The 55,536-nt window shown below is 62.6% G+C and carries 55 protein-coding genes (2 of these 55 cut by a window edge); 24 read left to right on the top strand and 31 right to left on the bottom strand.

The window, feature by feature from the left end; all coding sequences use genetic code 11:
* Positions 1-49: the final stretch of a hypothetical protein gene (locus CHC01_RS04140; RefSeq protein WP_089262711.1), read on the top strand. It extends 314 nt beyond the left edge of the window; 49 of the gene's 363 nt are visible here — the last part of the coding sequence; its start codon lies beyond the left edge, outside the window; it ends in the stop codon at positions 47-49.
* A gap of 167 nt (positions 50-216) precedes the next feature.
* Here the strand turns inward: CHC01_RS04140 and CHC01_RS04135 are convergent, their stop codons facing one another.
* From CHC01_RS04135 to CHC01_RS04125, 3 genes are all read right to left on the bottom strand, one after another.
* The gene (locus CHC01_RS04135; protein WP_244558248.1) at positions 217-1,419 is read right to left on the bottom strand and encodes an ABC transporter substrate-binding protein; all 1,203 of its coding nucleotides are present in this window, start codon (positions 1,417-1,419) and stop codon (positions 217-219) included.
* A gap of 388 nt (positions 1,420-1,807) precedes the next feature.
* Positions 1,808-2,173 carry a DUF1304 domain-containing protein gene (locus CHC01_RS04130; RefSeq protein ID WP_089262707.1) on the bottom strand — a complete coding sequence of 122 codons (366 nt, stop codon included), beginning with the start codon at positions 2,171-2,173 and terminating at the stop codon, positions 1,808-1,810.
* Between the two features lie 174 nt (positions 2,174-2,347).
* Positions 2,348-4,102, bottom strand: a complete 1,755-nt coding sequence (locus tag CHC01_RS04125; protein ID WP_089262705.1) for a phosphodiesterase — start codon at positions 4,100-4,102, stop codon at positions 2,348-2,350.
* A 206-nt stretch (positions 4,103-4,308) separates the two neighbouring features.
* On the opposite strand from CHC01_RS04125, the gene CHC01_RS04120 reads away from it, so the two are divergent.
* Positions 4,309-4,635 (top strand): hypothetical protein, encoded by a 327-nt coding sequence (locus CHC01_RS04120; RefSeq protein WP_089262703.1) that lies wholly within the window; start codon positions 4,309-4,311, stop codon positions 4,633-4,635.
* 15 nt (positions 4,636-4,650) lie between these two features.
* Here CHC01_RS04120 and CHC01_RS04115 read toward each other — a convergent pair whose 3' ends face one another.
* The 4 genes from CHC01_RS04115 to mtgA form a co-directional block, all read right to left on the bottom strand.
* A complete protein-coding gene (locus CHC01_RS04115; RefSeq protein ID WP_089262701.1) occupies positions 4,651-5,322 on the bottom strand; it encodes a hypothetical protein in 672 nt (223 codons plus the stop codon).
* Between the two features lie 310 nt (positions 5,323-5,632).
* Positions 5,633-5,818, bottom strand: coding sequence for a 50S ribosomal protein L32 (gene rpmF, locus CHC01_RS04110; protein ID WP_068732923.1), 186 nt, complete (start codon positions 5,816-5,818; stop codon positions 5,633-5,635).
* The gene (locus CHC01_RS32225; protein ID WP_176454451.1) at positions 5,760-5,987 is read right to left on the bottom strand and encodes a hypothetical protein; all 228 of its coding nucleotides are present in this window, start codon (positions 5,985-5,987) and stop codon (positions 5,760-5,762) included. Before CHC01_RS32225 ends, rpmF begins: the two co-directional genes overlap by 59 nt.
* A 132-nt stretch (positions 5,988-6,119) precedes the next feature.
* Positions 6,120-6,782 (bottom strand): monofunctional biosynthetic peptidoglycan transglycosylase, encoded by a 663-nt coding sequence (gene mtgA, locus CHC01_RS04105; RefSeq protein ID WP_089262699.1) that lies wholly within the window; start codon positions 6,780-6,782, stop codon positions 6,120-6,122.
* 168 nt (positions 6,783-6,950) lie between these two features.
* Between mtgA and CHC01_RS04100 the strand changes: the two genes are divergently transcribed.
* From CHC01_RS04100 to CHC01_RS04090, 3 genes are all read left to right on the top strand, one after another.
* Positions 6,951-7,877 (top strand): polyprenyl synthetase family protein, encoded by a 927-nt coding sequence (locus tag CHC01_RS04100; RefSeq protein ID WP_089262697.1) that lies wholly within the window; start codon positions 6,951-6,953, stop codon positions 7,875-7,877.
* Between the two features lie 13 nt (positions 7,878-7,890).
* The gene (locus tag CHC01_RS04095) at positions 7,891-8,589 is read left to right on the top strand and encodes a DUF1345 domain-containing protein (RefSeq protein WP_089262695.1); all 699 of its coding nucleotides are present in this window, start codon (positions 7,891-7,893) and stop codon (positions 8,587-8,589) included.
* A 249-nt stretch (positions 8,590-8,838) separates the two neighbouring features.
* On the top strand, positions 8,839-10,443 hold the full coding sequence (locus CHC01_RS04090; RefSeq protein ID WP_089262693.1) for a Na+/H+ antiporter: 1,605 nt from the start codon (positions 8,839-8,841) through the stop codon (positions 10,441-10,443).
* Between the two features lie 66 nt (positions 10,444-10,509).
* Here CHC01_RS04090 and ispG read toward each other — a convergent pair whose 3' ends face one another.
* The 4 genes from ispG to CHC01_RS32220 all read right to left on the bottom strand — a co-directional run bounded on the left by ispG (position 10,510) and on the right by CHC01_RS32220 (position 14,199).
* On the bottom strand, positions 10,510-11,793 hold the full coding sequence (gene ispG / locus CHC01_RS04085; RefSeq protein WP_089262692.1) for a flavodoxin-dependent (E)-4-hydroxy-3-methylbut-2-enyl-diphosphate synthase: 1,284 nt from the start codon (positions 11,791-11,793) through the stop codon (positions 10,510-10,512).
* 49 nt (positions 11,794-11,842) lie between these two features.
* A complete protein-coding gene (locus tag CHC01_RS04080) occupies positions 11,843-12,757 on the bottom strand; it encodes a DMT family transporter (protein WP_089262690.1) in 915 nt (304 codons plus the stop codon).
* 42 nt (positions 12,758-12,799) lie between these two features.
* Positions 12,800-13,285 carry a Fur family transcriptional regulator gene (locus tag CHC01_RS04075; RefSeq protein WP_089262688.1) on the bottom strand — a complete coding sequence of 162 codons (486 nt, stop codon included), beginning with the start codon at positions 13,283-13,285 and terminating at the stop codon, positions 12,800-12,802.
* 158 nt (positions 13,286-13,443) lie between these two features.
* On the bottom strand, positions 13,444-14,199 hold the full coding sequence (locus CHC01_RS32220; protein WP_176454489.1) for a helix-turn-helix transcriptional regulator: 756 nt from the start codon (positions 14,197-14,199) through the stop codon (positions 13,444-13,446).
* Between the two features lie 491 nt (positions 14,200-14,690).
* Between CHC01_RS32220 and CHC01_RS04065 the strand changes: the two genes are divergently transcribed.
* The 4 genes from CHC01_RS04065 to CHC01_RS04050 all read left to right on the top strand — a co-directional run bounded on the left by CHC01_RS04065 (position 14,691) and on the right by CHC01_RS04050 (position 18,916).
* Positions 14,691-15,533 carry an outer membrane protein gene (locus CHC01_RS04065; RefSeq protein ID WP_244558199.1) on the top strand — a complete coding sequence of 281 codons (843 nt, stop codon included), beginning with the start codon at positions 14,691-14,693 and terminating at the stop codon, positions 15,531-15,533.
* A 180-nt stretch (positions 15,534-15,713) separates the two neighbouring features.
* On the top strand, positions 15,714-16,193 hold the full coding sequence (locus CHC01_RS04060; RefSeq protein WP_089262682.1) for a MarR family winged helix-turn-helix transcriptional regulator: 480 nt from the start codon (positions 15,714-15,716) through the stop codon (positions 16,191-16,193).
* Entirely contained in the window at positions 16,186-17,340 is a 1,155-nt protein-coding gene (locus tag CHC01_RS04055; protein WP_089262680.1) for an HlyD family secretion protein, read from the top strand. The genes CHC01_RS04060 and CHC01_RS04055 overlap by 8 nt, the downstream gene beginning before the upstream one ends.
* 4 nt (positions 17,341-17,344) lie before the next feature.
* Complete coding sequence (locus tag CHC01_RS04050; protein WP_089262678.1) at positions 17,345-18,916, top strand: DHA2 family efflux MFS transporter permease subunit; 1,572 nt, start codon at positions 17,345-17,347, stop codon at positions 18,914-18,916.
* A gap of 9 nt (positions 18,917-18,925) precedes the next feature.
* Here the strand turns inward: CHC01_RS04050 and CHC01_RS04045 are convergent, their stop codons facing one another.
* Entirely contained in the window at positions 18,926-19,990 is a 1,065-nt protein-coding gene (locus tag CHC01_RS04045; RefSeq protein ID WP_089262676.1) for a protein kinase family protein, read from the bottom strand.
* Positions 19,991-20,313: 323 nt separating this feature from the next.
* Between CHC01_RS04045 and CHC01_RS04040 the strand changes: the two genes are divergently transcribed.
* Together CHC01_RS04040 and CHC01_RS04035 are read left to right on the top strand one after the other, a co-directional pair.
* A complete protein-coding gene (locus CHC01_RS04040) occupies positions 20,314-21,450 on the top strand; it encodes an ABC transporter substrate-binding protein (protein ID WP_089262674.1) in 1,137 nt (378 codons plus the stop codon).
* 7 nt (positions 21,451-21,457) lie between these two features.
* On the top strand, positions 21,458-22,339 hold the full coding sequence (locus CHC01_RS04035) for an SMP-30/gluconolactonase/LRE family protein (RefSeq protein ID WP_089262672.1): 882 nt from the start codon (positions 21,458-21,460) through the stop codon (positions 22,337-22,339).
* Between the two features lie 90 nt (positions 22,340-22,429).
* Here the strand turns inward: CHC01_RS04035 and pcaG are convergent, their stop codons facing one another.
* Genes pcaG through pcaF form a run of 3 tightly spaced genes read right to left on the bottom strand, consistent with a single transcriptional unit; the run spans position 22,430 to position 24,981 of the window.
* Positions 22,430-23,011, bottom strand: a complete 582-nt coding sequence (gene pcaG, locus CHC01_RS04030) for a protocatechuate 3,4-dioxygenase subunit alpha (protein ID WP_089262670.1) — start codon at positions 23,009-23,011, stop codon at positions 22,430-22,432.
* Positions 23,011-23,712: a protocatechuate 3,4-dioxygenase subunit beta gene (gene pcaH, locus CHC01_RS04025; protein WP_068732948.1), complete on the bottom strand. Its 702-nt coding sequence runs from the start codon at positions 23,710-23,712 to the stop codon at positions 23,011-23,013. The genes pcaG and pcaH overlap by 1 nt, the downstream gene beginning before the upstream one ends.
* 60 nt (positions 23,713-23,772) lie before the next feature.
* Complete coding sequence (gene pcaF / locus CHC01_RS04020; protein ID WP_089262668.1) at positions 23,773-24,981, bottom strand: 3-oxoadipyl-CoA thiolase; 1,209 nt, start codon at positions 24,979-24,981, stop codon at positions 23,773-23,775.
* A 254-nt stretch (positions 24,982-25,235) separates the two neighbouring features.
* On the opposite strand from pcaF, the gene mutS reads away from it, so the two are divergent.
* Positions 25,236-27,959 (top strand): DNA mismatch repair protein MutS, encoded by a 2,724-nt coding sequence (gene mutS / locus CHC01_RS04015; protein ID WP_089262666.1) that lies wholly within the window; start codon positions 25,236-25,238, stop codon positions 27,957-27,959.
* A gap of 101 nt (positions 27,960-28,060) precedes the next feature.
* On the opposite strand, the gene CHC01_RS04010 is transcribed toward mutS, so the two are convergent.
* From CHC01_RS04010 to CHC01_RS03990, 5 genes are all read right to left on the bottom strand, one after another.
* Positions 28,061-28,858 (bottom strand): hypothetical protein, encoded by a 798-nt coding sequence (locus CHC01_RS04010; RefSeq protein WP_089262664.1) that lies wholly within the window; start codon positions 28,856-28,858, stop codon positions 28,061-28,063.
* Positions 28,859-28,920: 62 nt separating this feature from the next.
* Complete coding sequence (locus tag CHC01_RS04005) at positions 28,921-29,430, bottom strand: OsmC family protein (RefSeq protein ID WP_089262662.1); 510 nt, start codon at positions 29,428-29,430, stop codon at positions 28,921-28,923.
* 57 nt (positions 29,431-29,487) lie between these two features.
* Positions 29,488-30,267 carry an ABC transporter ATP-binding protein gene (locus tag CHC01_RS04000; RefSeq protein WP_089262660.1) on the bottom strand — a complete coding sequence of 260 codons (780 nt, stop codon included), beginning with the start codon at positions 30,265-30,267 and terminating at the stop codon, positions 29,488-29,490.
* On the bottom strand, positions 30,267-31,115 hold the full coding sequence (locus tag CHC01_RS03995; RefSeq protein WP_089262658.1) for an ABC transporter permease: 849 nt from the start codon (positions 31,113-31,115) through the stop codon (positions 30,267-30,269). Before CHC01_RS03995 ends, CHC01_RS04000 begins: the two co-directional genes overlap by 1 nt.
* Before the next feature lie 96 nt (positions 31,116-31,211).
* Complete coding sequence (locus tag CHC01_RS03990; protein WP_089262656.1) at positions 31,212-32,186, bottom strand: aliphatic sulfonate ABC transporter substrate-binding protein; 975 nt, start codon at positions 32,184-32,186, stop codon at positions 31,212-31,214.
* Positions 32,187-32,457: 271 nt separating this feature from the next.
* Between CHC01_RS03990 and CHC01_RS03985 the strand changes: the two genes are divergently transcribed.
* Positions 32,458-35,253 (top strand): [protein-PII] uridylyltransferase, encoded by a 2,796-nt coding sequence (locus CHC01_RS03985; RefSeq protein ID WP_089263641.1) that lies wholly within the window; start codon positions 32,458-32,460, stop codon positions 35,251-35,253.
* Here CHC01_RS03985 and CHC01_RS03980 read toward each other — a convergent pair whose 3' ends face one another.
* Together CHC01_RS03980 and phaR are read right to left on the bottom strand one after the other, a co-directional pair.
* The gene (locus tag CHC01_RS03980; RefSeq protein WP_089262654.1) at positions 35,254-35,775 is read right to left on the bottom strand and encodes a methylated-DNA--[protein]-cysteine S-methyltransferase; all 522 of its coding nucleotides are present in this window, start codon (positions 35,773-35,775) and stop codon (positions 35,254-35,256) included.
* 88 nt (positions 35,776-35,863) lie between these two features.
* On the bottom strand, positions 35,864-36,463 hold the full coding sequence (gene phaR, locus CHC01_RS03975; protein ID WP_089262652.1) for a polyhydroxyalkanoate synthesis repressor PhaR: 600 nt from the start codon (positions 36,461-36,463) through the stop codon (positions 35,864-35,866).
* Positions 36,464-36,771: 308 nt separating this feature from the next.
* Here phaR and CHC01_RS03970 point away from each other — a divergent pair, with 308 nt between their 5' ends.
* Together CHC01_RS03970 and phbB are read left to right on the top strand one after the other, a co-directional pair.
* A complete protein-coding gene (locus CHC01_RS03970) occupies positions 36,772-37,950 on the top strand; it encodes an acetyl-CoA C-acetyltransferase (protein WP_089262650.1) in 1,179 nt (392 codons plus the stop codon).
* Positions 37,951-38,133: 183 nt separating this feature from the next.
* Entirely contained in the window at positions 38,134-38,859 is a 726-nt protein-coding gene (gene phbB, locus CHC01_RS03965) for an acetoacetyl-CoA reductase (RefSeq protein ID WP_068732968.1), read from the top strand.
* A 159-nt stretch (positions 38,860-39,018) separates the two neighbouring features.
* On the opposite strand, the gene CHC01_RS03960 is transcribed toward phbB, so the two are convergent.
* The 3 genes from CHC01_RS03960 to CHC01_RS03950 all read right to left on the bottom strand — a co-directional run bounded on the left by CHC01_RS03960 (position 39,019) and on the right by CHC01_RS03950 (position 40,652).
* On the bottom strand, positions 39,019-39,453 hold the full coding sequence (locus CHC01_RS03960; RefSeq protein WP_089262648.1) for a cupin domain-containing protein: 435 nt from the start codon (positions 39,451-39,453) through the stop codon (positions 39,019-39,021).
* Positions 39,453-40,220, bottom strand: coding sequence for a hydroxyacylglutathione hydrolase (gloB, locus tag CHC01_RS03955; RefSeq protein WP_089262646.1), 768 nt, complete (start codon positions 40,218-40,220; stop codon positions 39,453-39,455). Before gloB ends, CHC01_RS03960 begins: the two co-directional genes overlap by 1 nt.
* An 84-nt stretch (positions 40,221-40,304) precedes the next feature.
* On the bottom strand, positions 40,305-40,652 hold the full coding sequence (locus CHC01_RS03950; RefSeq protein ID WP_089262644.1) for an MliC family protein: 348 nt from the start codon (positions 40,650-40,652) through the stop codon (positions 40,305-40,307).
* 180 nt (positions 40,653-40,832) lie between these two features.
* On the opposite strand from CHC01_RS03950, the gene CHC01_RS03945 reads away from it, so the two are divergent.
* A complete protein-coding gene (locus CHC01_RS03945; RefSeq protein WP_089262642.1) occupies positions 40,833-41,615 on the top strand; it encodes a class I SAM-dependent methyltransferase in 783 nt (260 codons plus the stop codon).
* Between the two features lie 3 nt (positions 41,616-41,618).
* Here the strand turns inward: CHC01_RS03945 and xerD are convergent, their stop codons facing one another.
* The 3 genes from xerD to CHC01_RS03930 form a co-directional block, all read right to left on the bottom strand.
* Positions 41,619-42,572, bottom strand: a complete 954-nt coding sequence (gene xerD, locus CHC01_RS03940; protein WP_089262640.1) for a site-specific tyrosine recombinase XerD — start codon at positions 42,570-42,572, stop codon at positions 41,619-41,621.
* An 83-nt stretch (positions 42,573-42,655) separates the two neighbouring features.
* Positions 42,656-43,066: a nuclear transport factor 2 family protein gene (locus CHC01_RS03935; protein WP_089262638.1), complete on the bottom strand. Its 411-nt coding sequence runs from the start codon at positions 43,064-43,066 to the stop codon at positions 42,656-42,658.
* 32 nt (positions 43,067-43,098) lie between these two features.
* On the bottom strand, positions 43,099-44,139 hold the full coding sequence (locus CHC01_RS03930) for an NAD-dependent epimerase/dehydratase family protein (protein WP_089262636.1): 1,041 nt from the start codon (positions 44,137-44,139) through the stop codon (positions 43,099-43,101).
* Positions 44,140-44,239: 100 nt separating this feature from the next.
* On the opposite strand from CHC01_RS03930, the gene CHC01_RS03925 reads away from it, so the two are divergent.
* Complete coding sequence (locus CHC01_RS03925) at positions 44,240-44,818, top strand: TetR/AcrR family transcriptional regulator (RefSeq protein ID WP_089262634.1); 579 nt, start codon at positions 44,240-44,242, stop codon at positions 44,816-44,818.
* On the opposite strand, the gene CHC01_RS03920 is transcribed toward CHC01_RS03925, so the two are convergent.
* Positions 44,808-44,954, bottom strand: coding sequence for a histidine kinase (locus CHC01_RS03920; RefSeq protein WP_089262632.1), 147 nt, complete (start codon positions 44,952-44,954; stop codon positions 44,808-44,810). The two genes, CHC01_RS03925 and CHC01_RS03920, sit on opposite strands and share 11 nt — an antisense overlap.
* Positions 44,955-45,129: 175 nt before the next feature.
* On the opposite strand from CHC01_RS03920, the gene CHC01_RS03915 reads away from it, so the two are divergent.
* From CHC01_RS03915 to CHC01_RS03895, 5 genes are all read left to right on the top strand, one after another.
* On the top strand, positions 45,130-45,771 hold the full coding sequence (locus CHC01_RS03915) for a shikimate kinase (RefSeq protein ID WP_089262630.1): 642 nt from the start codon (positions 45,130-45,132) through the stop codon (positions 45,769-45,771).
* The gene (gene aroB / locus CHC01_RS03910; protein ID WP_089262628.1) at positions 45,768-46,910 is read left to right on the top strand and encodes a 3-dehydroquinate synthase; all 1,143 of its coding nucleotides are present in this window, start codon (positions 45,768-45,770) and stop codon (positions 46,908-46,910) included. The genes CHC01_RS03915 and aroB overlap by 4 nt, the downstream gene beginning before the upstream one ends.
* Positions 46,911-46,965: 55 nt before the next feature.
* Positions 46,966-48,315: a hemolysin family protein gene (locus tag CHC01_RS03905; protein ID WP_089262626.1), complete on the top strand. Its 1,350-nt coding sequence runs from the start codon at positions 46,966-46,968 to the stop codon at positions 48,313-48,315.
* A 78-nt stretch (positions 48,316-48,393) separates the two neighbouring features.
* A complete protein-coding gene (locus CHC01_RS03900) occupies positions 48,394-49,359 on the top strand; it encodes a Bug family tripartite tricarboxylate transporter substrate binding protein (RefSeq protein WP_089262624.1) in 966 nt (321 codons plus the stop codon).
* A gap of 173 nt (positions 49,360-49,532) precedes the next feature.
* The gene (locus CHC01_RS03895; protein ID WP_089262622.1) at positions 49,533-50,492 is read left to right on the top strand and encodes a Bug family tripartite tricarboxylate transporter substrate binding protein; all 960 of its coding nucleotides are present in this window, start codon (positions 49,533-49,535) and stop codon (positions 50,490-50,492) included.
* A gap of 54 nt (positions 50,493-50,546) precedes the next feature.
* On the opposite strand, the gene CHC01_RS03890 is transcribed toward CHC01_RS03895, so the two are convergent.
* The gene (locus CHC01_RS03890; protein ID WP_089262620.1) at positions 50,547-50,978 is read right to left on the bottom strand and encodes a nuclear transport factor 2 family protein; all 432 of its coding nucleotides are present in this window, start codon (positions 50,976-50,978) and stop codon (positions 50,547-50,549) included.
* 262 nt (positions 50,979-51,240) lie between these two features.
* On the opposite strand from CHC01_RS03890, the gene CHC01_RS03885 reads away from it, so the two are divergent.
* Complete coding sequence (locus CHC01_RS03885; RefSeq protein ID WP_089262618.1) at positions 51,241-52,476, top strand: amidohydrolase family protein; 1,236 nt, start codon at positions 51,241-51,243, stop codon at positions 52,474-52,476.
* A 32-nt stretch (positions 52,477-52,508) separates the two neighbouring features.
* A complete protein-coding gene (locus CHC01_RS03880; protein WP_089262616.1) occupies positions 52,509-53,693 on the top strand; it encodes an amidase in 1,185 nt (394 codons plus the stop codon).
* A 94-nt stretch (positions 53,694-53,787) separates the two neighbouring features.
* On the opposite strand, the gene CHC01_RS03875 is transcribed toward CHC01_RS03880, so the two are convergent.
* Positions 53,788-55,536, bottom strand: the 3' portion of a protein-coding gene (locus CHC01_RS03875; protein WP_276511307.1) for a Tex family protein. It continues 594 nt past the right edge of the window; the window shows 1,749 of its 2,343 coding nt (coding positions 595-2,343); its start codon lies beyond the right edge, outside the window; it ends in the stop codon at positions 53,788-53,790.

Here is a 55,536-nt window from a genome sequence, read left to right as displayed (position 1 = left end):
GATCAATATCGCCGATGGCGTGCTGACGATGTTTGCGAAGACGGCGTAGGATCGCGATGCGGTGTTTGCGCCAGACGCCTCTGCCACACGCACCAAACTTTCGTCATGGCCGGCCTTGTGCCGGCCATCCACGTCTTATGTGCGCTGTGCCCAAGACGTGGATGCCCGGCACAAGGCCGGGCATGACGGCGTTTCTGATACTAATGACGGCGTGTGCTAACCCGCCGAGTCATCCTCGATGATCGGGCCGAACAGTTCCCAGCGCTCGCCGTTGAAGCGCTGCATCTGCAGCTGCTTGTTGACGCGGTAGTCGGTGGGCGAGGTGGAGAGGCTCATGCCGGGCAGGCCGAGGTCGGTCTTGAAGCCCGAAATGCTGCTGGCCTGCTTCATCACATTGGCGCGGGTGAGGTCGTCGCCGCAGCGCTTCAGCACTTCCACCATGAGCTGGGCATTGCCGTAGCCATAGGTGTTGAAGTTCGAGTTCTTGTCGCCGTCGGGATAATATTTGTCCATGAAGGCCATGTAGCGCTTCATGCCCTCATCGTCTTTCCACTGCGGGTCCAGCGGGTCCTTGCCATAATTGGTCGAGATGAGACCCTTGGAATTGTCCAGCCCCGCAGGCACCAGCACGGCGCCGACCGAGGTCGCATTGATGTCGACGATGTGGATCGGCTTCCAGCCGAGATCAGCGACCTTCTTGATCGCCTGCGCGGCGAATTTCGGCGTCGAGGCGTTGAACAGCAGGTCGGCACCGGAGGACTTCAGCTTGACGATCTGCGAGTCGATGGTCGGGTCGGCCAGTTCATAGGACGCTTCCGAGACGATCATCGACGCGGCCTTGTCGCCGAGCCCGGCTTTCATGCCGGTGAGATAGTCGCGGCCGAGATCGTCATTCTGCCAGAGGATCGCGATCTTGGCGGTCGGATGGTTCTTCAGGATGTATTTGGCGTAGATCCGGCCTTCGGTCTGGTAGTTGGGATTGTAGCCCATGGTCCAGGGGAAGTTCTTCGGATCGGTGAAGCGCGTGGCGCCGGTGGCGGCGAACAGTTGTGGCACCTGCTTCTGGTTGAGATATTTCTGCACGCCCGCATTGGACGGCGTGCCGATGATCTGGAAGGTCAGCAGCACCTCGTCGGACTCGACGAGCTTGCGCACCTGCTCGACGGCCTTGGGCGGCGAATAGGCGTCGTCATATTGGATCAGGTTGATCTTGCGGCCGTTGACGCCGCCCTGGTCGTTGACCATCTTGAAATAAGCGAGCTGGGTCTTGGCGATCGACGAATAGGCCGAGGCGGGGCCTGAGAACGGCACGGTCTGGCCGATCTTGATTTCGGTGTCGGTGGCGCCGGGATCGTATTTCTTCTGCGCGGCTGCCGGATTGATAGCGGCGGATGTGGCCGTGAGCGCAATGGCCGCCATCCCGACAAATTTAGCCGTCGTGGCGAAGCGATGAAGAAGCGAAGTTCTCATGTCGTTGCCTCCCTGATGATATGTCACTCGACAGTCGTTCCCGTGCGGGCGCCGTCGTTATCGGGGAGTGTGAGGCAAGGATTTCGCGTTGGCAAGGCGAGGAGATGGGCACTTTCCTTAACCTCTCCCGGCGAAGCGAAGCTTCGCTAGGGGGAGAGGTCGCCGCGTCTTCGCGGCGGGTGAGGGGCGGAGCGCCGATGTTGATGCAAATTCGGTAGGCGTGGTTCGGGCGATCAGTGCGATCCGAGGGCGCGCGTTTGTCGCCGGCCGCGTGCCATGCCCCTCATCCCACCCTTCTCCCCGCAAGCGGGGAGAAGGAGCCGCGCGGCGCTCCGGGCTAACTTGCCAGCCACAACACGATCAGCGCCAGCGCCGCCGGTGCAGCCTGCACATAGAGAATGCGCTTGCTCACCGTCGCTGCGCCGTAAGCACCGGCGACGATCACGCACAGCAAAAAGAACGCCTTGATCTGGAACGCGAAGGCGGGTGCGGAATGCAGCAGGCCCCAGATCAGCCCGGCGGCGAGGAAGCCGTTATAGAGGCCCTGATTGGCGGCGAGCACCGCGGTGATCTCGGCCTTCTCCGGCGTGTTCCGGAAGGTCTTCAGGCCCTGCGGCTTCTGCCAGAGAAACATTTCCAGCACGAGAAAATAGATGTGCAGCGCCGCGACCAGCGCGGTCAGAAGATTACCGATGAAGTTCATGATGAGGCCCCATAAAAAAGCTGTCATTCCGGGGCGGGCCGGCGCCGAAGGCGACGGGACCGAACCCGGAATCTCAATGTGTTCATACTATATCGGGATTCCCCACCACTCCCATTGGAGTGGCTGAGGTTCGCCCGCAGCTAACGCTGCGTTCGCCCCGGAATGACGCGTGAACTATCCCACCGCCGGCTTCGGCAGCGATGCCGGGTCCAGCCACGGACGCGCGGATGACGCGAGGCCGGTAAGGCGACCCTGAATGTAGTCGCAGCCCCAGTCGCGCAGCAGCAGGCCGGACTCCTCGTCCTGCACCCATTCGGCGACGGTCTTGATGCCGAGCCGATGGCACAGATCGATCAGGGTCTGCACGAAAGCGCGGTCGTCGGCGGAATGCGCGATGTTCTGCACGAAGGCGCCGTCGATCTTGACGATATCGACGCCGAGCTTGCGCAAATTGCGGAACGAGGTGTAGCCGGCGCCGAAATCGTCGATGGCGATGCGGCTGCCGAAATTCTTCAGCCGCGTGACGAAGCCGCGGACGTCGTCGAGGTCCTGGATGGCCACGGTCTCGGTGATCTCGACGATCAGCCGCTGCGCGACGCCGGGATGGGCCGCCATCATCGACTCGATGGAGGTCCACCAGTCCGGATCCATTGTCGTATCCGGCGAGATATTCAGCGAGAGCTGCACATCCGGCGCGGCGGCAAGCTCGGCGACGACAAGTTCGAGCACGCGGTGATCGACCAGCCGGATCAGGCCGAGCTTCTCGGCGACAGGCACGATATCCGGCGCCAGCAGCAACTGCCCGTCATCCTGCTTCATGCGCACCAGCGCTTCATAGAAAGCGGGGGTGCGGCTGTCGGCATGCATCACGGGTTCGAAGGCCGTGACGATGCGGCGCTCGTTCAGCGCAGTCACGATCTCGTCGGTGACGCGGATATTGACGCGGCGTTGCGCATCGCGCTCCACGTTCGGCCGCCACAAAGCAAAGCTGCCGTGGCGGCGGCGCTTGGCGCCGTTCAGGGTTTCCTGCGCGCGGTTGACGGCTTCGTTGACGTTCTGCGCATAGCGGGGAACGCTGACGGCGCCGATGGTGGCGGTCACCGAGACCGGGCCGGACTGGGTCGGGATGACGTCGTCGCGGATGCCGACCAGAAAGCGCTCGGCGGCGATCGTGGCATCGTCAACAGTGCAGTTCTTCAGGATCAGGCCGAACTTGTTGCCGGAGAAGCGGCCCATCACGTCGCCGCCGCGCAGCCGCGCGCGAATCCGCCTGGCGATCTCGACGATCACTTCATCCGCGATATCGAAGCCGAAGGCGTCGTTGATGCGCGCCAGATGATCGATGCCGATCAGCATAAAGGCAAAGGACGAGCGGAAGCGGGTGGCTTCCTCGATCGCTTCGGCGAGGGATGCCAGAAGATGTGCACGATTGAGTTCGCCGGTGACGGGATCGTGCTGCGCCAGTTTCAGCAGTTGTTCGTCGCGGGCATGGCGTTCGTTGTCGATGCGGACGACGCCTTCGACGCGTATTGCCTTGCCCGCGGCATCGGCACGGCAATTGCCGCTCTCCTCGATCCACAGCACGGCGGCGGTGGTCGAGGCGCGTAGTCCGTATTCGATCCGGTAGGTGCCGCCGCCGGAAGCGAGTGCCTTGGCCAGTGCCTCGGTGCGAATGCCGCGTTGTGGCTCAATAAGAGTCGCAAGCTCGGCGCCGCTGGCGATGGTCGCGGGGGAAATGTCGGTGAAGATGGCGGCGGCTTGGTCCGTCCAGGTGATCCGGTCGCTGGCGATGTCCCAGATGAAGGCGGCCTGGCCGAGTGCGGCCAGAATCTCTGCTGCCTGCGGCTCGGAAGCGCGACCTGCCTGCAAGGAAGAATCGGCGCTCTGGGAAACAGCGGATGTCAAAGTCGCCTCGTTTTGGGACGTCATCGGGTGATTCGCCCCCGACAATACGGCTCAGATCGCTACAATCGTTAGTCAAAGTTCCTAAAGACTTAAGAAAGTGTAGCCGGGCAGGCCTTCGCAAACCTGATGATGCCCCGATCTGAGTTGTGGAGAGCCGCGGCACGACCCTTGCGACGCAGAGGGTGGAGGGGCAACCCTCGTCCCGAATTGAGACGCGAGCACTGTTAACGATGTCGATTTCCGCGACCCGCGCTTACGCCACGACGCCGCAGCCGATGCGGCGCGCCGGCGATTTCGTGGTCGAGAAAGAGTCGGTCATCGTGGAGGCGGTCGCGCTGACGCGGCTTGAGCCGGTGCAGCATACCGCCCCGGTGTCGTCGCGCGTGGCACGGCCCGACGCATCCTTCATCGCACATCTGATCGCGACCGCCGAGCAGGCGCCGCAAACGCGGGTGCTGCGCCGCGCTGATGTGGCGGATGTGGAGGCGGCTTACCGGTCGGTGGCAAATATGTATGTTGCGGGATCGGCGATCAACCGCACGCAGCGTATGGCCTGACTCGGCACTCTCCGCTTACGTCTTCGGCTTGTCGTCCGGCGACGCGACGCCACCCGGCTGCAAATCCGGTGACGTGATTTGCGGCGACGTATGCGCCACGACTTCCGGCGGGACCGGGGTCGATTCAAGTTTCGGCTCGATCCGTTCGAGCTTCTCGACCTTTGGCTCCGGACGATCGGTCAACATGGCTTCGGCGACGGACGTCGCGGCCGGAACCTGAGCGGGCGGAGGCGTCGGAGCGACCGGAGCTGGCGCGGGCTCATAACGCGGTGCCGGCTCCGGTGCATAGACCGGCGCGGCGACGCGGCGCGGACGGCGAGCGCGGAGCGAGATGCCGGCGAGGAAATCCACCATCGCCGTCAGGGTTATCAGGAAGAAGGTCGCATTGCCGAATTTCGGCAGCATCACGAATTCAGTAGCTGCCGCGCCGAACACCAGCAGCGACAGGAAATGGTCGGTGAAATATTTCGGCGCCGGGCGCGCGGCGCGCATCACTTCGAGCCACAGCAAGAGAATGCTGAGCGCAACGAGCAGGTCGTTGAGCGTCACCATCCAGATGTCTTTCGACATCAGCGTGATCGGGAAGAGGGGGATCGGGCCCGACAGCGCGAGGTCGGGCATCAGGAAGGCGATGATGTTGCAGATCGCCACTGGAATCAGCAGCAGCGGGAAACCGATCGACGCCATCGAAGGCCTTCTTTGCGAGCGAGAGAACCAGAACGCATGTGGGCGATGCCAGACATCACCAAGGTGAGGACATCACCAAGGTGAGGACATCACCAAGGTGAGGACATCACCGAGGTGACACGCGCGCATCACCGGGACAACGCATTAGCTCCAGAGTTGGAGCGAATTCGGGCGGAAGACCAGTTCAGAATTATAGTCTGAACAGCTTTCTCGACTTGCCCGCTGGCGCTTCGACCCGCCTGAGACCCGGACCTTACGTGGACGAGCGAAGGCGGCGCCACCTGACGCGGCGCTGCCCTCCATCCAGTGGTCAGGATTCTTTCTTCACCTTCAGAACCTGACGACCCTTGTACATGCCGGTCTTCAGGTCGAGGTGGTGCGGACGGCGCAGTTCGCCGGAGTCCTTGTCCTCGACATAGGTCGGGGTCTTGAGTGCGTCAGCCGAACGACGCATGCCACGCCGCGACGGCGATGTTTTTCTTCTCGGAACGGCCATAGGAAAAGTCCTTGCAGGTTCTTGGCAGATGGTTTCGATCGGCGCCCGGTGACAGGCGGCCAGCACAGAACGCGCGGGCAAAATCGCTGATAAGGCCGGGCTTATAACGGAATGACGACGCGATGGCTAGGGCGGCGCGGTCGGATTTTTCGGGGATTTCGCGCCACAAACTCGTCATTCCGGGGCGAGGGCGGCGCCAGCCGCACGCGAACCCGGAATCCCGACATGTTCATGGCCACATGTCGGGATTCCGGGCCCATGCCCGTCGGCTTTGCCGCCGGTCCTGTCCCGGAATGACAGCCTAGTTCCAGCATCGCTGTAACTCCGCGGCCTGCGCCCGTGCCATATAGGTTCCCGCCAGCCGCCGCACCCCCGGCCCCGGCGTCCGGGCGCTGCGGGTGACCGGATTGGGCAGGATCGCGGCCAGGAGCGCGGCTTCCCGGGCCGACAGGCTCGAGGCCGGCCGATTGAAGGCATATTCGGCGCCGGCCTGGGCGCCAAACTGCCCGGATGGGCCCATTTCGGCGATATTCAGGTAGATTTCCAGGATCCGCTGCTTGGACAGCATCAGATCGACCCACATGGCCAGCGGGATTTCGAGGCCCTTGCGGATCACGCTGCGGCCCGACCACAGGAACAGGTTTTTCGCCACCTGCTGGGTGATGGTGGAACCGCCGCCGGAGACTTCGCCGTCCTGGGCGTCCTCAATGGCGTTTTGCAGGGAATCCCAGTCGATCCCGCGATGGCTGCAGAATTTGGCGTCTTCGGACGCGACTACGCTGCGCGGCAGGGCCGGCGACATGGCCTTGAGGTCAACCCAGGTCCGCTCCACGGGGGAACCGGTGATCCAGCGCCAGGCCATCAGCGCCGAAATCGGCCGGCCGACGGCATAAAGCGGCGTCAGCAGATAGGGCAATGCGAGGAGCAGGATTCCGATCAGGATGAGGCGGCGGATAAGGCGCAAGAGGGGCGTTCCCGGTCGGAGCTATGCCGCTGATAAAGCGGGCTTTCCCCGCTCTTTTCAAGCCGGTTAAGCTTGCCGCGACCAATCGCGGCGGGACGTCGCAGGCGCAATTGACGTGGCCTTTGCCATAGAGGATTGTCCGGCCAAATTGTTCTGGAGCTATTCTTAATGTCGACCGGTGCTTCCACCAAAGATTTTGCCTCGCGCCTGGACCAGACCGCGGACGATACCGAAGCCGTACTGACCAAAGTGCTCGCCGATGGCGTGCTACCCGATGAAATCGCCCGGCCGAAGCGGCTGATGGATGCGATGCGTTACTCCTCGCTCGGCGGCGGCAAGCGGCTGCGTCCGTTCCTGGTGGTGGAGAGCGCGGCGGTATTCGGCGTGCATCGCGAGCAGGCGCTGCTGGTTGGCGCCGCCCTCGAATGCATCCACTGCTATTCGCTGATCCATGACGATCTGCCGGCGATGGACAACAGCGACCTGCGCCGCGGCCGCCCGACCCTGCACAAGGCCACCGACGACGCCACCGCAATCCTCGCCGGCGACGCGCTGCTGACGCTGGCTTTCGACATCGTCACCCGCGACGAGATCCATTCCGATGCGACGGTGCGCCTGCTGCTGACTCGCGCGCTGGCGCGCTGCGCCGGTTTGGGCGGCATGGTCGGCGGCCAGATGCTCGATCTCGCCGGTGAAGGCCGCTTCGGCGACAAGGGGCCTGTGGACGTCGCCCGCGTGCAGCAGATGAAGACCGGTGCGCTGCTGCGTTACGGCGTCATCGCCGGTGCGCTGCTCGGCCAGGCCACGCAGAAGGAATACAAGGCGCTCGACGATTACGGCCGCGCGCTCGGCGAAGCCTTCCAGATCGCCGACGATCTTCTCGACGTCGAAGGCGACGCCGCTGCGCTCGGCAAGCCCGCCGGTGCCGATGCCGCGCTCAACAAGACGACGTTCGTCACGCAGCTCGGCGTCGAAGGCGCCAAGAAGCGTGTCGCCGATCTGATCGCCACCGCCGACGCATCGCTGTCGATCTTCGGCGCCAAGGGCGACGTGCTGCGCGCTGCTGCCCGCTTCGTGGCCGAGCGCAAGAACTAAGGAAGCCCTGATCATGTCGGAGACGGGCAAGGATCTCGATGAGCTCCTTGTTCGTTTTCGCAAGATGCCGGCGCCGCTCCGCGTCGTCTATGGGCGACCGCGCACGTTTCTGGCGCTTCTGATCGGCATTGTCGCGTTCTTCGTCCTGCCGTCGTCGCTGCGGCTGGTGACGCGCCTGCTGATCGGCTGGGACGTGTTCATCGCGTTCTATCTCATGCTGGTCTACGGCATGATGCTGTCAAGCGGCGGTCAGAAACACATCCGCCGCAACGCCGCCTTGCAGGACGATGGCAGTTTCATCATCCTGCTGGTGGCGGCCCTGGGCGCCTTCGCCAGCATCGCGGCTATCGTGTTCGAACTTGGCGAGGGCCATCGCACGGGCTGGGAATTGACGCTGGCGATCGTCACCATCGCCTCGTCCTGGGCCGCCGTGCACACGACGTTCTCGCTGCATTATGCCCATCAATTCTATCGCGGCGCCAAGCCCGGCGGGCTGGCATTTCCGTCTGGCGATGACGACACGAAGGAACAGCCGGATTATTGGGACTTCGTGTATTTCTCCTTCGTCATCGGCATGACCGCGCAGGTCTCCGACGTCGGCATCACCGTGAAGAGCATCCGCCGCACCGCCACGGCTCACGGCATCGTCTCCTTCATTTTCAACACCGCGCTGGTGGCGCTGATGGTCAATATCGCGGCAAGCGCGATCTAGTTCTTTCCCCTCGCCCCCGAACGTAGCGAAGCGAAGTTCGGCGGGAGAGGGTGGATCGAACACGCGAAGCGTGTTCGAGACGGGAGAGGGGGGGCGCCACAAAGAGCCCTCTCCCGCCTTCGCTCCGCTCAGGCACCCTCTCCCGCGGCGCGCAGCTCCGCTGCGCTGGGGGAGAGGGTAAGAAACAGCGCCCCACATTGACCTCACTTCTCATCCGGGCAAATTAGGCACGCAAAGGATGCCGCCCGCGTGGAAGCCAAATTTCAGATTTTCCTGGTCCTGATCGCCGCCCTCGCATGCACCGCGTGGCTGGCCAAGCGCATCAGCATCGCCCCCGCGATCCTGCTGCTGCTGGCCGGCATTGCACTGGCCTTCGTGCCGGGCATGCCCTCGATCCAATTGCCGCCGGATGTGGTGCTGCTGGGCGTGCTGCCGCCACTCATCTATTCGGCCTCCGTCGCCATGAGCTGGCGCGAATTCCGCGCCAATCTGCGCATCATCACGCTGCTGGCGGTGGGCTGCGTGATCTTCACCGCGTGCCTCGTTGCGACAGCGACGCATGTCCTGATCGGCCTGCCATGGTCGGTCGGCTTCCTGCTCGGCGCCATCGTCGCGCCGCCCGACGTGGTGGCGCCGCTGGCGATTGCGCGCAAAATCGGCCTGCCGCGCCGCATACTGGTGGTGCTGGAAGGCGAGGGTCTCGCCAATGATGCGACGACGCTGATCCTGTATCGCTTTGCAGTGGTGGCGATCACCACCGGGGCGTTCTCGCTGCCGAAGGCGGCCGGTACCTTCGTCGCCATTCTCGCCTGCGAACTCGTCTTCGGCCTCGCCATCGGCTGGATCAGCCTGCGCATGCGTCACCGCGCGCGCGATCCGCAGGTCGAAATCACGCTATCGCTGCTGACGCCCTATGTCGCCTATCTCATTCCCGAACATTTCGGTGGCTCCGGCATCATCGCCACCGTCGCCTGCGGTCTCTACATCTCCTGGAACGGCCCGCTGCTGATCTCGGCGGCGACGCGCCTGCAGGGCATCTTCTTCTGGGACTTGGTGATCTATCTGGTCGAAGGCCTGCTGTTCCTGCTGACCGGCTTCCAGATGCGGGCGCTGATCGAGAAATCGAAAGCGTTTCCGTTTGCCGAGATCATGTGGGCCACGGTGCTCGTCACCGTCGTGATCATCGTGGCGCGTTTCGTCTGGGTCTATGCGGCGATTTATGTACCGCGTTGGCTGAGCGCTGACCTGCGCAAGCGCGATCCGGCGCCGAACTGGCAATGGACCTTCGTCGTCGCCTTCACCGGCGTGCGCGGCGCCGTATCGCTCGCCGCAGCGCTGGCGCTGCCGTTCACGCTGGTCTCGAACGAAGGCTTTCCGTCGCGCGACCTGATCCTGTTCGTGTCGTTCAACATCATTCTCATCACGCTGGTTGGCTTCGGCCTGTGCCTGCCCATCGTGGTGAAGTGGCTCGGCGTGACCAAAATCGGCCGCGAGGAATATATCGCCGAGCACGAGGCTGAACTCGCCACGCGCCGCGAGGCACTGGCGACAGCCCTGGCGCGGCTCGATGCCATGACCGACGATCGCGAACTGTCCGACGAGGTCGTGAAGCTGCTGCGCGCGCGCCATGAAAGCCGCTCGAACCAGCTACCGGGCGAACTCGATCCCGACGTCGACGTCTCCGCGGTGGGCATCGATCTGGTGCGCGAACTCATCAAGGCGGAGCGCAAATTCATCCACGCGCAACTGCGCGACGGCAAGATTACCGACGAGAGCCGCCGCCGCATCGAGCGCGATCTGGATCTGGAAGAAGCGGGGCTGAGCAACCGCGAGTTCCGGCGGATTCCGCTTTAGCGCGGTCAAACGAAAATGGCCGGGACGATGCCCGGCCGTTCAATTCAACCTACGTAATTGTGCGACTTACTCGGCCGCGGTCACGACTTCCGGTGCCTTGGCGTTGGCGCCGTAGCGCTGATCGATATAGTCGATCACCAGCGCCTTGAAGTCGGCCGCAATGCTTGGGCCGCGCAGGGTGCGGAATTTCTCGCCGTCGACGAACACCGGAGCGGCCGGGCTTTCGCCTGTGCCGGGCAGTGAGATGCCGATATTGGCATGCTTGGATTCGCCGGGGCCATTCACGATGCAGCCCATGACCGCGACGTTGAGGTTCTCGACGCCGGGATACTGCGTCTTCCAGCCAGGCATCGAGTCGCGGATGAAATCCTGGATCGAACGGGCCAGTTCCTGGAACGTGGTCGAGGTGGTGCGGCCGCAACCAGGGCATGCCGCAACCAGCGGCACAAAGGTCCGGAAGCCCATGGTCTGCAGCAGTTCCTGCGCGACCTGAACTTCCACCGTGCGATCACCGCCGGGCTCTGGCGTCAACGAGATACGGATGGTGTCGCCGATGCCCTGCTGCAGCAGGATGCCGAGCGCAGCCGAGGAGGCGACGATGCCCTTCGAGCCCATGCCGGCTTCGGTGAGGCCGAGATGGATCGCATAGTCGGAGCGCGACGCCAGAGTCTGATACACAGCGATGAGGTCCTGCACCGCCGAGACCTTGGCGGAGAGGATCATCTTGTTCTTCGGCATGCCGAGTTCTTCGGCGCGGGCCGCCGAGAGCAATGCCGACTGCACCATCGCTTCACGCGTCACCGCGCGAACGTCCTTCGGATTCGCGGACAGCGCGTTCTCGTCCATCAGCTTGGTGAGCAGTTCCTGATCGAGCGAACCCCAGTTCGCGCCGATGCGGACGGCCTTGTTGTTCTTGTTGGCGATCTCGATGATGTCGGCGAACTGGCTGTCACGCTTGCTCTTGAAGCCGACATTGCCGGGATTGATGCGGTATTTGTCGAGCGCCGCGGCGCAGGCCGGATATTCGGCGAGCAGCTTGTGGCCGATGTAATGGAAGTCGCCGACCAGCGGCGTGGTGATGCCCTGCTTGTCGAGTGCTTCGCGGATATGCGGAACGGCAGCTGCGGCCTCGTCGCGGTCGACGGTGATGCGGACCATTTCCGAGCCCGCGCGCGACAGCGCTGCGACCTGGTCGATGGTGCCCTGGATGTCGGCCGTGTCGGTGTTGGTCATCGACTGCACGACGATCGGTGCACCGCCGCCGACAGCGACGTTGCCAACCATGACCTGTGTGGTGAGGTGCCGGGGCGCCGGACCGGCGATATCAGACGGAATTTCAATCTTGTTCATGGGGTCTCGAATATCAGATTTAGATGACATCCAGCAATGCGTTAGTGGCCTAGGCCCTGACCGGTCGGTTAACGAGGACCAGCCCGGCGACGACCAATAGCGCAGCGAGGCCGAAGGCGGGGGTCAGGTGGTCGCCCATGATGAGATAGCCTGCCGCGACGCCAAACAAAGGGGTGATGAAGGTAAAAGCCGACAATTTGCTGGCGGAATAGGTCTTGATCAGCCCGAACCAGAGCAAAAATGTGAATCCGACCACCCAGAAGGCCTGAAACGAGAGCAGGGACAGCGCCAGTGGACCGGGAACCCGGGTCACGGTCTCGCCCGCCAGCAGCGCCGCCAGGCCCAGAATCGGGACAGACAGCCCGACCTGGTATCCCAATGCCTTTTCAGGCGCGACGTAGAGCAACGGGGTCGTTTTGACCACCAGCGTGGTCGCGGCCCATAGCCCCGCACCGGCGACGATCATCAGATCCCCGATCAGCACATCGGCGGTGACGTCGGGCTGCGGGACGCCGATCGCGACGGCGACACCGGCAAAACTCACCGCGAGTCCGGCCCATTGCACCGGGCGCAGGCGTTCGCCCAGGAATTGATAGGAGCCGAAGGCCACGAAGAACGGCATCGTGTAGAGGAAAACCGCGGCCCGTGAGGCCGTCGTGAATTGCAGGCCGTGAAAGATCAGCACGAATTCGATGCCGAACAGCACGCCGGCAAACAGGCCTGCTTTCAGCGTGCCGTCGCGTTCGAACAGCTTGACGCCGCGCATGCGCGCAATGGCCAGGATGACCAGCAGTGCGCCGGCCGAGCGCAGCATCGCCTGCGTGTAAGGCGGGATATCGTGCAGCACCAGCTTGATGGCGATCTGGTTGAAGCCCCAGGTCAGGCACAGCATCAGCACGAGGGCGATGGCGCCGGCGGTGAGTGCGCGTCCGCCGGGTGGACTGATGATCACTTCTGCAGACATGAAGCCTCGGGCCCGGCTTGTCGCCGTGTTGTTATGGGATCGTCACGCCTGACAGTGCGCGCAGGTTCCGGTGATTTCGACAACAGACAGTTTTGGGACGAAGCCAGTCGTCCGTGCGGCATCATTCAGGCTCTGCGCGACTTTCGTGGCCGGCACTTCGCCGACCGACCCGCACTGGTCACAGATCAGAAATGCGACCATCGAGGCCGTGCCGTGGTCGTGCGCGCAGGCCAGAAAGGCGTTGCGGCTCTCGATGCGGTGAACGAGGCCGTTCTCCATCAGGAAATCAAGTGCGCGATACACGGTGATGGGCGCCGGACGCGAAGTGGTCTTGGCCAACTGATCGATGATCTCGTAGGCCCCAAGCGGCCGATGGCTCGCGAGCAGCGCCTCAAGCACCTGCCGGCGGATCGGGGTCAGCTTTTGCGACCGGGCTGCACAGACATGCTCGGCATGATGCATCGCGTCCGCCGTACAGCGGTCGTGATCGTGGCCAGGAGCCGGGAAAGTTGGTTTCGGAACTGCCATATGGAGGTAGCTTAACCCGTTGGGTGTGATTGTGCCCGTCTTTTTGGCGCTGAGCCCCAGTCTTACACCAAATCCAGCGCCGCCAAACGGCGAGCGCTCCCTGCAGATGGGGCGCCGACTGGTCGATTGCAAAGGTTGAACGGGCATACCGTGCCGGATCAGGTCGCGCTTCTGCGCAGATCCGATGGCGAGGTGGCATATCGGCGCCGGAATGTCCGGTTGAAATACGACAAATCGTTGAAACCGGCCTCGTCCGCGATCTTCCCGATCCGCTCATCGGCCCGCAATGGGTCGAGTAGCAATGCATGAGCAAGGGCCAGACGCCGTTCGAGCAAATATTCCGACAGGCTGAGGCCGTGTTCGCGAAACAGCTTGCGGACATAGTCCGGCGAGATTTTCTGAGCCGCCGCCAGCGTTTCGGCCGAGAGGTCGTGATTTCCGAGGCCTGCTTCGATGGCTGCCTTGATCGCCTGCAAGCGCAGCATGCGGGTGCTGGAAGGTGGAGATGTCTCGGAGCGGTTCTCGCAACCGATTGTCAGAAGTGCGATCAGGCTACACAGATCGGCCACGACATGGTGCTGAAGATGGGTGGGGGCGGACCCGTCGAGGTCGATTGCTTCCTGACAATGCGCCATCAACAGCCGCAACGTCTGAGCCTCCAGGAGGACAGGTCGCATGAGCCAGGCGCCGAGATTGGGCACCTTGATCGACAGTGCAGCACGGTCGATCTGAACGATCAGATGCTGCGTCTCACAAGATGACGTATGCCAACCGGCGTCCCTGGTTGTCATCAAGACTGCATGGTCCTGCTCGATGATTTCTTCGCGGCCATGCTGCGATGCGCGGGCACGACCTTTCAGAACGACCGCAAACACAACATCGTCGGGCGACGACGCAGTCGCAGCATCCGGCATGCGATCGTTCGCCGGAAATCCTGTGCCGATAAAAACAATCGCGCCCGGCAACCTGTGCAAAGCAGTATCGGCCGAAAACGGGGAGTCCGTCGGAAGAGGGGATTCGACGTTGAATGTCAGGCGCCCGAATTGAAGCTGCGGTGTCGGCAGATTTTCGGAAGCAGCCGCGATTAATGAATCGGGCGTTTCGGGACCGGGCCCTGAAGTCACGAGGATCAGTCCTGCAAGCATTGAACTACATCTTGGTCGTGCCAGCGCCGGATCACGTTCATAATGATCGCCGTTAGCGCGCTTTTGGGTATTTCTGTCTTTGATAGTTCGCGATGCGCCATGTGGCCTGAACGCAACAAGCAGAACGAATTGCGGTGCCAGTCTCGCCCAGTCCTGCCGCGTCGCGTCCGTTCCAAGTCGCTGATGTCTCATTCAACTACACATCATCGAAGCAGGGCCTTCGGCCTGCCTTTGTTGATCTGTTGTTGAGGAGACTGATGGTGAAACGCACCGTATTGGCCGCTGCAGGCCTCGCCATCGTGGCGTTTTCGTCGACCGCTGGCGCTGCGGATCTGTCGCCCCGCATGTACGCCAAGGCGCCGGTTCTGGTGGACCCCGGCATCAACTGGACCGGATTCTATGTCGGCCTCAACGGCGGCTACAGCTGGGGCAAGGGCGACGCCACTTTCCTGCCAGGCACCGCCTTTGCGTCGCCGGTCAAGCAGGACGTCAATGGCGGCCTGGGCGGCGGCCAGATCGGCTACAACTGGCAGCTCGATCGCACATGGGTCGTCGGTCTCGAAGCCGATATCCAGGGGACCGGTGAACGTGGCAGTGCGAACTCTCCGGTGAGTTCGCTGCGGACCACTTTGCCTGGCGGTGACTTCAATCTGCTCGCACTGACCTCGGCAAACAGCTCATGGAGCTTCCCGTGGTTTGCGACCTTCCGCGGCCGCGTCGGCCTGCTGGCAACGCCGGATCTGCTGCTCTACGGCACCGGCGGTCTGGTTGTCGGTGAGGTCAAGTATTCGACACAGACGACAGTAACGGGCCAGATCTTCGGGCCGGGCTCTGCTGGCACGACACCGGCCAGCGCCGCCGTGACGATTCCCGGCACGCTGCTGTCGGAATCGCAGACCCGTGTCGGCTGGACCCTGGGCGCCGGTCTGGAAAAGAAGTTCGGCACCAACTGGTCGGCCAAGCTCGAATATCTCTATCTCGATCTGGGCTCGGCGACCTATTTCGGAGGGACGGCCAACCAGACCTCGGTCGGCTTCCATGACCACGTCTTCCGCGCCGGCATCAATTACGCCTTCAGCCCGGCTGTTGTGGCCAAATACTGACCCTTTCGATCCACCTGACGACCTCAAGCCCGGCCTCGTGCCGGGCTTTTTTGCTGTACCGCCCATTTGTGGGAGGGTTGGAGATCTAGCCATGCGCTAGTCGCGGGGCTGCGTCGTATCGTCCACCGATGCGCTATTCATAAGCTTGCTTATAATAAGCTAAGTTTACGGAGCGCCTCCATGTCCTGCCAGCCTGACACCGGCACCGATTTCCTGTCCGCCTTGTTCGAGACCCAGCGCATGTTGCGGCTGCTGGCCGACAAGGAAGCGCGCCAGTTTGGCATGACCCGCGCTCAATGGGCGGTGCTCGCCAAGGTCGAGCGCAATGAGGGGCAAAAACAGACCGACCTCGCCGACGCCATGGAAATGGCGCCGATCAGCCTGACGCGGCTGATCGACAAGCTCTGCGACAGCGGCCTGATCGAACGCCGCAATGATGACACCGACCGCCGCATCAAGCGCCTCTATCTCACCGAGGCCGCGCGCCCGCTGACCGCAAAGCTGGCGGTGCTGCGCGGCAACCTGATGCAGGTCGCGTTCGACGGCGTGAGCGAGGCCGACATGCACCAGCTGGTCGCGCATCTCGAAACCATCAAAGACAATATCCGCGCTGCGCTGAACCCCGCAGCCACAAAGACCAAGGAACAAGTCTATGGCTGAGCCCGTGCTGAAATTTCCCGACAAGGATGCGCCCGAGGGCGGATCCGATGGCGCCGCGACGACGCAGCGTCAGGGTGTGACAGGATTTCTGAAGCGCTATCGGCGAACGTTGCTACTGGTCGTACTGCCGGCCATCGTTCTTGTTGGCGGCGTCGCCTTCTATCTGTCGGGCGGTCGCTATGTCGGCACTGACGATGCCTATGTCGGCGCGCAGAAGGTGCTGATCACGCCGGACATCTCCGGCAAGGTCGACAAGGTTGTGGTGCGGGAAGGCCAGCATGTCAAAGAAGGCGATGTGCTGTTCGAGATTGACCCGGTGCCGTTCCGGCTGGCGCTTGACGATGCCAGGGCCAAGCTGGCGCAGGCAAAGACCACCTATGACAACCTCGTCAGCAACGTGAAGATCTACGGCCAGATGCAGGATCTGGCGCAGCAGGGCGTCGACTTCAAACAGCGCGACGTCGAACGCAAGTCGACGCTGGTCAAGAGCAACTTCGGCTCGCAGCTCGATCTCGACAATGCGGCGACCGCGGCGGTGACCGCGAAAGCACAGCTCGAACTCCTGAGGCAGCAGCTTGCGACCTCGATGAACCAGTTGCTCGGCAATCCCGATCTGCCGCTAGCCCAGTTCCCGCCTTACGCGCAGGCGCAGTCGGCGCTCGATCAGGCGCAGCGCAATCTCGACCACACCGTGCTGAAGGCGCCGATCTCCGGTGTCGCGACGCAGGTCGATAACATCCAGCTCGGCCGCTTCGCGATGGCCGGCACGCCGATCCTCACGGTGATCGACGACAACAGGCCGTGGGTCGATGCCAATCTGAAGGAATCCGATTTCACTTACATCGCCGTTGGCCAGACCGTGGAGATCGATGTCGATGCGTTCCCGAACCACGCCTTCAAGGGCACCGTCGGTTCGCTGAGCCCTGGCACCGGCGCGCAATTCGCGATCCTGCCGCCGCAAAACGCCACCGGCAATTTCGTCAAGGTGGTGCAGCGTGTGCCGGTGCGGGTCTATCTCGATTACAACGATCCGTTCGTGAAGCGGCTCAAGGCCGGCATGAGCACTTACACGACCATCGATACCAAGCATCATCGCTCGCTGGCGGGCCTGCTCGGCCTGTCATCGGCCAAGGCTGCTCAGGACTGATCCCATGAGCACGTCGGCGCCATCTCCCAGTGCGGTCCCCGGCTTTCGCCGGAACATGGTGACGATCTGCGCCATGACTGCGACCATCATGCAGGCGCTCGACACCACGATTGCGAACGTTGCGTTGCCCTATATGCAGGGCACGCTGTCGGCGTCGCAGGATCAGGTCAACTGGGTGCTGACCTCCTACATCGTGGCTGCGGCGATCATGACCGCGCCGGTCGGCTGGATCGCCAACCGGTTCGGCCGCAAAAAGATCTTCATCGTCTGTTCGGCGGGTTTCACGGTCGCCTCGGTGCTGTGTGGCCTTGCGCAGGACATCAACCAGATGGTCGGCTTTCGCCTGTTGCAGGGCGTGTTCGGCGCGGCACTGGTGCCACTGTCGCAGGCGGTGATGCTCGACAGTTACGCGCTGCATGAGCGCGCCAAGGCGATGTCGATCTGGGGCATGGGCGTGATGCTCGGCCCGATCATGGGGCCTTCATTGGGCGCCTGGCTGACGGAGACCTATTCCTGGCACTGGGTGTTCTTCGTCAATCTGCCCTTCGGCATCGTCACGGTGTTTGGCCTGCTGGCCTTCATGGACGAGACCAAGACCAATGCAGAACTGAAATTCGACTGGTTCGGTTTCGGCGCGCTGGCCATCGGCATCGGTGCGATGCAACTCGCGCTCGACCGCGGCGAGCAGCTCGGCTGGCTCGAATCCAACGAAATCGTCATCGAAGCGATCGTCTCGATCATCGGCTTCTATTATTTCTTCGCGCATTCTTTCACGACGTCGAAGCCGTTCATCCAGTTCGCGATCTTCAAGGACAAGAATTTTGTCGGCGGCTGCGTGTTCATGGCCGTCATGGGGCTGGTGCTGTATTCGACCATGGCACTGTCGTCGCCCTATCTGCAGAACGTGATCGGCTATCCGATCCTCACAGCAGGTCTGTTACTGGCGACGCGTGGCTCCGGCACCTTCGTGGCGATGATGCTGGTCGGGCGCATCATGAAATATGTCGAGGCGCGTACACTGATCATGGTGGGAATGGCGCTGATGTCGGTGTCGCTGTTCTTTACGTCGATGTGGACCGACCAGACCGGCGTGCCGGAGATCGTGATCGTCTCCATCGCGCAGGGATTTGGCCTTGGTCTCGTCTTCGTGCCGCTGTCCACGGTGGCGTTCCTGACGCTGCCAAATCATCTGCGCACCGACGGCACCTCGATGCTCACGCTGCTGCGCAATGTCGCGAGTTCGATCGGCATCTCCATTGTAATCGCGCAGCTCACCTCAAACACCCGTATGGCCCATGCGGTGCTGGTCGAGCACATCACGCCGTTCAGCAATGCGCTGCAGATGCCCAATGTGACCAGCGCGATCAACCTCGCCACCGACAGCGGCCGCGCCATGATGGACGCCATCGTCACGCTGCAGGCCACGATCATCGCCTTCGGGCTGGATTATCAGATGGTGATGCTGGTGACGCTCTGCGCGATTCCGATGGCGCTGATCATCGGCTCGTCCAAGGCGACCTTGCGCGCGCAAGCGGCGAAGCCGGGTGCGGACGAGCATCCGGCGGTGATGGAATAAAGCCAGCCCTCAGCCGAGCAGCTCGCGGCAATCGAGATCGTCGACCGCCAGCATGATACGTTCAAGGTTATTCCACCAGATCACCGGCGGGATGTTATTGGCCTCCTGCCATACCGGGGTGGTGATCTGCCACAACACGGACAGGCGGTAGTCGTCATTCAGCGCACGCCGGTCGTAGCCGCGCACGCCCCGTGCCACCAGTTCGGCGTGGTAGTGGTCGAGCAAAGGTCGCTCAAAGCACCGCCGCATGTCGGGATACCAGTGCATCGCCATCATATAAGCGAGATCGTCCGATGCCGTGTCGACGCGCCAGCTATCCCAATCGAATTGCAGCGCTTCATCGCTGTTCTCATCTTTCGGCAGAAAGATGTTCCAGACATGGGAGTCGCCCTGGACGATCGTCATGTTGGAGTGGGAACAGTAGCGCGCCTGCAGGCGCGGCGCCGCGTCGAGTAGCCGTGCGTAGAGCTCGCGCCGCTCGGGCGACAGGCGATCGCCCTGACGCTCGGTGAATTTTTCCAACTGGCGCGTGAGCGTCTGCACCTGCTGATCCAGTTCGGTGGACTCCTGCCATGTTCCGATTGTGACGCCGAGGCGGGCATCATTCCACCACGCGGCGTGAAAACGTGCCCGAGACCGAACGATCTGCTCGCATTGTGCGAATGTCGGCGGCTGCGGCCAGGTGGTGGCGACAAAGTGAGACTCAGTGAGGTCTTCGAGCAGCAAATGCCAGGCCTTGGTGTCGGCATCGCTGACCGCTTCGTAGCAACGCGGCACAAGATGCTCGGACATGGCCGAACCAACGGTGTTGTAGAATGCAACTTCGTTGCGGCCGGCATGCCAGAACGTCGCCGCGCGTTCGGGGACGACGGTCTTGAGAATGATGGAGCCCGGTGCATCGGTGTCGTCGCCATCGTAGCTCAGGCGCAGCCGGTCGATCCGAGACAGCACCGTATTGAACGAACGCTCCACGGTGACATCGCGAACGCGACCGTCTCCGAGCACGCCGGACTTGCGAAGCGCGGCGGTGAGATGTTCGGCATCCGCCGCTGGTAGCGGTGAGACTGCTGTCATGGTGGTACACGTCCCGCAAATGAGGAAGCGTCGACGCCACCATGTTACACGCCGAGGCACAATTTTCGAGCCTCGGCTTATTGACCGTATTCCCGAGCGGACGATCATCCGGCGGTGATGGAGGGTTCGCGCGCACGATGCGTGAATTAACATCACGTTATGCAAAGTGCCGATTTTGGTATTTGACGGCACATCCTGATCCCCGCAAGAAGCGAATGGGGCAACGCAGTGGATGTGCGCCGTTCGTCTGGCGAATTTGATCTGGCGGACGCGTGCGGACTGATTGTCGTCCCGTCAAACACAATAAAAATTGGGGAAACACCATGCGATTTCACCACACCGGCCTCCTGGTCGCCGCCGTTCTTGCTCTCTCGATCGTCGAAAGTTCGGCACAAGGTACCGTGAAGATCGCCGACATCGCCGAACTCTCGGGTGCTGCGGCACCGGGCGGCAATAACTGGAAGAACGGTGCGGATCTGGCGGCTAAGCAGATCAACGCGGCCGGTGGCATCCTCGGCAAGAAGGTCGAGATCGTGCATCTCGACACGCAGTCCAATCCCACCATTGCCCGTTCGCAGGTCCAGAGAGCGCTTGATGACAATCCGTTCGCGATCCTGGGGCCGACCGCATCAGGCGCCGTGAAGGTGACGATGCCGCTGGTCGAGCAGGCCGAAATTCCGCAACTGGTTGCGGCGCAGGCCGCCGACCTGACGCAGAGCGGCAATCCGTTTCTCTTCCGCATGAATCTCGGTCAGCAGACCGGCATGGTGAAAATCGCCGACTATGTCGACACGGACCTGAAGGCGAAGAAGGTCGCCGTGGTCTGGATCAAGAACGATTACGGCAAGGGTGGCCGCGACATTTTTATCGATCAGATGAAGAAGCGCGGCATCGAGGTCGTAATCGATCAGTCCACCGAGCCCGGCCAGGTCGATTATGCCGTCGACGCGCTGAAGGTGAAGAATTCCGGCGCGGATGTCGTGTTCGTCTATCTGACCTATGAGGAAAGCGCGCGTTTTCTGGTCGAGGCCCGCCGGCAGAAGATCGCGCAGCCGCTGGTGGGTGAGACCTCGCTGCTCGGTCAGATCGTCGTCAACCTGGCGGGTGAAGCGGCCAATGGTGTGCGGGGCCTGCTCGGCCTCTCCCCGGACGCGCCGCTGGAGCCGGTGAAGGCGTTCAAGGAGGCTTACACCAAGGAATACAATTCACCGCCGGACTTCACGGCGATGGGCGGGTATATCGCCGTCAATGTGATCAAGGCGGCGACCGAGAAGGTCGGCAAGTTCGACAGCGCGGCAGTCGCCAAGGCGATGCATGGCACAATCGATGTCGCTCAGCATCCCGGCGTGCTGATGACGACGACCTGGGACAAGAACGGCGACGTCGAGCGCGACACCTTCATCGGCGAACTCGTCGATGGAAAGACCAGGATCATCCGCACGTTGCCGGCCGCGAAGTAATCCAGGCATGACCACTCCGATCATTCAGGCCGTCATCAACAAGCAGGACCAGCTCGGCGAGACGCCGCTGTGGTGCGAACGAACACAGAAACTGTGGTGGCTCGATATTGAGCGCCCCAGGCTGCAATCGCTCGATCCGGCGACCGGCGCCTACCAGGCGTTCCCGTTCAAATGCACCTTCGCGGGCAGTCTTGCGCTCTGCGCCAGTGGCGATTTCCTCATCGCCCTGGACAACGACCTCTTCCGGTTCGATCCGGAGAGCGGGAAGCTCGACTTTTTCGTAGCTGTCGAGCCCGCGACACCGAAGACCCGGCTCAACGACGGGCGCGTCGACCGTCAGGGGCGGTTCTGGGTCGGCACGGTCGACAATCAGTTCAAGGAACCGCTCGGCAGCCTCTGTCGCGTCGATCCGTCGGGCAAGGTGACGCGGATGTTCGAGGGGATCATCTGCAGCAACACGCTGGCGTTCTCACTGGACGGGCGCACGCTGTATTTCTCCGATACCCGCCAGTACGTAACCTGGGCGTTCGATCTCGACACCAAAACCGGCGATCTCAGCAATCAGCGGGTGTTTGCGGACTACACCTCCGACAAGAGTCGCCCGGATGGCGCCTGCGTGGATTCGGAGGGCTATCTCTGGAACGCGATTTTCGCCGGCCATCGCATTATGCGCTACGCGCCAGATGGTCGCGTTGATCGGGTCATCGAGATGCCCGTCACGAATCCAACCTGCGTCTGCTTCGGCGGCCCCGATTTTGCGACGCTCTATGTCACGTCGGCGACGAAGATGATCGAGGCGGATATGCTGGCGAAGGAGACCCATGCCGGTGCGGTGCTTGCGCTCGATGTCGGTGTGCGCGGGTTGCCGGAAAGCAGGTTCGATATCTGATCAGGGTTGTTGCTCATTGAGGAGATACGGGGTTCAAAGAAGAAGGCTGGGCATACCCGGCCTTCTTCTTTGTGCGACGATGGCGAAGACTCACACGTCGAAGAACACCGTCTCGTTGTCGCCTTGCAGGTGGATGTCGAACCGATAGACGCCCGGCGCCGTCTTCTTCGCGATGATCGTCGCGCGGCGGTCGGCCGGGACGAGGTTCATCACCGCATCATCAGCCGTCGCGGCTTCGTCCTCGAAATAGATACGCGTCATCGACTGCATCGTCATGCCGCGGCCAAACACGGCCATCACGATATGCGGCGCCTGTTCTTTGCCATCGATGCCCGGCACGGCGCCTGGCTTGATGGTGTCGAACGAATATTCGCCGGCATCGGTGGTGCCGGAGCGACCGAAACCCTTGAAGCTCGAATTCGGCAGCCCGCGGGTATCCTGCGGATCGGCGAAACGGCCTTGCGCATCGGCCTGCCAGATTTCCAGTACGGCGTCGGGCACCACCTTGCCGTCGCCGTCATAGATCACGCCTTCGATGCGGATCTTGTCGCCGGTGACGTCGGGTGTCAGCAGGTTGCTGGTGAAGGCGTCGTTCCAGGCGTATTTGCCGTTCGGTGTCAGGCCGTAGGCATAGAACGGACCGACGGTCTGCGACGGGGTAATTCCGGGCATCAGTGATTCTCCGTCGGGGTGGCGTTGCGGCCGCGCAGCACGATGTTGAAACGATAGGCCAGCGCCCAGCCAGGCTCAGTGACGTCGAGGTCGAAATCCGACACCATGCGCAAGCGCGCCTTTTCGTCTGTGACCGAGTTGAAGATCGGGTCGAACGGGAACAGCGGATCGTTCGGGAAATACATCTGCGTCACGAGGCGCGAGACGAAGGAATGGCCGAACACCGAGAAGTGGATGTGCGCAGGGCGCCAGGCATTATGGTGATTGCCCCACGGATAGGCGCCGGGCTTGATAGTGACGAACTTGTAGTTGCCCGCGGCGTCGGTGACGGTGCGGCCGGCGCCGGTGAAGTTCGGATCGAGCGGCGCGGGGTGTTGGTCCCAGACATGCACGTAGCGGCCGCAGGCATTGGCCTGCCAGAGTTCGACCAGCGTGTTCGGTACGCCGCGGCCGTCCTCGTCCATCACCGTGCCGTGCACGATGATGCGTTCGCCGAGCGGCTCGCCCGCATGCATGGTGGTGAGGTCATGATCGCCGGGTCGTACCGTCTCGTGGCCGTAGACCGGTCCTGTCGTTTCCGACAGTGTGTGCGGCATCAGGATGCGCTGCTTCTGCGGCGCGCGCTTGATGGTGCTCTTGTAGCCGGGTGAGAGGCGCGGCGCGTGCGCCGCATTGCTCTCGACGGGATAGATTAGCGTCATGCTGTTTTTCCCTCTTTTGCCGCCGCGGATCCCGCGGCGGCGGTCTTGAAAACGTCGTTGTTAGTTGAGCTTCTCGATCGCCATGGCGACGCCCTGACCGACGCCGACGCACATGGTGGCCAGCGCCAGCTTGCCGCCGCGCTTCTCCATGCCATGCACCGCCGTCATCGCCAGGCGCGCGCCGCTCATGCCGAGCGGGTGGCCGAGCGCGATCGCGCCGCCGTGTGGGTTGACGAAATCAGCATCTTCCTTGACGCCGAGCTGGCGCAGCACCGCGATGCCCTGCGACGCGAAGGCCTCGTTGAGCTCGATCAGATCGAAATCGCTGATCTTAAGACCAAGGCGTTCCATCAGCTTCTTGGTCGCCGGCACGGGGCCGATGCCCATGATGCGCGGCGCGACGCCGCCCGAGGCGAGGCCGAGAATGCGGGCGCGGGCCTTGAGGCCGTGCTTCTCCACAGCGGCGCCCGAGGCGAGGATCATGGCGCAGGCGCCGTCATTGACGCCCGAGGCGTTGCCGGCGGTGACCGTGCCGTCCTTGCGGACAATCGGGCGCAGCTTGGCGAGGCCTTCCAGCGTGGTTTCGGGGCGCGGATGCTCGTCCTTGTCGACGGCGATCGGGCCGGCCTTGCCGCCGGGCACCATCACCGGGATGATTTCTTCGGCGAAATAGCCCGAAGCGATCGCCTTGCCGGCGTTCTGCTGCGAGCGGATCGCAAAGGCATCCTGGTCGGCGCGCGAGATCTGGAAATCCTGCGCGACGTTTTCGCCGGTCTCAGGCATGGCATCGACGCCGTATTTTTCCTTCATCAGCGGGTTGATGAAGCGCCAGCCGATGGTGGTGTCGAAGATTTCCGCCGAACGGGAGAAGGCTTCGGTGGCCTTGCCCTGCACGAATGGCGCACGGGTCATGGATTCGACGCCGCCGGCAATGGCGAAATCGATTTCACCGGCGCGGATGGCACGGGCGCCGGCGCCAACGGCATCGAGGCCCGACGCACAGAGGCGGTTCAACGTGGCGCCGGGAACGGAATCCGGCAGGCCGGCCAGCAGCGCGGCCATGCGGGCGACGTTGCGGTTGTCTTCACCGGCCTGGTTGGCGCAGCCGAAATAGACTTCCTCGACGGCAGCCCAATCCACACCGGGATTGCGGTCGATCAGGGCTTTAATGGGGGCGGCGGCGAGGTCGTCGGCGCGAACTTTGGCAAGGGAGCCGCCGAAACGGCCGATGGGGGTGCGGACGGCGTCGCAAATGAAGACATCGCTCATCAATTCTCTCCCTGGAGACTGCATCCGCGCTCGATTGCCGGATTTTCGCGGTGGTTTTAAGAACCCCCGCTGACCCGGTCAAATGCTGCTGCTGGATGGCAGCGTTGTCCCTGGGAATTCAAAGAATTCCCTTGAGAACTGCGGATATGAAATCGCAGTTGACTTGTCAACTGCCTCGCCGCGGTGGGGAAAACTACGGTTTGCGACAGCCGCGGGTGGGATCGGCGGAGCAAAATTTGCTAGCGTCCGCCGCCATGACGATCCAGCAGCCCATTACCGCCCCAGAACCCGCTCCCCGCGTGGATGACACCGCAAAAGTGTCTCCCATGATGGAACAGTACCTTGAGATCAAGGCCGCCAATCCCGGCCTGCTGCTGTTCTACCGGATGGGCGATTTCTACGAGATATTCTTCGAGGACGCTGAGCTTGCCTCGCGCTCGCTGGGCATCGTGCTGACCAAGCGCGGCAAGCATCAGGGCATGGATATCCCGATGTGCGGCGTGCCGGTGGTTCGCGCCGATGATTATCTGCACCGCCTGATCTCGCTCGGCATCCGTGTCGCCGTCTGCGAACAGATGGAGGATCCGGCCGAGGCGAAGAAGCGCGGCGGCAAGAGCGTGGTTCGCCGCGACGTCGTGCGCGTGGTTACGCCGGGCACGCTGACCGAAGAAAACCTGCTCGACGCGCGGGCCAATAATTATCTGCTGGCGATTGCGCGCAGCAAGGGCTCAAGCGGTGCGGATCGCATCGGTCTGGCCTGGATCGATATTTCGACCGCCGAATTCATTGTCACCGAATGTGCGACAGGCGAACTCGGCGCGACGCTGGCGCGGATCAATCCGAACGAGGTGCTGGTTACGGATGCGCTCTACAGCGATCCTGATCTCAGCCAGTTGCTGCGCGAATTGCCGGCGGTGACGCCGCTGACCCGTGACGTGTTCGATGGTGCCACCGCCGAGCGCCGGCTGTGCGATTACTTTGCCGTCGCCACCATGGACGGCCTCAGCGCCATGTCGCGGCTTGAAGCGACCGCTGCGGCGGCGTGCGTCACCTATGTCGAGCGCACGCAAGTCGGCAAACGCGTGCCGCTGTCGCCGCCGACCCACGAAGCGGTCGGCACCACCATGGCCATCGATCCGGCGACCCGCGCCAATCTCGAACTGACGCGCACGCTATCAGGCGAGCGCAAGGGCTCGCTGCTGGATGCGATCGACTGCACCGTCACCGCCGCCGGTTCGCGCCTGCTGGCGCAGCGCCTCGCCGCGCCGCTGACCGATGAAGTGGCGATCGGCCGCCGGCTCGATGCGGTCACGAGTTTCGTATCCGACAGCGGGCTGCGCGACGATCTGCGCTCGGCCCTGAAGTCTGCGCCTGATATGTCGCGCGCACTGGCGCGGCTTTCGGTCGGCCGCGGCGGTCCGCGCGATCTCGCCTGTCTGCGTGATGGTGTGCTTGCCGCCGATCAGGTGCTTGATCGTTTCGGCGCCATCGACAACCTGCCGGCGGATATCACGGCCGCCATGGCCGGCCTGCGCCGTCCGTCGCGTGAGCTCGCGGCGACCTTCGCCCGCGCACTGGCCGACGATCTTCCGCTGCTGAAGCGCGACGGTGGTTTTGTCCGCGAAGGCTTCGAGGCCGCGCTCGACGAGACGCGCAATCTGCGCGACGCCTCGCGTCTCGTGGTCGCCGCGATGCAGGCGCGCTATGCCGATGACACCGGCGTGAAGGGCCTCAAGATCCGTCACAACAATGTGCTCGGCTATTTCGTCGAAGTCACCGCGCAGCATGGCGACAAGTTGATGCAGGCCCCGCTGAACGCGACCTTCATCCATCGCCAGACACTGGCAGGGCAGGTGCGCTTTACCACGTCCGAACTCGGCGAGATCGAGGCCAAGATCGCCAATGCCGGCGACCGCGCGCTTGGGCTCGAGCTCGAAATCTTCGAACGGCTGTCGGCGATGGTCGCCGAGGCGTCGGAAGATCTGCGCGCTGCCGCCCATGCCTTCGCACTGCTGGATGTGGCGACCGCGTTGGCGAAACTGGCGGTCGACGACAATTATGTCCGCCCCGAAGTCGACAATTCGCTGCTCTTCGCCATCGAGGGCGGCCGGCATCCGGTGGTCGAACAGGCGCTGCGCCGCGACGGCCAGCCGTTCATCGCCAATGCCAGCGATCTGTCGCCCGGGCCGGGGCAGAAGTCCGGCCAGATCTGGCTGATCACTGGTCCGAACATGGCCGGTAAGTCGACCTTCCTGCGCCAGAACGCGTTGATCGCGCTGCTCGCGCAAATAGGCAGTTTCGTGCCGGCCTCGCGCGCCCGCATCGGCATTGTCGACAGGCTCTTTTCGCGCGTCGGCGCTGCGGATGATCTCGCGCGCGGTCGTTCGACCTTCATGGTCGAGATGGTCGAGACCGCCGTCATCCTCAATCAGGCCACCGAACGCGCGCTGGTAATTCTCGACGAAATCGGCCGCGGCACGGCGACCTTCGACGGTCTGTCGATCGCCTGGGCCGCGATCGAGCATCTGCACGAAAGCAACCGCTGCCGCGCATTGTTCGCGACGCATTATCACGAGCTCACCGCACTCTCCGCCAAACTGCCGCGGCTATTCAATGCCACGGTGCGGGTCAAGGAATGGCACGGCGACGTGGTGTTCCTGCACGAGGTGCTGCCGGGCTCGGCGGATCGCTCCTATGGCATTCAGGTGGCCAAGCTCGCGGGCCTGCCGCCGGCGGTAATCGCGCGCGCGAAGTCGGTGCTGGCCAAGCTTGAAGCGCAGGATCGCGGCCAGAGCGCCAAGGCGCTGATGGATGACCTGCCGCTGTTCGCGATCACAGCGCGTGCACCGGTCGAGGCGGCTCCTCCGTCGGAGGCGGAATTGCTGATGGACGCCGTGAAGGCGCTGCATCCCGACGAGATGTCGCCAAGGGAGGCGCTGGATGCGCTCTATGCGCTGAAGGCGAAACTGCCGAAGTAACATTCTCTATCGTCATGCCCGGCCTTGTGCCGGGCATCCACGCCTTGTTTCTCTGCGCCAAAGACGTGGATGGCCGGGACGAGCCCGGCCATGACGGCGTTTTACACGTAGCGCACCCGCCTGCGGCCCCACGCCCACAGGCCGAGATTCCACACCACGCAAGTCGCCAGCGCGAGGCTCAGGGCGACCACCGAGCCGAAGCGCGTGGCGGTGACATGCATCACGGCCACCGCGATGCCGAAACCCATCAGGCCCCACCCGCCATTGGCGATCACCGCGGCGGTGGGCGGGCCGCCGATCCGCGGATGCAGGATCAGCATCAGGCTGGTGAAGACCACGGGATAAAGTGCGAGAATGCCACTGCCGGTCGGGCCGATGGTCGAGGACAGCGTCACCACGATGGCAACCAGCGTTGCGACGAGTGCGGCGCGCAGCGGGATATCGTACCAGCGCCTGGTGATGAGCGGCATCTTCGCATGGCGAAACCGCGCCATCAGTGGCAGGCAGATCGCGAAGGCCACGACATTGGCGAGGACGCCGCCAAGCAAGCTCCATTCGACTTGTCGCACCAGCCACGCCAGGCCAAACCACACCAGCACGGCCGCGCCGAGGCTGACGATCACGTTGTGACGCTGCGCGAGGTGCACATAGGTCAGGCCGAGAAACATCGTCGCGCCATTGATCGGCAGGCTGGCCAATGCACCTTGCGCGATGAAGGCGGCGTCATGATCGAGCGCGAGAAAGACGTAGGACGGTCCCGCCGAGATCGGCAGCGTCGCTACCAACGCGCCGATCACCGGGCCGGATCGTTCGGTGATGATGGAGGCCGTGATCACGAAGGCGGCGGTGATCGCCATGCGCAAAGTGAGCGTCAGGAGGAAGGCAAGTTCGGGAGACATGGCAGCCTGACGAGAGGAGGTGCTTGGCCTCCTCTTTCCTTGGTGGGAGTCGTCCGGCCTGCTTACACCCTGTTGAGGGACACCGAAACCTTCGGGCCATGCTTGATGGTCTGGTAGACCACGCAATAACGCTCGGTCAGCTTGAGCAGCAGATCGAGCTTGTCCTGCGGCGCGTCGGTGTCGACATCGAAGCGCAGGCGGATTTCGGCAAAGCCGACCGGCGCTTCCTTGTCGACGCCGAGCGTGCCGCGGAAATCGAGATCGCCCTCGGCTGTCACATTGCCGGACTTCAAGGGAATTTCGACCGCGGTGGCCACCGACTTCAGCGTCACGCCGGCGCAGGCCACCAGCGCTTCCAGCAGCATGTCGCCCGAACAGAGTTCAAGCCCAGAGCCGCCAGTTGCGGGGTGCAGGCCGGCGGCTGCGATCTGCCGGCCGGTCTCAACCTTGCAGGCAATGCCGTCATTGTCGATCGAGCCCTTGGCTTTGAGCGTGATGAAGGCAGCCTTGGGATCGGTCTTGTAAAGTTCCTTGATGGGGGCCTGGGTGGCGCGAAGCGCGGCGGCGTCCATGATATCTCTCCCTGAGATTTTGTTAGTTGCAGCTTTTATTCGCCTGCGACGATGTTGTCACCACCACGCGCCGACAGTCTCGGCAGGTGCGCTGTCGGGCACGTCACGATCCAGCGATCGATCCAGTGCGGTGAGCACGCGGCGCTTCACCGCGTCGAACAGCGGCGAGGCACGGTCGCGGGGGCGCGCAAGGCCGACATCGATCTCGGCGAACAGCCGACCCGGCCTCGGCCGCATCACCAGCACGCGGTCTGCCAGCACCACGGCTTCGTCGACATCATGCGTGACAAGGATCAGCGTCGGGCGTGTGTCGGCCCAGAGATCGAGCAGATGATCCTGCAGATCGCGGCGCGTGAAGGCGTCGAGCGCGGAGAACGGCTCATCCAGCAACAGCACCTCCGGCTGCGGTACCAATGCACGGGCGATGGCCACGCGCTGCGCCTGTCCACCGGATAGTTCGCGCGGCCATGCTTTTGCTTTATCCGACAGGCCGACGCGTGCGAGGGCCTGCGCGACTTTCTCGCGGCGTGCGGCGACAGGAAGCTCGGACAGGCCGAAGCCGATATTATCGGCGACGCTGAGCCACGGCAGCAGCCGCGGTTCCTGGAAGATGATGCCGATCTTCTCGTGCGGCGCACTGATATCGATGTTGTCGATGCGGATGCTGCCGGTCGAGGCGCGATCGAGCCCGGCAACGGCGCGCAACAGTGTCGATTTTCCGCAGCCGGAGCCACCAATGATGGCGACGATCTCGCCCTGCGGGATTTGCGCGGTGAAGCGCTCCAGCGCATGGACGCCGTTGGGATAGGTCTTGCCGACCTTGTCGAGGGCGAGCATCAGGTCTCTCCACCCGGTCGGAACGCATCCTGCCAGCGCAGCAGTGGTGCGGTGACGAGTTCGATCAGCCAGTCGGTGGTCTTGCCGAGCAATGCGAAAATGGTGATGGCGGCGAGGATCTGCGCGGGCTTGCCGAGCTGCTGGCCGTCGATGAGGAGATAGCCGAGCCCTTCGGAGGCGCCCATGAATTCGGCGGCAACCACAAACATCCAGCCGAGCCCGAGGCCGACGCGAAGTGCAACAACATAGGCCGGCAGAACCGCAGGCAGCAGGATCCGGCGGATCATGGCGGGGCCGGAAAGGCGGAAGGTGCGGCCGACCTCGACGATCTTGCGATCGACCGAGAGGATCGCGCCCATCACGCCGAGATAGACCGGAAAGAACACGCCAACGGCAATCAGCGCGACCTTCGACGTCTCAAAAATGCCGAGCCACAGGATGAACAGCGGCACCCAGGCGATCGATGGAATGGCGCGCAGCGCCTGAATGGTGGGATCGAGCAGTCGCCGCGCGATTCCCCAATAGCCGGAGATAGCGCCGAGCAGCGTGCCGGCGACAACGCCGAGGCCGAAGCCGGCGGCAACGCGCGACAGCGTCGTGGTGATATGGCGCCAGAGTTCGCCACTTCGGGCGAGCTCCATGATGGTGGCGAAGACTCGCGACGGCGGCGGCACCAGCCGGCCGTTCGACCAGCCGGACCAGACGGCCAGCTCCCATGCCAGCGCCAGTGTGAGCGGGAGCACAACGCCGAGCGCCGGCTGCGCGAAACGCTGCCAGCGCCTGTTGGATGCGGATTTTTCACGCGTCGCCGCTACGTCGGGTGCGGTCGTGTCGAGCGTCATGGCCATAGCTGAAGCGCGTCTCGATTTGATTTGCAAGATACTCAAAAGCTTCACCCTCCCTTTACGGGGAGGGTGAAGGATGGCTTCGCAGATGCGAGAACGTCAGCTCTTCGGCAGCGGGACCTGATCGTCGATCAGTGCATCCACCGTCGCCTTCACATCGACCTTGGCGTCGATGACGCCGGCTTGCTGCAATGCGAGACCGGCGGCGAGGATGGACTCGCGCTGCGGTGCGCCAATGCGGCTGTGGGTCAGTTCGGTGCGTTCCTTGAGCTGCTTGTCGACCACGGCGTCGGGCAGTTTGGTGACGCCGATGAAGGCCTTCTTCAGTTCGGGATAATTCTCCAGCGAATATTTGCGGGCTTCCTCATAGACCGCGAGCACGCGACGCGCGGCATCCGGATAGTCCTTCAGGAACTGTTCTCGCACATTGAGGATGCCCCAGGTGTTGGCGTCCGGCTTGCGGAAGAACAGCTTGGCGCCGTCTTCAACCTCGGCCTGCGCCATCATCGGATCGAGTCCGGCCCATGCATCAACGTCGCCGCGGATCAGCGCGGCCTTGCCGTCGGCATGCTGCAGCAGAACTGGCGTGATGTCCTTGTCGGTCAGGCCGGCGCCGAGCAAAGCGCGGACCAGAAAAATGTGGGGATCGGTGCCGCGGGTCACCGCGACCCGCTTGCCCTTGAGATCGGCGACGGAGGCGATCTTGGAGTCCTTGCCGGTCACCAGCGCCGTCCATTCCGGACGCGAATAGACGTAGACCGACTTGATCGGGTTGCCGTTGATCTTCGCCACCAGCGCAGCGGAGCCCGCGGTCGAGCCGAAATCGATGGACCCCGCATTGAGGAATTCGAGCGCCTTGTTGGAGCCGGCCGACTGTACCCAGGTGATCTTCACGCCGTCCTTGGCGAATTCCTTCTCCAGCAGGCCGTTCTGCTTGAGGATGATCGAGACCGGATTGTAGGTCGCCCAGTCGAGCCGGATTTCCTTGAGCGGTTCGGCGGCGAAGCTAGCTCCGGGCAGCAGTGCAGCCGCAGCAATCAGACCGGCGACAGCGCGCCGTGACATCGTGAACATTCTGGTCTCTCCCTGATGAACTGTCGAAACGTGAGGTTCGAAGGCGACTTGCATCCTGCGGGCGTCATGGCACCATGCCGGGGTCGCTCTCTTTGCGAAAACGTGCTTTAATTTCAATTAGTTATGGCGTTCCGTCAACGAGAAGATATGATGCGCCAAGGACACCGCCGCGAGAACGTTGTTGCCCGGATTGCGCAAAAGGCAGCATGGACTAGCTGTGGGGCTACAATCACCGTGACAGCGCTTGCGCCGTCCGATATCCGGGTTGTTCATGGACAGCGTTGCTACACAAGACAGACCGACAACCGAAACCGACTTCGACACGACGCGGATTACCGCCGAGATCGATGCGCTTGCAGCGCAGCATCGCGGCAAGAACGATTTGTTTCGCGCCGCCGTCGCCAAGCTGCTGAAGGCCGAACTGCTCAAGGCCAGTGAAGCGGCCGAGGCCGTCCTGTTGAAGGACCGCCACGGCCGACGCTGTGCCGAGCAGCTCTGCCACGTGCAGGATGAGATCATCCGCATGCTGTTCGCCGCGGCGACGAAGCATCTGTATCATTCGCCAATCCCGTCCGGCGCCGAGCGCATGGCGGTGGTCTCCACCGGCGGCTATGGCCGCGGGCTGATGGCGCCGGAATCCGACATCGATCTGCTGTTCATCCTGCCCTACAAGCAGACCGCCTGGGGCGAACAGGTCGCCGAAGTCATTCTCTATTGCCTGTGGGACATGGGCCTGAAGGTCGGCCACGCTACGCGTTCGGTGGATGAATCGATCCGCCAGGCGCGCGGCGACATGACGATCCGCACCGCGATCCTGGAAACGCGCTTCCTCACCGGCGATCAGGCTCTCTACGACGAACTGGTCACGCGCTTCGATGCCGAAGTGGTGCAGGGCACCGCCGCGGAATTCGTCACTGCCAAGCTCGCCGAACGCGAGGAGCGCCATCGCCGTGGCGGCCAGTCGCGCTATCTGGTCGAGCCCAACGTCAAGGACGGCAAGGGCGGTCTGCGCGATTTGCACACCGTGTTCTGGATCGCGAAATACGTCTATCGGGTGCGCGACAGCAAGGAGCTGGTCGCGCGCGGCGTGTTCGATCCGCAGGAATACCGCACCTTCAAGCGTTGCGAAGATTTCCTGTGGTCGGTCCGCTGCAATATCCACTTCCTGACCAAACGGCCGGAAGAGCGACTGTCCTTCGACCTGCAGCGCGAGATTGCGGTCCGCCTCGGCTATACCTCGCATCCTGGCATGCAGGACGTCGAGCGCTTCATGAAGCACTACTTCCTGATTGCCAAGGAAGTCGGCGATCTCACCGCGATCCTGTGCGCCAAGCTCGAAGACCAGCAGGCCAAGCCGGCGCCGGCGCTGACGCGCATGATGGCCAAGCTGCGGCCCGAGATGCATCGTCGCCGGCTGCCGGACAGCGATGCGTTCATCATCGACAACAACCGTATCAACCTTGCTGCGCCTGACGTGTTCAAGGAAGACCCGATCAATCTGATCCGATTCTTCCGACTGGCGCAGAAGCACAATCTGGCCTTCCATCCCGATGCGATGCGGACCGCGACGCGCTCGCTCCGGCTGATCACGCCGGAGATACGCGAGAACGCCGAAGCCAATGCGCTGTTCATGGAGATCCTGACCTCGGACAATGCCGAGATCGTGCTGCGGCGGATGAACGAGACCGGCGTACTCGGTCATTTCATTCGTGCCTTCGGCCGCATCGTGTCGATGATGCAGTTCAACATGTATCATCACTATACGGTGGATGAGCATCTGCTGCGGTGTGTCGGCATCCTTCAGGAGATCGAGCGGGGCGGGAACGACGAGTTCGTTGTCGCCAGCGATCTGATGCGCAAGATCCGCCCGGAACATCGGGCGGTGATCTATATCACGGTGTTGCTGCATGACATCGCCAAGGGGCGCCCGGAGGATCACTCCATCGCCGGCGCCAAGGTGGCGCGGCGGCTGTGTCCGCGACTCGGCTTCAACGCTGCCGACACCGATCTCGTTGCGTGGCTCATCGAAGAGCATCTGACCATGTCCACGGTGGCGCAGTCGCGCGACCTGTCGGATAGCAAGACCATCGAGAATTTCGCGGCGGTCGTGCAGTCGGTTGAGCAGATGAAGCTGCTGACGATTCTCACCACCGCCGATATCCGTGGCGTCGGTCCCGGAGTCTGGAACGGCTGGAAAGCGCAGTTGATCCGCACGTTGTACTACGAGACCGAGCCGGTGCTGACCGGCGGCTTCTCCGAGGTCAATCGCGCGCAGCGCATCGCGTCGGCGCAGGCCGAATTGCGCCGTGCCTTCACCGAGTGGCCCGAGCAGGATCTCAACGCCTATATTTTGCGGCACTATCCGGCCTACTGGCTCAAGGTCGAGCTCGATCGCAAAATTCGCCACGCGCGCTTCCTGCGGGCATCGGAAGAGGCCGGGCACAAGCTCGCGATCAATGTCGGGTTCGATGAAGCCCGCGGCGTCACCGAGCTCACGATTCTGGCCGTCGACCATCCCTGGTTGCTGTCGATCATCGCCGGCGCATGCGCCGCAGCCGGCGCCAACATCGTCGACGCGCAGATTTACACCACGACCGATGGCCGCGCGCTGGACACCATCGCGATCTCCCGGGAATACGATCGCGATGACGACGAAGGCCGCCGTGCAACACGAATCGGCGACATGATCGAGGACGTGCTCGAAGGCAAGGTGCGGCTGCCGGAAACCGTGGCGAAGCGCGCCTCGACGAAGGGCAAGATCAGGGCTTTCACCGTCGAGCCGGAAGTTATCGTCAACAATCAGTGGTCGGATCGTTACACGGTGATCGAGGTCTCGGGGCTCGACCGGCCGGGCCTGCTGTATCAACTGACCACGGCGATCTCGAAGCTCAACCTCAATATCGCTTCGGCGCATGTGGCGACCTTCGGCGAGCGCGCGCGCGACGTGTTCTACGTCACCGATTTGCTCGGCGCGCAGATCAATGCCCCGACGCGTCAGGCTGCGATCAAGCGCGCATTGATCCATCTGTTGGCAAACGGCGATATCGCGGAGAAGCCGGCGGCGTAGTTACTTCACCGCAACGCCTTCGTGCTCCAGCAGCCAGCGCTTGCGGGCGATGCCGCCGCCATAGCCGGTGAGCGAACCGTTGGCGCCGATCAGGCGGTGGCAGGGCACGACGATACTCAGGGGATTGGCGCCATTGGCATGGCCGACCGCGCGCATCGCATTGGGCACGCCGAGTTGCGCGGCCAGCGTGCCGTAGCTGAGTGTGCTGCCTGCAGGGATTTTTCGCAGTGCCGTCCAGATACGGTTCTGAAACGGCGTGCCGGGGATGTGGCAGGTGATGCCATCGAGCTGGTTGAGCTCGCCGTCGAAATAGCGTGAGAGTGCGCTGCGGATTTCGGATGGTGCCGAGTTCTCGATCAGTTCGACCGTCCCATAATAACGACGCAGCAAAGTCAGCAAGCGCTCTTCGTAATCGATCCAGTCGAGTGCGCAGAGTACGCCACCATGGTTCGTCACCAGCAGCGCGATGCCGATCGGGGTGTCGAGCCGGTCGAGAGTGAGTGGGGTGGGTTGCTTCGCCATGGCGATGTTGCGCTCATCAAATGGAAACGCCGACCGTAGGTGTAGCTACGGCCGGCGTCATTCCGATTTCCGATAAGTGAGCCGTGAATTATTCCGGCTTCGGCTCGTGCGACATGCGCTCGAGGCGTTCCTGCATTTCCTTCATCTGGCGACGCAGGTCATCCATGGTGTCGGCAGGCTCAGCGGTCGGCTCCGGCGCCTTTTCCGGCTCCGGCGACGCAGCGCCGCCGCGCGGCGGCACGAACGGCTTGAACATCGCGAAGGTCTGCTGAAACAATTCCATGTTGCGACGAACGGTTTCCTCAAGTGGCGCGAACGGCGTCATGCTGAACGTGTTCGTCATCTGCTTGCGGAATTTCTCCTGCTCGCGCGTCAGGCTGTCGATGGACTGCTCGAGATACTTCGGCACCACCATCTGCATGCTGTCGCCATAGAAGCGGATCAACTGGCGCAGGAAAGTGGTTGGCAGGAGATTCTGGCCAGCCTTGTTTTCCTGTTCGAAGATGATCTGGGCCAGCACCGAGCGGGTAATATCGTCGCCGGTCTTGGCGTCATAGACGAGAAAATCCTCGCCGTCCTTTACCATCGCAGCGAGATCTTCAAGCGTCACGTAAGTGCTTGTTCCGGTATTATAAAGCCGGCGGTTCGCATATTTTTTGATTGTCGTGGGTTGATCTGATTTCGCCATGGGGGCTCACACATACGGACCGAGGACAGGGAACCTTACGGCAGCGCGCCATAAGGTTGTCGAACAACGCAATGCAATAAAGTAAGCACTTTCAAAGGGGCTCGGCTACCGTTTTGTGCGTCACGGTTAAAATGGCAGCAGTCTTGTGCTATGCAAAGCGACATCCGTGCCATTTTGCGTGCGTTGCGGCCGTAATTTGGCTTCTGACCAATTGACAGTCCAACCCTCAGTTAACAGGATAGTTTGCAACGCGGCCCCCGCCATCCTGGCTCTGACCGTCGAAAAAACCTCAACAACAGGAGATGTCCATGTCAGACGATGTCGTCATCGTCAGCGCTGCCCGCACACCCGTCGGCAGCTTCAACGGCGCTTTCGCGACCATGCCGGCGCATGATCTCGGCGCCATTGCCATCAAGGCGGCGCTAGAGCGCGGCAAGATCGATCCGGCCCGCGTCTCCGAAGTCATCATGGGACAGATCCTTACTGCTGCGCAGGGCCAGAACCCCGCGCGTCAGGCCTCGATTGCTGCCGGCCTGCCGGTGGAAACTTCGGCCTGGGGCGTCAACATGCTGTGCGGCTCCGGCCTGCGCACGGTCGCGCTCGGCTATCAGGCGTTGCTCAATGGTGATTCGGAGATCGTCGTTGCCGGCGGTCAGGAATCCATGAGCATGGCCCCGCATGCGCAATATCTGCGCGGTGGCGTGAAGATGGGTCCGGTGGAATTCGTCGACACCATGATCAAGGACGGTCTGTGGGATGCCTTCAACGGCTATCACATGGGTAACACCGCCGAGAACGTGGCTAAGCAGTACCAGATCACGCGCCAGCAGCAGGACGAGTTCGCTGTTGCATCGCAGCAGAAAGCCGAAGCTGCGCAGAAGGCCGGCAAGTTCAAGGACGAGATCGTTCCGGTCACAATCAAGGGCCGCAAGGGCGACGTCATCGTCAGCGATGACGAATATCCGCGCCACGGCGCCACCATCGAGGCGATGGCCAAGCTGCGCCCGGCCTTCGAGAAGGACGGTACCGTCACTGCCGGCTCGGCATCGGGCATCAATGACGGTGCCGCTGCCGTGGTGCTGATGACGGCCAAGCAGGCCGCGAAGGAAGGCCTCAAGCCGCTCGCCCGCATCGTGTCGTGGGGCCAGGCCGGTGTCGATCCGAAGATCATGGGCACTGGCCCGATCCCGGCATCGCGCGCCGCGCTGAAGAAGGCCGGCTGGACCATCAACGATCTCGACCTGATCGAAGCCAATGAGGCTTTTGCTGCACAAGCCTGCGCCGTGAACAAGGACCTCGGCTGGGATACGTCGAAGGTTAACGTCAACGGTGGCGCGATCGCGATTGGTCATCCGGTGGGTGCATCCGGTGCGCGTGTTCTCGTCACGCTGTTGCACGAGATGGAAAAGCGCGACGCTAAGAAAGGCCTCGCCACGCTGTGCATCGGCGGCGGCATGGGCATCGCGATGTGCATTGCACGCGACTAATCCTTACGCGTCGCGTGCCGAAAACATCGGCTCGCGCGTGCACTGCACACACTGCTACAACAAAATGCCCGGCGCTTTGCGTCGGGCATTTTCGCTTGATGGTCCAATTCTGCTTGATGTTCAGCGTATCGCGAGATTAATTCGAAGCTATAACTACAAAAGAGATTGGTGGAGGGATCGATCATGGCGCGCGTAGCATTGGTGACCGGTGGAACACGAGGGATTGGCGCTGCGATCAGCAAGGCTTTGAAAATTGCGGGATACAGCGTCGCGGCAAGCTATGCCGGCAACGATGCCGCCGCCGAGAAATTCAAAAGCGAGACGGGTATCGGCACCTACAAGTGGGATGTCGGTTCGTTCGATGAATGCGCCGCGGGCGTGAAAAAGGTCGAGGCCGATCTGGGACCGGTGGAAGTGCTGGTCAACAATGCCGGCATCACAATGGATGGTGCCTTCCACAAGATGACGCCGGAACAGTGGAACAAGGTGGTTAACACCAACCTCGGTTCGCTGTTCAACATGACCCGTCAGGTGATCGAGGGTATGCGCGAACGTAAGTTCGGCCGTGTCATCAACATTTCATCGATCAACGGCCAGAAGGGCCAGTTCGGCCAGGTCAACTATTCCGCCGCCAAGGCCGGCGACATCGGCTTCACCAAGGCATTGGCTCTCGAGAATGCCAAGCTCGGTATCACCGTCAACGTGATCTGCCCCGGCTACATCAACACTGAGATGGTGCAGGCTGTGCCACTCGCCGTGCTCGAGAAGAGCATTTTGCCGCAGATCCCGGTCAATCGCCTCGGTGAGCCCGAGGAAATTGCACGCGCTGTGGTGTTCCTAGCCGCAGACGAGTCCGGCTTCTTCACGGGCTCGACCATGACCATCAATGGCGGGCAATATCACGCCTGAGCGGACGCGGTTTCCGCTGATCTCATCCTGAGGAGCCTGCCCTTGCGGGCGTCTCGAAGGATGTGCGACATGCGCCGCCGCCGCGTTTCTGGCCTTTGTCGTACATCGGCTTTACGGAGGACGCCGCATCGCAGCCAAGGATATGATCTGGAAGCCGGGCTAGTCAGGCTTCCAGCCCTTCGGGGCCAACTCAAACGTCGCGAAATCGAAACCCGGTGCCACCGTGCAGCCGACCAGTGTCCAGTCGCCAGTGGTGGAGGCGGCCTGCCAAGCATGCGGTGGGACAATGCCTTGCGGCTCTTGTCCAGCGGCGACGTCCGGCCCGAGCGTGATCGTGCGCTGGCCGGCGTCGCTGGCGATTTCCAGCGCAAGCGAAGCGCCCGCATGATAGTGCCAGATCTCGACGGCATCGATGCGATGCCAGTGCGAGCGTTCGCCTGATGCCAGCAGGAAGTAGATCGCCGTCGAGGCCGCGCGCCCGTTCGCGTCTACGTGACTGTCGCGAAACGTCTCGCGGTAATGGCCGCCTTCGGGATGCGGCTGCAGGCCGAGCGTCGCGACGATGTCGGCTGCAGTTGGCGTCTTGCCTGTCATCAGGACTTGTTCTTGCGTTCACGGAGTTCGCCGAAAACGTCGTCCTCGCTGAATCCCTTGAGGCGGACCGCGGCGGCGATGGCCGGATCGTCGGCGCGCAGAAACACGTTGGTCTTCTTCTCAAGCCCGAGCAGAACGGGGATAGTCGGCTTGCCGACGGCGCGCAGCTGCGCCACTTCTTCGGCGCGATTCTTCAGCGCTTCGTTGTTGGCGTCGATGCCGAGGCAGAACTTCATGTTGGCCGCGGTGTATTCGTGGCCGCAATAGACCCGGTAGTCGTCGGGCAGTGTGCGCAGCTTCTTCAGCGATTGCCACATCATCGGGTAGGTACCCTCGAACACCCGGCCGCAGCCGCCCGAAAACAGCGTGTCGGCCGAGAACAGCGCCAGCTCGCTGTCGAACACGTAGCAGATATGGTCGAGCGTATGGCCGGGGGTCTCGAACACCCTTGCGGTGAGCGCGCCGACCTGCACGGTATCGCCTTCGGCGACGCGGACGTCGACTTCAGGAATAGCCGTGCCCTGATCGTGCGGCGCTGTGACCTTGCAGCCATAGGTTTTCTTCAGCTCGGCGATGCCGCCCACATGGTCCGCATGGTGATGCGTCACCAGAATATCAGTGAGCTTCCAGCCCTCGCGCTGCAGCACCTTCATGATCGGACCAGCCTCCGGCGCATCGATGGCGGCAGTCTTCAGGCTCTGCGGATCGTGGATCAGGTAGCCGAAATTGTCGGACAGGCAGGGGAAGACGCGAATTTCAGCAGCCATGGTAACTCCGTTGGATCACGTCGTGATGCGCTCGCACGTACGTGCGGCAAATTGATGGGGATGAATATGGGCGATGCATGACGGTCAGCGCGGTGTCACACATTGGCGTGCGGGCTGTCCGGCAATCTGCAGCGTGATGGTGCTCTGGCCCTTGCCGGCAATCCCGACATTGCCTTCGCCGTAGCGGAAGCCCGAGCCGGATCTCTGGATCGGCATGCGGAGCGTTTCGCCATTGGGATAGAACAGGGTGATCGACTTGCCACCGGAATTGTAATCGACGGAGATCTTGTTGCCGCCCGGCAGCGCAGGGGTGCAGATGTAATCGACCGTCGCCGGATTGGCCTCGGCGGAGATTGGCGCGAGTGCTGCCACGGCCAGACCTGCGGCCATCGCCGCCGCCCTTGTGATTGTTTGACCTCGGCGTGACAGCATTCTTGTCTCTCCTGCAACGACGTCGCGGCGCCTGTTTCTTCGAATAGGCCGCAGCCGGGCCGGCCTTGTCAATTGGTGCAACTCACCGCCCGCGATGGCCTGGATATCTGGCGTTAACGCTGCCTCGGCAATGCGCGATTCGGGGGATCGTGGGCCGCCGCAACGTGTTAGAAAGTCATCATGACCATCGATGTGATCGATCTCCGGGATTTCTATTCGCGTCGCCTAGGTATCGTGGCGCGGCGGTTGATCAATCGCGGTATTCAGGCGCATTGGCCCGACGCGGAGGGTCAGCGCGTGCTCGGTCTGGGGTACCCCACACCGTATCTCGGTCTTTTCCGGGAGAATTCCGAACGGTGCATCGCCTTCATGCCGGCGGCGCAGGGGGTGCTGAAATGGCCGACGGCAAAGCCCGCGCTGGCTACGCTGGTCGACGAATTCTCGCTGCCGCTGCCGGATGCCGCCGTCGATCGCATCATCCTGGTGCACGCCCTGGAAATGTCCGACGATCCCGAAGGTCTGCTCCGCGAGGTTTGGCGCGTGCTTGCGCCGTCCGGCCGGTTGATGGCGGTGATTCCGAATCGCCGGGGCGTCTGGACCCGCACCGACTCGACGCCGTTCGGTCACGGCCGGCCCTATTCGCGCTCGCAGATCACGCAGTTGCTGCGACAGACCTGGTTTACGCCGACGGCGTGGAGCGAAGCACTGTTCATGCCGCCGGTAGGGATGGGCTGGTTCCTGCGCTCGGCGATGGCGTGGGAGCGGATTGGCGCGGCGCTGTCGATGCCGTTCGCCGGCGTGCATATCGTCGAAGCCACCAAACAGGTCTATCGGGCGATCCCCGCCAAGCGCGAACGCACGCGGCTGATTCCGGCGCTGCAGCCGGTACTGGTGCCGACCTCCGGGATGCGGCGCGACGATGAGACGGATCATCTTGGCGAGGCCGAGCCGCACTCGCGCTGAGCGCTATTTTTCCGCGAGCGGATGCAGGTCTCGGACCAGGCTCTTGAGCCGCTCTTCCACCACATGGGTGTAGATCTGCGTGGTCGAAATATCGGTGTGCCCCAGCAGGGTCTGCACGATGCGGAGATCCGCGCCGTTATGCAGCAGATGACTGGCAAAGGCGTGGCGCAGCACGTGCGGCGACACCAGCCGCGGCGCAATGCCGGATGCAGCCGCGAGTTCTTTCAGGTCGCGCGCGAAATGTTGTCGGGTGAGATGGCCGCTCTCGCCAAAAGACGGAAACAGCCACTTCGAGGCGGCACTCTTTTTTGGTTGAGACTTCTGCAACTCGGCCATCGCGGCGAGATATTCGGCCATCGCCTGTTTGGCAGTTTCGTTGAGCGGCACCAGCCGCTCCTTGTTGCCCTTGCCGCGCACCACGATCATGCGGGCATCGCGGCGCGCCGCGGTGAGCGGTAGCGAGACCAGCTCGGAGACGCGAAGCCCGGTGGCGTAGAGCACTTCGAGCAGACAATAGAGCCTGGCGTCGCGCAGCCGCTGTTGCGCTGAGGCTTCGGTATTCTGTGCCTGCGCCCGCGCCTGCACCAGCATGCGGTCGACGTCTGCGATCGACAGTACCTTGGGCAGGCTGCGGCCACGCTTCGGGCCGGACAGGATGGCAGCCGGGTCGTCGGTGCGGATTTTTTCGCTGAGCAGGAAGCGAAACAGATGCCGTATGGCGGACAGGCGCCGCGCCACGGTGGTCGATTTGAAACCGCGCTCGTCCAGGTCTTCGAGATAGTCGCGCAATAACTGGGTGTCGGCTGCCATGAAGCTGGATTTCGCCCCGGCAGCAAATTCGGAGAAGTCATCGAGGTCGCGGCGATAGGCGTCGAGCGTGTTCACGCCAGCGCCCTGTTCGGCGGCGAGCATGTCGAGGAACAGATTGGAGAGCTTGGTGTCTGAGGAAGTGGTCATGTGCCATCATAACCCATGATCCGGGCTGCAGCAGCGGTTTTCACTGGCTGCAGCAACCCGGAGCGAATGCAGATCTACAAAGATCAGGCAAACTGTGTGATCGATGTGGCCTGCGACCAGACCACCATCCACTGCCGGTCACGCATTTCATAAGCATCGGTGTGCCAATAGTCGCCTGGCGGGACCTTGTGGCCCCCGAAAACCACCTCAATGCGGGCGCGATACCGGATCACGGCACTACTGCCATACAGCCGCACGGCGATGTCGCCGGGCGTCCAGGTCAGATACTTGATGTGGCCGCCAGCAACGGCGCCAAGATATTCGGCTTTTGACAGTGCCGCGCCGATCGGCGTGATCAGCTGGAAGTCTGCGGCGTGCAGCGGCTCGGCCGCTGCCATGTCGGCGCTCACAAGTGCACGAAGCCGCGCGCGTTCGATGCCGCGGATATCTTCAGCGTCCGGGTGCTCTTTCGGGTCGACGATGGATGAGGTCATAGGTTGGTTCCGTTGTTGTGAGGTGTGGGAATTCAGGAGGTCGCGAGCAGGCCGTGGTCGATCAGGCTTTGCGCGCTAGCGCGAATGGCCTCGTCGGCGGATCTTGGTTGCCAATCCAGCATTTGCTGCGCCTTCGCGGCACTGACACTCAGATCGACGTCGAGTTCGTGGACGATCATGCGCGACCGTGCGCTGAACGGCGCCATTGCCTTGATCATCCAGTTTGGCACTTCGCCCGAGGGCAGAGCCGACGCATAATTCGGAAATGACTGCGCCAGTACGGCCGCCATGTCGCGCATCCATAGAAACTGCCCGGCAGCGATGAAGCGCTGACCTGACGCATCCGGATGGGTCATCGCCTTGATATGTGCATCAGCCACATCGCGGACATCGACCACCGCGATGCCGAAGCGCGGCACACGTTTGAGCTTGCCGCTCATCATCTGCTGAACCAGCCCGATTGACGTGCCGTAATCCGGACCTAGCAGAGGTCCGAAAATGATGCCGGGATTGATGACGGCGAGATCCAGTCCGGTTTCCGCAGCAAAGGCCCATGCCGCCCGTTCGGCCAGCGTCTTGGATTTATAGTAGGGCGTTGCCCGCTTGCCCGTCGGATCGGTCCAGTTGTCTTCGGTATACGGCGCCTTGCCGCTCCCGTGATTGGTGGCCGCGATTGAGGACGTCAGCACAACCCGCGTCACGCCTGCTCGATGCGCGGCACGTAGCACCCGTAACGCGCCGTCCCGCGCGGGTTGGATCAGTTCATTTTCATCCTTCGGAAGGCCTGCCGGAAACGGCGATGCCGTGTGGATCACATAGCTGCAGCCTGTGACGGCGGCATCCCATCCGATGTCGGAGCAGAGGTCGGCTTCGACGAAACTGAGCGAGTGCGAGTCGGTTGGCGCCGCACAGATCTGCTTCGCGATCCGGTCGCAGTCGCTCATGCGACGAACGCTACCGCGGACAGCGTAGCCCTTGGCCAGCAACTGCCGGGCGATATGTCCGCCCAGAAAGCCGCCGATGCCCGTGGCAAGAACAATGGTCTCTCGATTGCCGACCGATCCCGAATGCATGTTCGCTCCTGTCCCCTGTGGAATTCGTGAATTGGACAATTGGACTATTATTGTCTAATTGTCTTTTGACGCTTTGGACACGAACTGTCAATCTGTCTGAATGAGCGAACGAGATGCCAAATTCGATCACATTCTGGATGCTGCGCTGCCGGTGTTCGTCCGCCATGGTTTTCGCAAGGCGTCGATGGCCGACATCGCGCGTGCGGCAGGAATTTCGCGGGCGTCGCTCTATCTGAGCTTCAACAGCAAGGAAGATCTGTTTCGGGCGGGCTCGACGCGCGCCCATGCGCGGACCATGCGCGATGTCGAGGCGGCACTCTCAGGCGATGGTGACGTGTTCGGCCGCATCGAGACGGCGATGGCCGTGTTTCAGCGCGAACTGATCGCCCCTTTCGCGGGCAGCGCCGACGCCATTGAGCTGTTCGACGTCAACATGGCTCTGGCCAAAGATATCACGCTCGCCGCGCGGGCCCGACTGGTTGCTCTGCTGGCGCAGGCGCTGAGCGATGCCGAGACCGCGGGCATGATTAATCTCGGCTCATTGCAAGCCAGACCCGCCGACGTCGCGGGAGTCATTGTCGCCGCGATCGATGGCATCAAGCACGCGGAGGGAGCCGGTCCGAAATTCGCGGAGGACATGCAGCTCTTCATGCGCCTGCTGCGCGCAGCTATTTCTTGAGAAACTTGTCCGGCTGGATGGTGACCGTCATGTCCCGCGGCTTCGGATTGACGAAATTGGCCAGCGCGAAGATCACGCCATAGACCACGCCGACGATCACCGCGACCACCGTCAAAAAGCGGAACAGGCTGGGCATGATCAGGGAACTCGGCGGCGAAATGGGGTGATTCGTTCCGCCTGAGGCGGTCACCTTGTCCGGATACAGACTGCAAGAGGTGCTGGCAACGCTGGCGCTGGGGGTAGTATAGGTGACCGGAATGCGGCAAACCTCTGCGATCCCTTGTCGCTCACTGATTTTGCAGGTGTTTTTGATGTCCGAGACCATCTTGCCGGCCATTGCCAGCGCACCCCAGGAGGCCGCCATCGTCGCGGCGCTGGGAAAGCGCTCGGTCGTGCTGGTGGGCATGATGGGGGCGGGCAAATCGACCATCGGCCGGCGCATGGCGACGCGGCTGCGGCTGCCTTTCGTCGATGCCGACAACGAGATCGAGGCGGCGGCCGGGATGTCGATCCCGGACATTTTTGAAGTCCACGGCGAACCGCATTTCCGCGACGGTGAGGCGCGAGTGATTGCCCGGCTGCTGGACAGTGGACCGATCCTGCTGGCGACCGGCGGTGGTGCCTTCCTGCGCGAGGAGACCCGTCAGCGCATCCGCGACAAGGCGATCTCGCTGTGGCTGAAAGCCGACGCCGACGTGATTCTGCGCCGAGTGCGGCGCCGGGAGAACCGTCCGCTGCTGAAGACCGCCGATCCCGCCGCGACCATTGCACGGCTGATCGAGGCGCGCCATCCGTTCTACGAGCAGACCGACATCACGATCGACTCGCGCGACGTGCCGCATGAGAAGATCGTCGAGGAAGGCATCATCGCGCTGCATGAGCATCTGTTCCGCCCGCACGCAGCTTCCGCCATTTCCGAACCGACAGGCGATCCCTTGAGTTCTCAACTATGACCGCCCCGCTGAAACATTCCGATCCGATCGTCGTGGACGTCGCGTTGGCTGAGCGCGCCTATGACATTGTCATCGGCCGCAATGTACTGCCGTCGCTTGGTGCGCGGATCGCCAGACTGCGGCCGGGCGTGCGCACAGCGATCGTGACCGACAGGACCGTTGCCAAGCATTGGCTCGCTGCAACGGAAGCCTCGCTGGCGGCGGCTGATATTCCGACCTCGCATATCATTGTTGAGGAAGGCGAGGGGTCGAAGAGCTATGCGGGCCTGGAGAAAGTTTCCGAAGCACTGATCGCGGCGAAAATCGAGCGCAACGATCTCGTCATCGCGCTCGGTGGCGGAGTGGTCGGCGATCTCGCCGGCTTTGCCGCAGCGATCATCCGCCGTGGCGTCGATTTCGTGCAGGTGCCGACGTCGCTGCTGGCGCAGGTCGACTCCTCCGTCGGCGGCAAGACCGGCATCAACTCGCCGCAGGGCAAGAACCTGCTTGGCGCGTTCCATCAGCCGGTGATGGTTGTGGCCGATACGGCGGTCCTCGATACGCTGTCGCCGCGGCAATTTCGTTCGGGCTATGCGGAAGTCGCCAAATATGGCGTGCTCGGCGATGTTGCGTTTTTCACGTGGCTCGAAGCCAACCATGCCGACATCATGCGCGGCGGTGCAGCGCGCGAACACGCCATTGCCACCTCCTGCCGCGCCAAGGCCGGTGTTGTGTCGCGCGACGAGCGCGAGAACGGCGAGCGCGCACTGCTCAATCTCGGTCATACCTTCGGACATGCGCTGGAAGCGGTGACCGGCTTCTCGGACCGGTTGTTCCATGGCGAGGGCGTGTCGGTCGGCATGGTGCTTGCTGCGCAACTGTCGGCGCAACTCGGCATGATCGCCGAGAGCGATGCGACCCGCGTGCAGCACCATCTTGCCGATGTGGGTCTACCCACGAAGCTGCAGGACATTGCCGGCTTCGCGCAGGAAGGCCTCGCGGACGCGGATACGCTGATGGCGCTGATGGCGCAGGACAAGAAGGTGAAACGCGGCAAGCTCACCTTTATTTTGCTGGAAGCTGTCGGCCGGGCTGTCATTGCTGGCGATGTCGATCCCGCGACGGTTCGCGCCTTTCTGCATCAGAAGCTGGCGGGATAGAACTGACCGTGTCCGGTTTGGGATTTACCAAAGCCGGCGCCGTCGCAGGACTTTCATGAATTCGATTACCGTCAATCTGCTGATCGCGATCTTCCTGCTCGCTGCCAACGCGTTTTACGTGGCGGCGGAGTTTGCGCTGGTCAAAAGCCGAGGCTTCCGCGTCAAGAGCATGGTCGAGCAGAACCGCTTCGGCGCGCGTCTGCTGCAGAACATGATGGGCAATATCGAAGCCTATCTGGCCTGCTGCCAGCTCGGCATCACCATGGCATCGCTGGGACTCGGCTGGGTTGGTGAGCCCACGGTGGCGGCACTGCTGAAGCCGGTGCTCGATCCGCTCGGCCTCTCGGAATCCGCGCTGCACTTTACGTCCTTCATTACCGGCTTCCTCGTCTTCTCCTCGCTGCATATCGTGATCGGCGAGCAAGTGCCGAAGACGCTGGCGATCCGGCAGCCGGAGCCGGTGTCGCAATGGATCGCCTATCCGCTCTATGCATCCTACATCCTGTTTTATCCGCTGAACTGGCTGCTCAACGCGGCGTCACGCGGCACGCTGGCACTGCTCGGTGTGCAGGAGGCCTCGCCGCATGAAATTCTCACCGGCATTGAGATTGAGGGCCTTGTCGGTGAGTCTGCCGAACATGGCGGCATCGCGTCGGGCGAGGCTGAGTATATCCAGAACGTGTTTCGCTTCGGCGATCTCGCGGTGTCCGATGTCATGGTCCATCGCACGGCGATGGTGACGCTGAATGCGGACCTGCCATCCGAAGAGCTTGTGCGCGAAGTGCTGGCCACTGAATACACCCGCATTCCACTCTGGCGTGAGAAGCCGGAAAACATCATCGGCGTGCTGCACGCCAAGGATCTCCTGCGCGCGATCCGCGCGGTCGACGGCGATACCGCAAAGATCGACGTGGCCTCGATCGCGCTGCCGCCGTGGTTCGTTCCGGAAATGCGCCCGCTGTCGGATCAGTTGAAAGCCTTCCGCCGTCGCAAGACCCACTTCGCGCTCGTCGTCGACGAATATGGCGAAGTCGAAGGCATGGTGACACTGGAAGACGTGCTGGAAGAAATCGTCGGCGACATCGCTGACGAGCATGACGTGGTCGTCGCGGGCGTGCGCGCGCAGGCCGATGGTTCGGTGGTGGTCGATGGTTCGGTGCCGATCCGCGACCTCAACCGCGCCATGGACTGGCATCTGCCGGATGATGAAGCCACCACGGTGGCCGGCCTTGTCATTCACGAGGCGCGTTCCATCCCCGAACGCGGGCAAAGCTTCACGTTCTACAACTTCCGCTTCCGCGTGCTGCGCCGTGAGCGCAACCGCATCACCGCGCTGCGCATCGGGCCGGTGCCGACCGAGCCGGAAGTGCCGGAGAAAAAGCCGCGGGCCGGGACCTCGTTCTAGGCCATCGCCGGTCCAGTTCTTGCTTTTGCCTTCTTCCATGAGCTGCCATTCCATTGAATGGCGCAACTGGAGCGAGCGATGAACAAGTCCTGGCGATTGTCGTGCGTATTGGCCGCTGTGTTGATGTCCGGCGCTGCGCTGGCCGATACCAACTGGCCGTCGAAGCCGATCAAGGCCGTCAATCCGTTCGGTGCCGGCAGCGCTGGTGACGTGGTCCCGCGCCTCTTCTTCGAGAAACTCAGCACGGAACTGGGACAGCCGATCGTGATTGAAAATCGCGTGGGCGCCGGTGGCTCGCTCGGCACGGGCGCAGTCGCGAAAAGCGATCCGGATGGCTACACGCTGTTGTCGCAGACCAACGCCATCTCCATTGCGCCCGCGATCTTCCCTAACCTCAACTACGACACCACCAGGGAGCTGTCCTCGGTGCTGATGATTGGCTATGCGGCCAATGTGATGATCGTGCCGAACGAACGGCCATGGAAGACGGTGCAGGATTTCCTGGCTGCAGCAAAGACCAAGGGCACGGTGATCAATTACGGCTCGGTGGGCGTCGGTAGCGCCGTGCATATCAGCTCGGAAAAATTCCGCGCCGCTGCTGGCTTCGAGGCCACACACATCCCGTATCGCGGCGGCTCTGAAGTGATCACGGATATCATCGGCGGCCGCATCGATTTTTATTTCTGCCCGCTGGCCACGGCGCTGCCGCTGATCCGCGAAGGCCAGGTCCGTGCGCTGGTGGTGTCGACGCCGACCCGCGTGCGGGATCTGCCGGATGTACCGACGTCGATCGATGTCGGCCTCAAGGATGCTGACAGCTCGATCTGGTTCGGCGTTTTTGCGCCAGCCAAGACGCCGCCGGAGATCATCGAGAAGCTCTATGTGACTGGCACCAAGGTGCTGAACACGGCTGACATGCAGGCTTCGCTGAAGAAGATTGGTGTCGAGCCGATGCCGATGAAGTCATCCGAGATGGATGCGCTGCTGGTCAAGGAAATCGCCGACAACAAGGTGCTGCTCAAAAGCGAGGTCGCGGCCAAGTAGGCAGACTGCCGGCCTTGCCAGCACGGGGCAGGCGTTGTCCTTTATCTGGGCTGGATCACCGCGCGTTCGGGCGTTGTTTTAGACTTCAAACGGTCCGAAACTTGCTTCGTTGTCGCCGATTGGCCCGATCATTGGGCGGCCATTCCCGTCGAATGGTATTATTGGAGCAAGTAATGAATAAGTTTGTGCGGTGGTCGTGTGTATTCGCCGGTGTGCTGTCGTTGTCCGTCGCGGCGCAGGCCGAAAGCAATTGGCCGAGCCGTTTGATCAAGGCCACCATCCCGTTCGGCCCCGGCAGCGCCACCGACGTGGTGCCGCGGATCTTCTTCGAGCGTCTTGGTCCCGAACTCGGCCAGACGATCGTTGTCGAGAACCGGGTTGGCGGCGGTGGCTCGATCGGCACCAATGCGGTGGCAAAGGCGGAGCCGGATGGCTACAGCATCCTGGCGCACTCCTCGGCGCTGGCGATCACGCCGGCGATTTTTCCGAACCTGCCTTATGACACGTCGAAGGACCTGTCGTCGGTCATCATGATCGGCTCCAGCCCGCAAATCATGATCATTCCGAAAGAACGTCCGTGGAAGACCGTGGACGACTTCCTGAAGGATGCGAAAGCCAAGGGATCGCAGATCAATTTCGGTTCGGTGGGCGTCGGCAGCGCCGTGCATATCAGCGCCGAGAAATTCCGCCTTGCTGCCAAATTCGAAGCGACCCACGTGCCGTATCGCGGCGGTCCGGAAGTGATCGCCGATATTCTCGGTGGCCGTATCGATTTCTACTTCTGCCCGGCGGCGACGGCTCTACCGCTGATCCGTGAGGGTCAGGTCCGCGCGCTCGTTGTCTCCACTGAGAAGCGCTCCGCCGAACTGCCCGACGTGCCGTCGATGACCGAAGTCGGCCTCAAGGACGGCGTCAGCGAGAGCTGGATCGGCGTATTCGTGCCATCCAGGACGCCGCGCGAGATCGTCGACAAGATGCATGATGCTGGTGTCAAGGTGCTGGCCAAGCCGGAGATGCAGGCGGCGCTGAAGAAGATCGGCGTGGAGACGATCACGATGGAGCCGAAAGCGATGGATGAGCTGGTGGCAAAGGAAGTCGCCGCAAACATCGCGCTGTTGAAGGATGTGAAATAAGGCAACAAGGGCTCCTCGTCATTGCGGGGAGCTCTTGCAGTGAGACGAAGCTGACTACGCTTCGATATCCATGCGCACGAGAATGCGTTCAGCGCTGTCGTTCCAGACATCCATTTTCACGATCTTGCCGTCGCGCACGACGAAGCGATCGACATAGCGATTGCTTTCGAACGGCGTGCCGTCATGCCATTCGCCGAAGAGCGTTCCGGTATTGTAGACGATGGTCTCGCCATTCCCCGGCGACACGTCGGTGCGCTCCATCCTCTTCTTCACCCATTTGTAGCGCATGGCGTTGAACGCGGTGGCATCGCGCGGATGCTTGAACTTGCGACCGCCGGTGAAGGTGATCGCGACGTCGGCCGACATGAAGGTGCCGGCGGTTTCCGGGTCCGGCACCATGGAGGCGACGAGAAACCGCTCGACGAGGTCGGCAGCCTGGGCGGTTTCCTCGGTGACGGGCGCAAGCGCGGTGGGGGATTGCGACATCGGGTTTCTCCTGCGGGCAGATGCTGGCGCCATCATAGCAAAACCGGTGCCAGAATTGTATTCGGTAGATGCGTCAAATCGTATACAATTTCTGTGTGCCACGACTAATTATTGGGCGTTCTCCGAAGGAATATTTGAAGATATTATTTTGCTTTCAGGTGGTTAATCAGATTTCGAATCGCATGCGCCTTGGCACATGCCTTGCTTGCCCACGCGTATGCTACGTCCCGCTCGGTGGCGTGGCCTCTCCAGGAGTCCTTCCATGACCTTCGATCTCATCCTGCGCAACGCGCGCATTGCCGACCGGCCTGATGGTCCGGTGGATATCGGCATTCGCGGTGGGCGCTTCGAGGCCATCGAGATCAACCTGCCCAAGGGCGATGCGCCGGACCAGAACCTCAATGGCCGGCTGCTCGTGCCGGGCTTCGCGGAGACGCATATCCATCTCGATAAATCCTGTCTCCTCGGCCGCTGCAATTGCGCGAATGGTACGCTCGCGGAGGTGATCAGCGAAGTCTCCCGGGCCAAGCGCGACTTCACCGAAGAGGACGTCTACGCGCGCGCATCGCAGACGCTGGAGAAAGCGATCAAGCACGGCACCAACCGCATGCGGACGCATGTGGAGGTCGATCCGCGCATCGGCCTGACCAGCTTTCGCGCGCTGAAGAAGCTGAAGCAGGACTACGCCTGGGCGATCGATCTGCAGCTCTGCGTATTTCCGCAGGAAGGATTGCTCGACGATCCCGGCTGCGAGGACGTCCTGCTGCAGGCGATGCGAGAGGGCGCCGATCTTCTCGGCGGCGTGCCTTACATCGACAAGGACTCGAACGGCCAGATCACCAGGATCTTCGGCATTGCGCAGGAATTCGGCGTCGATATCGATTTCCACCTCGATTTCGATCTCGATCCAACGCGGTCGGACTACGAAGAGGTCTGCCGCATGACCGAGGCGACCGGCTGGGGCGGTCGCGTGGCCATCGGTCATGCCACAAAGCTGTCGGCGATGCCGCCAGCGGATTTCGAGGCGGCGGCGAAACGGCTCGCCGATGCCGGCGTCGCGGTCACGGTGTTGCCGGCGACCGACCTGTTCCTCACTGGCCGCGACCACGATCACAATGTGCCGCGCGGCGTCACCTCGGCGCACAAGCTCCGTGCGCTTGGCGTGAACGCCAATATCTCCACCAACAACGTGCTCAATCCGTTCACGCCGTTCGGCGATGTCTCGCTGATCCGTATGATCAATCTCTACGCCAATGTGCTGCAGGTCGGCGCCATCGACGATCTCGCCGGATGTCTCGACCTCGTGACGTCCGCACCGGCGACGCTGCTCAACCTGAAGCACTACGGCATTGCCGTCGGCAATCCCGCCGATCTCGTGGTGCTCGATTGCGAGACCAAGGCAGAGGCGGTATGCGAGATCGCGCAGCCGCTGTTCGGTTTCAAGAACGGCATCAGGACCTTCATCAGGCCGGCTGCGAGTCTGCTCAAGCCCCACTGAAGCGGGCGTCCTTTTGTCGTACGGAGACTTCGATGCCGATCAATGACACGCTCAACGCCTTTGTGGATCATGGCCACATCGAAGTGCAGACCACGACAGAGGGGCCTCTCGCGGGTCTCACCTTTGCGCTGAAGGATTTCTTCGATCTCGCCAATGTGCCGACCGGCGCTGGCAGCCCGGAATGGCTGGCGACACATCCGGTGCCGACAAAGTCGACGCCGATCGTGGATCGTTTGTTGAATGCCGGCGCGAAGCTCGTCGGCAAGACGCATACGGATGAACTGGCCTGGAGCCTGAATGGCGAGAACGCGCATTACGGCACGCCGATTAATCCGGCTGCGCCCGGCCGCATTCCCGGTGGCTCGTCCAGTGGTTCCGCTGCAGCGACCGCTGGTGCGCTGGTCGATTTCGCCATCGGCTCCGACACCGGTGGTTCGGTGCGTTTGCCCGCCAGCTATTGCGGTGTCTACGGCATTCGCACCACGCATGGTCGCATTCCGCTCGATGGCGCGGTGCCGCTGGCGCCGAGCTACGACACCGTCGGCTGGTTCGCGCGCACGCCCCAATTGATGGTCGAGGTCGGCAAGGTGTTGCTCGACAAGGCGCGTGCCCCGCGCCGGGTGAAGAAGGTTCTGATCGCAAGCGACCTGTTTGGCGCTGTCGATGAGAAGGTTCGCAACCTGCTGCAGCCGTCGGTCGATCGCATCAAGGCGCTGGTTGGCGCGAGCGAGGAGGTGGATGTCGCGAGCGGTGAACTCAACGCTTGGCGCAACACCTTCCGTGTAGTTCAGTCGGAAGAAGCCTGGGCCGCGCAGGGCGAATGGATCAAGGCGACGCAGCCGAAGCTCGGCCCCGGCGTGAAGGAGCGTTTCGCTGCTGCGGCGGTTCTCGATCCCGCCGAGATCGCGGCTGCGCAGGCCATTCGCAAGACGATCGTTGAACGCGTGCTGTCGCTGCTGACGGCCGATACGGTCATGCTGTTGCCGACAGCACCCGGTATTGCGCCGCTGCGCAATACACCGGATGCGACGCTCGACGTATTTCGTGCCCGCGCGATCGAACTGCTGTGTGTGTCCGGCCATGCCGGCACGCCGCAGGTCTCACTGCCTGTCGCCAGGCTCGACGATTGCCCGATCGGGCTGTCGATCATGGGCGCGCGTGATTGCGATGAGGATATTTTGCAGTTGGCTGTAGAGTTGGGGGAGGCGCAGGCCTAACAGCCGTCATTGCGAGGAGCATTTGCGACGAAGCAATCCAGACTTCGCTTTTGGCTTCTGGATTGCTTTGCTTCGCTCGCAATGACGGGGAGAGTTACTTCGCCTTCCCCGCGCCCTTCTCGGCCGCGCGGCGCAATGCTTCCGCAAATGCACCACCGCCACTGCTCTCTTGCTTCGCCGGAGCACGCGATGTCATCTGGCGCTCGTTGAAGCGCGGGCCGCGATCGGCTTGCGGGCGATCGGCCTTGGCTCCGACGGGATCGTCCATGCGCAGCGTCAGCGCGATGCGTTTGCGGGCGACTTCGACTTCAAGCACCTTCACCTTGACGATGTCGCCTGATTTCACGACTTCGCGCGGATCCTTGATGAAGGTCTTGGACATCGCGGAGATGTGCACCAGGCCGTCCTGATGCACGCCGATATCGACGAAGGCGCCGAAAGCAGCGACGTTGGTCACGGTGCCTTCGAGCACCATGCCGGGCTTGAGATCGCTCAGCTTCTCGACGCCTTCCATGAACACCGCAGCCTTGAAGGCGGGGCGGGGGTCGCGACCGGGCTTTTCGAGTTCTTTCAGGATGTCGGTGACGGTCGGCAGACCGAAGGTGTCATCGACGAAGGTCTTGGGCTGCACCTTGCGCAGGATCTCGGCATTGCCGATCAGCGCCTTGATGTCGCTCTTGGTGGCTTCGAGTATCTTGCGCACCAGCGGATAGGCTTCCGGATGCACGCCGGACTTGTCGAGCGGATCCTCGCCATCATTGATGCGCAGGAAGCCGGCGCATTGTTCGAACGCCTTCGGGCCAAGCCGCGGCACTTCCTTCAGCGCCTTGCGTGACTTGAACGGGCCGTTGGCGTCGCGGTGCTGCACGATGCTCTGCGCCAGACCGGTGCCGATGCCGGACACGCGTGCCAGCAGCGGCGCCGATGCCGTGTTCACGTCGACACCGACGCCGTTCACGCAGTCTTCCACGACGGCATCGAGCGACCGCGCCAGTTTGCTCTCGCCGAGGTCGTGCTGATACTGGCCGACGCCGATCGCTTTTGGATCGATCTTCACCAGTTCGGCCAGCGGATCCTGCAGGCGGCGCGCGATCGACACCGCGCCGCGCAGCGTGACGTCGAGCTCGGGCAGTTCTTCAGAAGCGAAGGCCGAGGCCGAATAGACCGAGGCGCCGGCTTCCGACACCACGATCTTCGACATCTTCAAATCCGGCAGCAGCTTCACCAGCTCCATCGCCAGCTTGTCGGTCTCGCGCGAGGCCGTCCCGTTGCCGATGGCGATCAGATCGACCTTGTGCTGGACGGCGAGCTTGCCGAGCATGGCGAGCGACGCATCCCACTGGCGCTGCGGCTCATGCGGATAAATCGTGGTCGTTGCGACGACTTTACCGGTGGCGTCGATAATCGCGGTCTTCACACCCGAACGGAAACCGGGATCGAGACCCATGGTGACGCGCGCGCCGGCAGGCGCTGCGAGCAGGAGATCGCGCAAATTGGAGGCGAACACGCGGACGCCTTCTTCTTCGGCCGCAGTCCACAGCCGCATGCGCAGGTCGATGTTGAGATGGACCTGGATCTTGGTGCGCCAAGCCCAGCGCGTGGTCTCGGTTAGCCACTTGTCGCCGGGGCGGCCCTGATCAGAGACGCCGAAACGGTTCATGATCTTCAGCTCATAGGAACTGGGTGTCGTTGTCGGAGCAGGCGTGGCCGGCACCGGCTCGGGCTGCATCGCGAGATCGAGGATCTCTTCTTTCTCGCCGCGGAACAGCGCGAGAATGCGATGCGACGGCAGCTTGTGCAGCGGCTCGCTGAAATCGAAATAATCCTTGAATTTCTCGCCTTC

Origin of the sequence: Tardiphaga sp. OK246, from assembly GCF_900188215.1 — a bacterium.
GTDB lineage: Bacteria > Pseudomonadota > Alphaproteobacteria > Rhizobiales > Xanthobacteraceae > Tardiphaga > Tardiphaga robiniae.
Note: the sequence above shows the minus strand (reverse complement) of the source record. Positions and strands in the feature narration are given on the sequence as shown.

Bases quoted from the DNA above. Each gene is read 5' to 3' on its own strand.
- CHC01_RS03935 (WP_089262638.1), bottom strand. From the start codon at position 43,066: ATGACCTCATCCATCGTCGACCCGAAAGAGCACCCGGACGCTGAAGAT.
- CHC01_RS04040 (WP_089262674.1), top strand. From the start codon at position 20,314: ATGCGATTTCACCACACCGGCCTCCTGGTCGCCGCCGTTCTTGCTCTC.
- CHC01_RS03900 (WP_089262624.1), top strand. From the start codon at position 48,394: ATGAACAAGTCCTGGCGATTGTCGTGCGTATTGGCCGCTGTGTTGATG.
- CHC01_RS03880 (WP_089262616.1), top strand. From the start codon at position 52,509: ATGCCGATCAATGACACGCTCAACGCCTTTGTGGATCATGGCCACATC.
- CHC01_RS04075 (WP_089262688.1), bottom strand. From the start codon at position 13,285: ATGGCAGTTCCGAAACCAACTTTCCCGGCTCCTGGCCACGATCACGAC.
- CHC01_RS03920 (WP_089262632.1), bottom strand. From the start codon at position 44,954: ATGCCCAGCCTGTTCCGCTTTTTGACGGTGGTCGCGGTGATCGTCGGC.
- pcaH (WP_068732948.1), bottom strand. From the start codon at position 23,712: ATGACGCTAATCTATCCCGTCGAGAGCAATGCGGCGCACGCGCCGCGC.
- pcaG (WP_089262670.1), bottom strand. From the start codon at position 23,011: ATGCCCGGAATTACCCCGTCGCAGACCGTCGGTCCGTTCTATGCCTAC.
- phaR (WP_089262652.1), bottom strand. From the start codon at position 36,463: ATGGCGAAATCAGATCAACCCACGACAATCAAAAAATATGCGAACCGC.
- CHC01_RS03890 (WP_089262620.1), bottom strand. From the start codon at position 50,978: ATGTCGCAATCCCCCACCGCGCTTGCGCCCGTCACCGAGGAAACCGCC.
- CHC01_RS03960 (WP_089262648.1), bottom strand. From the start codon at position 39,453: ATGACAGGCAAGACGCCAACTGCAGCCGACATCGTCGCGACGCTCGGC.
- CHC01_RS32220 (WP_176454489.1), bottom strand. From the start codon at position 14,199: ATGCCGGATGCTGCGACTGCGTCGTCGCCCGACGATGTTGTGTTTGCG.
- CHC01_RS04010 (WP_089262664.1), bottom strand. From the start codon at position 28,858: ATGTCTCCCGAACTTGCCTTCCTCCTGACGCTCACTTTGCGCATGGCG.
- CHC01_RS04125 (WP_089262705.1), bottom strand. From the start codon at position 4,102: ATGACGTCCCAAAACGAGGCGACTTTGACATCCGCTGTTTCCCAGAGC.
- CHC01_RS04055 (WP_089262680.1), top strand. From the start codon at position 16,186: ATGGCTGAGCCCGTGCTGAAATTTCCCGACAAGGATGCGCCCGAGGGC.
- CHC01_RS04130 (WP_089262707.1), bottom strand. From the start codon at position 2,173: ATGAACTTCATCGGTAATCTTCTGACCGCGCTGGTCGCGGCGCTGCAC.
- CHC01_RS03980 (WP_089262654.1), bottom strand. From the start codon at position 35,775: ATGGCGAAGCAACCCACCCCACTCACTCTCGACCGGCTCGACACCCCG.
- gloB (WP_089262646.1), bottom strand. From the start codon at position 40,220: ATGGCTGCTGAAATTCGCGTCTTCCCCTGCCTGTCCGACAATTTCGGC.
- CHC01_RS04005 (WP_089262662.1), bottom strand. From the start codon at position 29,430: ATGGACGCCGCCGCGCTTCGCGCCACCCAGGCCCCCATCAAGGAACTT.
- CHC01_RS03885 (WP_089262618.1), top strand. From the start codon at position 51,241: ATGACCTTCGATCTCATCCTGCGCAACGCGCGCATTGCCGACCGGCCT.
- CHC01_RS04045 (WP_089262676.1), bottom strand. From the start codon at position 19,990: ATGACAGCAGTCTCACCGCTACCAGCGGCGGATGCCGAACATCTCACC.
- aroB (WP_089262628.1), top strand. From the start codon at position 45,768: ATGACCGCCCCGCTGAAACATTCCGATCCGATCGTCGTGGACGTCGCG.
- CHC01_RS04080 (WP_089262690.1), bottom strand. From the start codon at position 12,757: ATGTCTGCAGAAGTGATCATCAGTCCACCCGGCGGACGCGCACTCACC.
- CHC01_RS03970 (WP_089262650.1), top strand. From the start codon at position 36,772: ATGTCAGACGATGTCGTCATCGTCAGCGCTGCCCGCACACCCGTCGGC.
- pcaF (WP_089262668.1), bottom strand. From the start codon at position 24,981: ATGAGCGATGTCTTCATTTGCGACGCCGTCCGCACCCCCATCGGCCGT.
- ispG (WP_089262692.1), bottom strand. From the start codon at position 11,793: ATGAACAAGATTGAAATTCCGTCTGATATCGCCGGTCCGGCGCCCCGG.
- rpmF (WP_068732923.1), bottom strand. From the start codon at position 5,818: ATGGCCGTTCCGAGAAGAAAAACATCGCCGTCGCGGCGTGGCATGCGT.
- CHC01_RS04115 (WP_089262701.1), bottom strand. From the start codon at position 5,322: ATGGCGTCGATCGGTTTCCCGCTGCTGCTGATTCCAGTGGCGATCTGC.
- CHC01_RS03905 (WP_089262626.1), top strand. From the start codon at position 46,966: ATGAATTCGATTACCGTCAATCTGCTGATCGCGATCTTCCTGCTCGCT.
- mutS (WP_089262666.1), top strand. From the start codon at position 25,236: ATGACGATCCAGCAGCCCATTACCGCCCCAGAACCCGCTCCCCGCGTG.
- CHC01_RS03895 (WP_089262622.1), top strand. From the start codon at position 49,533: ATGAATAAGTTTGTGCGGTGGTCGTGTGTATTCGCCGGTGTGCTGTCG.
- CHC01_RS04035 (WP_089262672.1), top strand. From the start codon at position 21,458: ATGACCACTCCGATCATTCAGGCCGTCATCAACAAGCAGGACCAGCTC.
- CHC01_RS04135 (WP_244558248.1), bottom strand. From the start codon at position 1,419: ATGGCGGCCATTGCGCTCACGGCCACATCCGCCGCTATCAATCCGGCA.
- CHC01_RS04120 (WP_089262703.1), top strand. From the start codon at position 4,309: ATGTCGATTTCCGCGACCCGCGCTTACGCCACGACGCCGCAGCCGATG.
- CHC01_RS04095 (WP_089262695.1), top strand. From the start codon at position 7,891: ATGTCGGAGACGGGCAAGGATCTCGATGAGCTCCTTGTTCGTTTTCGC.
- CHC01_RS03915 (WP_089262630.1), top strand. From the start codon at position 45,130: ATGTCCGAGACCATCTTGCCGGCCATTGCCAGCGCACCCCAGGAGGCC.
- CHC01_RS04060 (WP_089262682.1), top strand. From the start codon at position 15,714: ATGTCCTGCCAGCCTGACACCGGCACCGATTTCCTGTCCGCCTTGTTC.
- CHC01_RS03945 (WP_089262642.1), top strand. From the start codon at position 40,833: ATGACCATCGATGTGATCGATCTCCGGGATTTCTATTCGCGTCGCCTA.
- xerD (WP_089262640.1), bottom strand. From the start codon at position 42,572: ATGACCACTTCCTCAGACACCAAGCTCTCCAATCTGTTCCTCGACATG.
- CHC01_RS04100 (WP_089262697.1), top strand. From the start codon at position 6,951: ATGTCGACCGGTGCTTCCACCAAAGATTTTGCCTCGCGCCTGGACCAG.
- CHC01_RS04050 (WP_089262678.1), top strand. From the start codon at position 17,345: ATGAGCACGTCGGCGCCATCTCCCAGTGCGGTCCCCGGCTTTCGCCGG.
- CHC01_RS03950 (WP_089262644.1), bottom strand. From the start codon at position 40,652: ATGCTGTCACGCCGAGGTCAAACAATCACAAGGGCGGCGGCGATGGCC.
- CHC01_RS04000 (WP_089262660.1), bottom strand. From the start codon at position 30,267: ATGCTCGCCCTCGACAAGGTCGGCAAGACCTATCCCAACGGCGTCCAT.
- phbB (WP_068732968.1), top strand. From the start codon at position 38,134: ATGGCGCGCGTAGCATTGGTGACCGGTGGAACACGAGGGATTGGCGCT.
- CHC01_RS03930 (WP_089262636.1), bottom strand. From the start codon at position 44,139: ATGCATTCGGGATCGGTCGGCAATCGAGAGACCATTGTTCTTGCCACG.
- CHC01_RS03925 (WP_089262634.1), top strand. From the start codon at position 44,240: ATGAGCGAACGAGATGCCAAATTCGATCACATTCTGGATGCTGCGCTG.
- CHC01_RS03990 (WP_089262656.1), bottom strand. From the start codon at position 32,186: ATGTTCACGATGTCACGGCGCGCTGTCGCCGGTCTGATTGCTGCGGCT.
- CHC01_RS03985 (WP_089263641.1), top strand. From the start codon at position 32,458: ATGGACAGCGTTGCTACACAAGACAGACCGACAACCGAAACCGACTTC.
- CHC01_RS03995 (WP_089262658.1), bottom strand. From the start codon at position 31,115: ATGGCCATGACGCTCGACACGACCGCACCCGACGTAGCGGCGACGCGT.